Source organism: Escherichia sp. WS547 (assembly GCF_046486065.1).
Lineage (GTDB): Bacteria > Pseudomonadota > Gammaproteobacteria > Enterobacterales > Enterobacteriaceae > Escherichia > Escherichia coli.
On the sequence record NZ_JBJQMA010000004.1, the window covers coordinates 57,672 to 115,342 of the forward strand.

Sequence of the window (57,671 nt, forward strand, 5' to 3'; positions counted from 1 at the left end):
GGTCGTCACGGAAAGTCGGAGCGATATCAATGGTGGCCTGCGGATTATTTTTACGTGCAACCGCCAGTTCAATGACCTGATAGTATTGCTGCCAGCCAGCATCGCGGCTAAACAGACCTGAGAGTGCATCGTCGATCTCTTCGCGGGTAGGTGCGTCGATGCGATCGAGAAGATCGGTGATAATCAGAGCTGCAGCTGGATCGTTATAACCAGACTGCACCACGCCAACATCAACCATGGCCTGTTGAACCAGACTTAACTCATTCCATTTGCCCAGAGATTCTGCAGTACGAATATCTGCCTTCTCTAACTGTGCGGCGATAAGCAAGGACGCGTTAACGATATTACCGTTAAAGATAATTGCGTCAGAACCGGCAAACCCAAAGCCATCATCACTGTTGCGTACAGAGTGCATTCCCATGTTAAACAACAGCTTTTGCACGTTTTCGCCTGGATTAACGGTTAGCTCCTGAGGCGCGCCATTTAAAGTAAAGTGGATGATCATACGGCTTCCTCCCCAGCCTGTTGGCAGTCGGCATACAGGTCGGCTACCAGAACTCCCGTGATATAGCGTTTATAGGCCACGCTGCCCCGCAAATCTTCCTGCGGGAAAATGGCGTTGGCGACAGCCTGTTCAAGTGCATTGCCTTCCAGATTTTGTTTTTCGACATCGTGCAGACGCAGGGCTTTACTGGCGACGCCATCCAGCGCAATTCGCATACCGTCGTGGTCTGTCATTGCAACGGCTGCCGTCACGACGGTTAAACCTGCCTGAGAACGGCTAATTTTGCGGGTCGCACAGGTGCGATACGGATCTTTAATGATAATTTCGGTTAGCAGGCGATCGCATGGGCAGGCCAGGTAGTCCTCGATTGACAGCGTTTCGCCGTTGCCAAAAACCAGTTCAGCATCCAGTGCCAGCAGGACGGGAAGCAGCACCGACTCTTCCTGCCGGGCGGCGATTTCACCACCAATGGTCGACTGATTACGAACATGGCGTGAGTAAACAAAACCGAGGGCTTCACGCAGTGCTGCAGGAATAAATCGCGCATCACGCAGTGGCTGCAAGCGAGACATTGCACCAATCCGCAGTGCACCGTTATCCCAGTCAACCCAGTCCAGTTCCAGATCCTGTAAGGAAATGGCAATCTTTTTATCGGTACGGGTTGGTGTAGCGTTGAGTTTGCTGCCCCCGGCGAACCAGACGGCTTCATCCTTGTAGCGGCGCTTCAGTTCCAGCGCCTGTTCGACAGAGTCGGGCCTGAAAAATTGTTCAATCATCTTCTTTCCTTATTTAACCCTCTTCCCTGCGGGAAGAGGGTATTTGTCATTTATGCCAGCGCATCCATCCGACGCCACATACTGGCAGCGGCTTTTCTGGCTTGCGCATAAATGGAATCGCAATCGAAGTTAAACTGACGGTCTTCATAGACCATCACGCCATTGACCATCACGCTATGAACGCTGCCTGAGCCCATACCGAAAGCGATATGCCCGGCGATATTGTCTGCAAGCAGCGGTGTCGGCGAGTTGTAATCGCAAATGGTTAAATCGGCTTTGTAACCGGCTTCCAGAAGGCCAAATTTCGCGCCAAAGTTGCGGCTCATCAGTTCGTTGCCGTTAGCCAGTGCTTTGGCAAAACTGTCAGGCCACAGCGGACCACCCGCATCGCGATGTTTAAAGAAGGCAAATTTCATCTCTTCAAACATGTCCGAACCAATGCCGTCAGTTCCCAACGCCAGATTGCGGATGTCGCTAAGGTGATGGTTGTAGCCGACATGGTTGTTCATGTTTGAACGGGCGTTATGCACCAGGAACGCATCGCGCTGATTGAGTAGGGCGATGTCATCTTTCGACAAGTACAGCCCATGAGCGACCAGCGTTTTGCTGTCGATGAGATCGAATTGCGCCAGTCGTGCCAGCAGGTCTTTGCCGTACCAGTGGTGACTGTAGGAAACGTCGTAAAGGTCTTCCGCAGCGTGAATATGCAAACCACGACCTGTGGCTTTCACGGCTTCACGCAGCATCTCCAGACCGGCATCCGGCACGGTAAACGGCGCGTGAGCGCCGATATGTGCTTCCACCAGATACGGCTCGGTTGCTGCTTTCTTCGCCTCATCAATCTGACGGGCGAAGCGGATGTTTTCTTCTACACCTTCCTGCAACTCTTTGATGCCGTTGTTACGGTCAGTAGTTTCAAAACAGGTCATCGCGCGCAGGCCAACTTTTAAAAATGCGTTGCGCAATGTGGAGAGCGACCCGCCGATATACGCCGGAGAGGCATGGTGATCGATAACCGATGTACATCCGCTCTTAATCGCTTCCAGGGAACAAATCAGTCCGCTGTAATAGAGCGACTCTTCATCAAGGGCGCGATCGAGTCGCCACCAGAGATTTTTCAGCGTTGAGATGAAATCCGGGCAGGGGGCGATGTTTGCCATAATTCCGCGGGACAGTCCCGAGTAAAAATGGTTGTGCGAGCAGACAATTCCCGGCATCACAATCCGACCATGCATCTCTTTGTAGCTGGCATCGGGGTAGCGTTGCGTCAGGGCATCGCCGATAGCGACAATCACATCATTTTCGATGGCGATATCAACGCCTTCCTGCACTTTCGCCGGGTGTAACTGCACTGCGGTGACATTCTTCAGAATCAACATGATTACACCTCCACGCGGCCCAGCAGATAATGATGATGCTGGTGGACATGGCTAATAATGCGGCACATATCGTTCAGCTCCGGTGGTACGTTGTTGAACTGACCTTCGCTGTCGATGTTTAACACCCAGCTTTGGTTATTCAGACGTACTCGTACCCGGCAATCTTCCACAAGGAAGCCAGGATTGCTGCTGTTATCAAAGTCTTGCGACAGGCTGAAGACGGTGATTTTGTCTTTGTACGGTTTACCGTTCCACGGGCAGAACTGAGCGCAGTTGCCGCATTCGTTACAGTAAGCGTCGAGGTGCAGCGTCTGGAAACGGTTCTGGAAGCCTGGGACCGCAATGGATACGTTGGCGCGGTTCGGGCAGACATCCACACACTTGCTGCAAACGTAGTTACATTCAAGGCAGCGTGCGGCTTCCTGGGCGACAAACGCGTCACGATCGTCGCTATCCACCAGGGTGATAGAGATATCGCCTTTGCGTTGATAGATTTCCGCCGGATTGACGTTGTTCCAGTATTTATCGTTCTGGTGGGAACGGATGTTTTCCCGACTAAGGATGACATCGGTCGCCCGACGCGCGGTTCCGACAGCAGCGACAATGGAGGATGGTCCGCGCTGTACGTCGCCGATCATAAAGACGTCAGTCAGACGAGTTTCGCCATTATGGTCGACGTCTGGCCAGCCGTTTTTGTCCAGCGGCACGCCCATCGCATTCAGGGCTTCAGTATCCTGCTGTTCACCAATGGCGGTGATCAGGCTGTCTACATGCAGTGTTACTGTTTCGTTGGTTTCAACCGGACGGCGACGACCTTTCTCATCAGGTTCGCCAAGCGACATAACGCGCAAGGTTAAGGTGCCATCAGCATCGAAACGTTCCGGATTATTCAGGAAACGGAACTCCACGCCGTCGTGCAACGCTTCTTCATACTCTTCGCGCCATGCTGGCATCTCTTGCAGTGAACGACGGTAAACGACCGTTGCTTTTTCTACGCCTGGAACGCGTAACGCCGCACGAGCGCAGTCCATTGCCGTGTTACCCGCCCCGACAACGACCACATGTTTGCCCAGCTTGAGCGCTGTGCCCTTGTTGTATTCACGCAGGAAGGGGAGTGATTTCCAGACATTTTGGTTGTCGCCCGCCAGTTTCACACCGCTATTTTTATCAGTGCCGGTGGCAATCAGAACATAGTGGAAGCCCTGATTTTTTAACTGTTCAACGGTCAAATCGGGTGAGCAGCCATACTCAAATTTCACGCCGTGAGCGGCAACAAAATCGATATCGTGCTGAATTAACTCTGCAGGAATACGGAACTGAGGAATGATATTTTTCACCACGCCGCCCGCATTGGCTTCGCGTTCAAACAGCGTAACCGGATGGCCCGCTCTGGCAAGGAAGTAACCTGCTGCCAGACCCGCCGGACCTGCACCAATCACGGCAACCGGATGGCGTGAACCAGAACCGGCTGGTTTGTGCCAGCGTTGCTTATATTCATCCCAACCTTTTTCCAGCGCGACTTTTTTCAGTTCGCGGATATTCAGCGCACTGTCGTAATCCAGGCGGGTACAGTTGTATTGGCACTGGTGATCGCAAATATGACCGGTAATGGCGGGCAGGGCGTTGCGTTGGTAGATGAGTTCCAGTGCGTCGGCATAGCGGTGTTCGCCAAGCAGACGGATGTATTCCGGAATATCCTGTTTAATGGCGCAAGCAGTAACGCACGGTGCAACGTAGCAGTCGGTCAGCGGCAGGTCTTCTGCCACTTCAATACGCTCTTCTGGCTTCCAGTGTTTCTGAGTGTATTCCATGGTTAACGCGTCTGCTGCCAGTTTGTTCAGGCGTTCGACGTCAACATGGTCAAGCCCCCAGGCGTCGGAGCCTTCCAGCTCGCGCATGCAGGCACTTAAGCGCAGATAGCCGCCAGGTTTCAGCAGGTCGGTTGCCATAGTAATAGGGCGAATACCAGTATCAAAAATATCGCGGATAGTCAGCTGACTGGCACCACCGGAATAAGAAATGGGCAGTTTGCCGTCAAAGGCGCGAGAGAGAACTGCTGCAACATTGATGGAGAGCGGGAACAGCGCACGGCCTGACATATACATCTCTTCACCAGGCAGTGCGCCTTTATTGTTGATGGTGCCGAGAGTGTTAGTCAGTTTTACGCCAAAGCCGAGTGATTTTTCTTTTGCCAGTACCATCAGGCGTTCCAGCATTTCCAACGCTTGCGTCAGCTTGAGGTCGTGATCAAATGACTCTTCTTTTAAGCCTATGTAACCGAAACCGCAGACATCGAGGATCTCACGAACACGCGCGTACCCCAGTAAGGTCGGGTTGAGTTTCACAAAGGTATTGAGCCCTTTTTCTTCCAGCATGTAGCGGCAAATGGCTTCGATTTCATGCGGAGGACAGCCGTGCATGGTGGAGAGGGTAACGCCTTGTACCATGCTGGTGGGGATGCGTGCCGGTAAGGCCTGCAGGCATTCGCGTTTTTCCTGCAATCCGTGGCGGGCTAAAAATGCGTCATCCTGGAGTAATTTATTCAGCGTATCGCGATATTGAGCGAATTTCGGATGGTCAGATGCATCCATCATATTGTCGATGAACTGTTGCATCGGCGGTTGCTTAATACCTTCGAGGTTATAACCGACGCTCATATTAAAGATGAACGATTTACCGGAATCAGAAGGCTGGAACATCGCTTCGAGAAGGTGCAGGGCAAACCAGGCTTTGAGGTATTCATCCCAGGCTTTAAGCAGGGTAAATTCGGTAGACCATTCGGTGTTAAAGCACTCGTCTTCGGCATCGATACAGGGCTTTTCCAGCTCCAGACGGTCAAGAATTTGGACGGTTTTTAGTTCGATGAAGCGCCCGCCAGTCAGCCAGGAAGTGACAATATTTTGCGCGAGCTGCGTGTGCGGGCCAGCGGCAGGGCCGACGGGAGTGGCACAGGTTTCACCGAAGACGCTAACAGTTTTACCTTTTACGGGTGAGTAAAACTGTTGCTCGGGAATACCAAAGATTGAGCGTTGTTGTTGGTATTCATCAAATATGCGCGTCAAAAGTTCCTCAAACGGAATGGGACGCATAATATCCCCCATAACCCTCTCCTTAGCTTATACAGATATCATTGAGTGACCGGTGTTGAGAAATCCGGTGGTTTAGGGGGATAGAGCAACAATCGCACCACTCTTGCCAGGTTTGGCGGGAAATATAAAAAAATGTGAGGCGGCTCGAAACTTAGGAGCTTTTTGTGAATGAACTCACAGGTGCCAAATGAGAATTAAAATCACTCCTGAAAATTATTATTGCCAGCCCATTTATCACTTTTTCTCTTTTCTCAAAATCAGTGATTCCTTATCATTATGATAAAGAGTGCTGGAGGGATTAAATATTTGAACGCAATCGTTTAACTACATTTTCTAAATTTTAGTATACCTTTTTTGCGCTGTAATAAAGTCGTCCGGAGTATCAATATCTAAAATTATTTCTGCATTTTCTATTTCGACGGAATAATGATCTCCCATAAGGAGTGCCTGACGCATATTGGTGATATTGGGACGCTGGATTGCCTGCATCAGGCATGGCTTTGACACTAAAATCGGATGGCCGGGAATGCCATTATGGAGTGGCAGTATTGCGCCATCATTTCGTAACGACCAGATTTTTCTAAAAATATCGATGGTGAGGGTAGGCATGTCACCGTGGGTGAGAAAACAATATTCTGTTTTTACCGCGGGTACTGCGGCCTTTACTGATGTGAGTAAACCCTGCGCATAATCTGGGTTGTGAATAATAGTGATATTGCTCTGGTTCGCATAACGTTCGTGCAGTTCATTACCACGATAGCCGGTGACTAAAATAATTCGGCTACAAAACTGCAACGCATTTTTGATACTTGTATCAAGAATTGTTCCCTGTTGCCAGGGTAACATCATTTTCCATTGCCCCATTCTTGATGATAATCCGGCAGCGGTAATTATACAGTCGATGGCTGACATAGTGGTTCCATTATTTATAGGGGCTAATAACGCCTGATAATTGCGTTACTTCCTGATGGATTAAGTTGGGGATAATTTATCCCAGAGAGGTCATAAAGACTCGTGAAAAGTATAGTTGACCCATCGGCATTATTCATTGATTTAGGCGCGCAGAAACGTCCCACTGTGATTTCTGTTGTTGGGGCTGGGGGGAAAACCAGCTTGCTTTTTTGGCTGGCAGAACTGCTCCAGGCTAGCGGCAGGCGTGTGTTAATCACTACGACGACACATATGTTTATGCCAACGTCTCACTGGCCCGTGGTTTTCTGTCGTGATCCCGCCATGCTTCCTCATGCGTCTCTTACATCCCCCATTTCATTTTGTTTTCACAGCTGGAAAGCGAACCAGGGAAAGGTGCAGGGATTTACGCCAGAAGCGATTGATGCACTGGTGCAACGACCAGAGTGTGACGTAATTCTCATTGAGGCAGATGGCTCGCGTGGAATGCCGTTAAAAGCGCCTGATGAGCACGAACCTTGCATACCTAAAAGCAGTTGCTGCGTGATTGCTGTGATGGGAGGACATATTTTGGGTGCAAAAGTGAGCACAGAAAATGTCCATCGCTGGTCGCAGTTTGCTGATATTACTGGGTTAACACCTGATGCACCCTTGCAACTGAGCGATCTCGTTGCGCTGGTTCGCCACCCTCAGGGCGCGTTTAAAAACGTACCGCAAGGTTGTCGGCGAGTCTGGTTCATTAACCGTTTTTCTCAATGTGAGAATGCGATTGCGCAAAGCGAGCTCCTTCAACCGCTGCAACAACACAACGTAGAGGCAATCTGGCTGGGCGATATACAAGAACATCCTGCAATCGCGCGCAGATTTGTGAATTAGCGGCCCGGGTATTCCGGGTTACTGAAAGGATATCCATTGAGGTTGGTATGAATATTTTCACAGAGGCTGCAAAACTCGAAGAGCAAAATTGTCCGTTTGCGATGGCGCAAATTGTAGATAGCCGAGGCTCTACTCCCCGCCATTCTGCACAAATGTTAGTGCGCGCCGATGGTTCTATCGTCGGTACAATTGGTGGAGGAATGGTTGAGCGGAAGGTGATTGAAGAGTCGCTTCAGGCATTGCAGGAACGTAAGCCGCGATTATTCCATGGACGTATGGCTCGTAACGGTGCGGATGCTGTCGGGTCAGATTGTGGAGGTGCAATGTCAGTATTTATCAGCGTCCATGGTATGCGTCCACGTCTGGTGTTGATTGGCGCGGGGCATGTCAACCGGGCGATAGCCCAGAGTGCGGCGCTATTAGGATTTGATATTGCCGTTGCCGATATTTATCGCGAAAGCCTTAATCCTGAATTATTCCCACCATCAACCACGCTTCTCCATGCTGAGTCGTTTGGTGCGGCAGTGGAAGCACTGGATATTCGCCCTGATAATTTTGTCCTGATTGCCACGAATAATCAGGATCGTGAAGCCCTCGACAAACTCATTGAACAGCCCATTGCATGGTTGGGGTTGCTGGCAAGTCGTCGCAAGGTTCAGCTTTTCCTGCGTCAATTGCGTGAGAAAGGCGTGGCTGAAGAACATATTGCCCGTTTACATGCGCCTGTTGGTTACAACATAGGTGCGGAAACGCCGCAGGAGATCGCCATCAGCGTGCTGGCAGAAATATTACAGGTGAAAAATAACGCGCCGGGTGGGCTGATGATGAAACCTTCTCATCCTTCCGGACACCAGCTGGTGGTGATTCGCGGTGCGGGGGATATCGCCAGTGGTGTGGCGCTACGTCTGTATCATGCGGGTTTTAAAGTGATCATGCTGGAAGTGGAAAAACCGACAGTGATTCGTTGTACCGTGGCGTTTGCCCAGGCCGTGTTCGATGGCGAAATGACGGTCGAAGGCGTCACTGCCCGCCTGGCAACCAGCTCTGCGGAAGCGATGAAACTTACCGAACGCGGATTCATCCCTGTGATGGTAGATCCCGCCTGTTCATTGCTTGATGAACTGAAACCGCTTTGCGTGGTGGACGCTATTCTGGCGAAACAGAATTTGGGGACGCGGGCAGATATGGCACCAGTAACAATCGCGCTTGGGCCGGGCTTTATTGCAGGGAAGGATTGTCATGCGGTAATTGAAACAAATCGCGGGCACTGGCTCGGTCAGGTGATTTACTCTGGTTGTGCGCAGGAGAATACCGGTGTTCCTGGCAATATTATGGGGCATACCACCCGACGGGTGATCCGTGCTCCTGCTGCAGGCATTATGCGATCCAACGTGAAATTAGGCGATCTGGTGAAAGAGGGCGATGTGATTGCCTGGATTGGTGAGCATGAAATTAAAGCACCGTTGACGGGGATGGTGCGTGGCTTGTTGAACGACGGACTAGCAGTGGTCGGTGGTTTTAAAATTGGTGATATCGATCCTCGTGGTGAAACGGCTGATTTCACCAGCGTTTCTGATAAAGCCCGGGCGATTGGCGGCGGCGTACTTGAGGCGTTAATGATGTTGATGCATCAGGGTGTTAAAGCGACGAAAGAAGTGCTGGAAGTGGCTTAAATGAAAATGGCCGGATGGTATTTACCCACCCGGCCTTTAAATTACTGACAAATCACCGTTCCGGTTTTGCCTTCAATCCCTTCTTTCGCTTTGCTCAATACGGTAATCAGTGCTTCACGACCTGCGCGAGAGCGAGCAAACGAGGCGGCAGCTTCCACTTTAGGCAGCATAGAACCTTTCGCAAAATGACCTTCTTCGATAAAGCGTTCAGCATCACTTAATGACAGGCGATCGAGCCACTGTTCATTCTCTTTACCGAAGTTAATGGCCACTTTTTCTACCGCAGTCAGAATGATCAGCATATCGGCATCAATCATTTCTGCTAAACGGGCGCTGGCCCAGTCTTTATCGATAACCGCACTGGCACCACGCAGGTGGTTACCTTCACGAATAACAGGGATACCACCACCGCCAACGGTGATCACCACCTGGCCTGCATCTACCAACGCTTTAACCGTTTCTTTTTCAATGATATCAACCGGTTTTGGCGAGGCAACAACACGGCGATAGCCGCGACCAGCATCTTCTTTCAGAGTGTAACCCTGTTTTGTCAGTTGCTCTGCTTCTTGCTCGGTAAAGAACGAACCGATCGGCTTGGTCGGGTTGAGGAATGCCGGATCGTTAGCGTCGACTTCGACCTGGGTAACCAGCGTTGCTACAGGTTTATTAATGCCACGAGAAAGCAGTTCTTCTCTTAAGGCATTTTGTAGATCGTAACCAATATAACCCTGGCTTAAGGCAACACAGACAGACATCGGCAGCATTGGCGAGTGCGCTTCAGTTTTTGCGGCAGCTTCAAAGGCCTGGTTAATCATGCCCACCTGCGGCCCGTTACCATGAGTGACGATGACCTCATGTCCCTGGGCAATTAAATCAACAATTGCCTGAGAAGTAATTTTTACCGCTTTCATTTGTCCGGCCAGGTCATCGCCCAGCGCATTCCCGCCCAGGGCGAGAACAATTTTCTTACTCATTTTTCCTCACTCATCATTCTTGATTGTGTATAGATCCCTGGCAGTGGTTAGAGCACGGGAGGGACAAACGGTTTGCGTCGCAGGAATCGACCTCGCCCGGCTTTGCCTGTAAAGGTGCCGTCACAGAAAATCGTTTCACCACGGGATAAGGTTCTGACAATCGCGCCCTGACAGGTAAAACCCTCCCATGGCGAGTAGTCGGCGTTGTCGTGGAGATGGCGATGCTGAATTTGTTGGCTCTGACGTGGGTCGATAATCACCACGTCGCCATCGGAACCGGGCGCTAATAATCCTTTTTGCGGCCACAGGCCAAACAGCCTGGCGGGCATTGCGCTGGTTAATTCAACAAAGCGTTCCGGTGTTATACGTCCCGTCATCACGCCACTGGAAAACAGTAACTGCATGCGGTTTTCCACACCGGGTAAGCCATTTGGGCAGCGACTGAAATCGCCTTTAGAAATTTGCAGGCGTTGAGCCATCGAGAAGGTGCAGTGATCGGTTGCCACCACGTCAATCGCACCATCGCTGATGCCACACCACAGTTTGTCCTGCTCGCGTACGTTACGCAGCGGTGGGCTAAGAATGAACTTCATGCCATCTTCTGTATCGTAACTGCGTTCGTCCAACAGGAGATATTGTGGGCAGGTTTCAACCCAGACTGGCTGGTGATTCGCACGGGCAAGACGCAGATAATCCAGACCTAAGCCGTTAGACAGGTGCACGATATAGAGCGGGGCGTTACCGGCAATTTGTGCCAGGTTAATCATGCGGGCGATGGCTTCCGCTTCGCATTCCAGAGGGCGACTCAAGGCGTGATAGCGCGGCGCGGTTAACCCTGCGGCAATAAACTCCGCCCGCTTGCTGGCGATAGCCGCATCATTTTCCGGGTGCACGGTGGTCAGCGCGCCGGATTCATGCAAGCGGCGTAATGCCTGCAACACTTCATCATCGTTGAGTTTGTATTGATAGGTTAAATAGAGTTTAAAACTGCTCAGCCCTTCCTCGACCATCATCGGGATTTCGTCGAGGATGGCGTGATTAATGTGCTGGATCACACCGTGAAAGCTGTAGTCGATGACCGCCTTATGGGCGGCATAACCACGATAAACCTCCAGTTGATGGCGTAACCGGCAGCCATTCGGGCCAAATCCCATATGGTCAATAATGGTTGTTGTACCGCCACACGCAGCTGCGCGGGTACCGGTAAAAAAATCATCACAACTGCGCGCGATGCCGACATCAATATTGAAATGCGTATGGACATCCACGCCGCCAGGGAAAACGTAACAGCCAGTGGCATCAATTTCTTCATACGGGAGCTGTGGCGAAATATTGTTGCCCAACTGGCGAACAATCCCGCTTTCAATCAGCAAATCCTGTTTGGCTTGTCCATCTGCGTTAACGACAGTGCCGTTTTTGATCAATACGCGCATAGCAAACTCCAAAAACCCTCCGGCGAACCGGAGGGGAATAAGTGAAGAGTAATTATTCGGTTGCCAGCCAGCTTAACGGGATTGCAGCGTACATCGCGGCACAGGTCACCAGGTGAGATTTCCAGGTTTTTTCGTTAGGTGCATGCGCTTCAGGTTCTTTACCCGGGCCAAAGCCGATCACCGGAATGCCGTGACGGCCCATGATAGATACGCCGTTAGTTGAGAAGGTCCACTTATCAACAACCGGCGCTTTGCCAAACAGACCTTCGTAGGCATTCACCAGTGCTTTAACGGTGAAGTGATCTTCTTCCACTTTCCAGGTCGGGAAGTAGCATTCGGTTGGGTAAACCAGGCCAGTCCAGGACGGACGGTCGTAGTTGTACATAGAAACAACCGCGTTAGCTTTCTGTACTGCAGGCAGGGCGCGGATTTCGTCCAGCGCGCCTTCCCAGGTTTCGCCCCAGGTCAGACGGCGGTCAATAGAGACGGCGCAGCTATCTGCTACAGCGCAACGGCTTGGGGATGTGAAGAAGATTTCAGAAACGGTGAGGGTGCCTTTGCCGAGGAATTCGTCATAACCCAGACGTTGGGAGAGTTCTTGTAATTCGCCAAGAATCGGACCCATTTTGAAAATGGCGTTGTCACCGCGTTCTGGTGCAGAACCGTGGCAGCTAACACCCTGAACATCAATACGAATTTCCATACGACCGCGCTGACCACGGTATACCTGGCAGTCGGTTGGTTCGGTACTGACCACAAATTCCGGGCGAATGCCGGATTGTTCAATAATGTACTGCCAGCACAGGCCGTCGCAGTCTTCTTCCTGCACAGTACCGGTAACCAGCAGGGTATATTCATCTTCCAGACCGAGGTCTTTAATGATTTTACCGGCATAAACCATAGATGCCATGCCGCCTTCCTGGTCGGAAGTACCGCGACCACCGATCAGCTCATCAGTTTCCATGCCTTCGTACGGATCGAAGTCCCAGTTTTTGATGTTGCCAATGCCGACGGTATCGATATGAGCGTCCATTGCCACCAGACGCGGGCCGTGGCCGATATAACCGAGAACGTTGCCCATCGGGTCGATTTCAACTTTATCGAAGCCGACTTTTTCCATCTCTTCTTTAATACGATGTACTACGCGTTTTTCGTCGCAGCTTTCACTGGGAATAGCAACCATGTCGCGCAGGAAGCGAGTCATGTCCGCCTGGTAATCTTTTGCTTTTTCAAGAATCAGTTTGAATGGAATATTCTTAGCCATTATTTTTCTCCAGATTTTTTACTCCCCGTTTTGCAGGGAGCAGTTCCAATAGGGTGATTAAGGTGCTACAGCGTGTTTGCCTTCCCAGACAACTTCGCGGTAGTGCTTCACGTCGGTGTCGCCTTCAGTGCTGATAACCAGCACTACGGCATCTTTGTTCAGCGCCAGTTTTTCCATCAGGCTTTGACGTTGCGGGTGATAATGAACCGCTGCGAGAACGCCCAAACCGACAGCGCCGGATTCACCGGAGATGATGCGCGGGTCATTGCCGTACGGATTACCCAGCACACGCATACCTAATGCGGCAACGCTGTCCTGGCAGGAGATGAATTGGGTGGCGCAGTTACGTAGGATTTCCCAGCCCAGCGGGTTAGGTTCGCCGCAGGCCAGGCCCGCCATGATGGTGGCCATATCACCGCCAACGTTGACGATGTCGCCTTTGACGCCGGAGCGATAAATACAGTCAGCTTTGTCAGGTTCAACAATAATGCTGTGCAGATTTTGCGGGCTGTAGACGTCGACCAGATAACCCAGCACACCACCGGCCATTGCACCGACACCGGCTTGCAGCAGAACGTGTGTCGGGGTTACGCCCATTTCACGCATTTGCTCGACGGCTTCATCTGCCAGTGTTGCGTAGCCTTGCATGATCCAGGTTGGGATTTTGGTGTAACCTTCCCATGCTGTGTCCTGTACCACTTCCCAGCCGTGCTGCTGCGCGTGTTGCATGGTCAGGCGAACGGTATCGTCATAGTTCATATCCGTGACGATGCACTCGGCACCGAGGTTCAGAATGGCGTCAACGCGTTCCTGAGCAGAACCTTTCGGCATGTAAATCACCGCATTCTGTCCGAGTTGCTGTGCTGCCCACGCCACACCGCGCCCGTGGTTGCCGTCGGTGGTGGTCGCGAAAGTCATTTTTTCGCCGATGGCATTTTTCAGGTGCTCAAATGACAGCGTTTCGATATCAAGATGATATTTTTCGCACAATAATTGAGCGATGGCGTATGCACCGCCGAGCATTTTGAAGGCGTTCAGACCGAATCGTTTTGATTCGTCTTTGACGAGAATTTTCTTCACACCAAAAAGGTTTGCGAGATCGTCCAGCGCACAAAGCGGTGTTGGGCGATAACCAGCAATTTTCTGGTGGAACTGGCGCGCCAGTTTGGCCTGGCTTTGCGAAAAGAGCGGTGATGTTTCGCCGTTGAAAAATTTGTTATCGGCGATATCAATCTTCAATGAGAAAACGGACATATCCTATCCTTTTGGCCTCTGGAAATAGAGGGCCGACCAGCTGATCGGCCCGAGGGGTTATTTCACGCGTTCTTGCGCTTCTTTCAGCAGTTGCTCGAGCAGTGCACCTGGTTTGGCGTATTTACGGGACAGGATCATCGCGGCGATGATATAAGGCTTCCAGCTGGCTTCTTTGTAGGTTGCGATACGGTATTTTTCGAATACGCCTTCAGTCACTTCACCTTCTTTACAGGATACGCCGCTGATATCAGCTGGAAGGCAGTGCATGTACAGGGCTTCGCCATCACGGGTCAGTTCCATCATCTCTTCAGTACAATGCCAGTCTTTGTGTTGCGCGTTCTGTGCCAGACACTGTTTTTCCAGTGCTTTTAAGCCTTCGTGGTCGTTCGCACGCAGCAATTCAGTACGCTCTTCCATCACTTTGTAAGGTGCCCATGACTTCGGATAAACGATGTCTGCGTCTTTGAAGGCTTCTTCCATGCTGGTGACCTGACGGAAGCTACCACCGGATGCTTTAGCATTGTTTTTCGCCACTTCAACCACATCCGGGATCAGGTCGTAGCCTTCCGGATGGGCCAGGGTGACATCCATACCGAAGCGAGTCATCAGACCGATGATGCCTTGTGGTACAGAGAGCGGTTTGCCATAGCTTGGGGAGTAGGCCCAGGTCATGGCGATTTTTTTACCTTTCAGGTTTTCCAGTGAACCAAAGTGTTCACGTAACCATGCCAGGTCAGCCATTGACTGAGTCGGGTGGTCAATATCGCATTGCAGGTTCACTAAAGCCGGACGTTGCGGCAGCACACCCTGCTTGTAACCGTCATCAAGTGCAGCGCCAACTTCACGCATATAGGCGTTGCCTGCGCCCAGATACATATCGTCACGAATACCGATGGCATCGGCGCAGAAGGAGATCATATTGGCGGTTTCACGCACGGTTTCGCCGTGAGCGATTTGTGATTTGCCTTCGTCGAGATCTTGCTGTGCAAGGCCGAGCAGGTTAAGCGCGGAAGCATAAGAGAAGCGGGTACGGGTGGAGTTGTCGCGGAATACGGAAATACCTAATCCACTATTAAAGACTTTGGTTGAGATGTTTTCAGCACGCAGTGCTTTTAATGCTGCGGCAACGTCCAGTACTTGTTTCAGTTCATCTGGCGTCTGTTCCCACGTTAACAAAAAATCTTTCTCGTGAAGGTGAGAGGTCAGCGAATTGATATCCTTAATCAGCTCATTAACAGTTTTCATCATAAAGTCCCGGTAGTGGAATGACAGGCAAAGAGGTTTATTTCACTGTGACTTGCCAAAGTGATTGGTGTTTTCACAGCTATACCTGGGACTAACAATAACTGTGCCAGAATTATCCAAGCGGCTGCAAAAGACTAATTTGACGGGTAATGTGTGGGGTTGATCACAAATTGATGCCAGCTTCTGGTTGTTTGTAAAATACGAAAACGTTTGGCTTTTTTATCGCGTTATTTATTTGCTGCTAAGTATCAGAAATAAGATAAAGGGGCAGGTTATCCCTCGTCAGTTTGATAAACTCACCGCCGTAATTCTCATATTGATATAGAAATGTGATATCTCTTCCATAATTTCATTAGAAAGTGATAAAAATCTTATGTTTTTATCAAAGCCAATTTCGCCTGAGTTAATATCATCATGATCTATGAACCATCAACGTCTTCAATGATCGACTTTTAAGTAAGTCTGGAAGGTAAAGCTATGGAGCTTGCTACTACGCAGTCAGTATTGATGCAAATTCAACCGACAATTCAGCGTTTTGCCAGAATGCTTGCCAGCGTTTTGCAGCTTGAGGTTGAGATCGTTGATGAAAACTTGTGTCGCGTCGCCGGAACGGGCGCGTATGGGAAGTTTCTTGGTCGCCAGTTGAGCGGCAACTCACGCCTGCTCCGCCACGTCCTGGAAACGAAAACTGAAAAAGTTGTGACACAGTCTCGCTTCGATCCCCTTTGTGAAGGTTGCGATAGTAAAGAAAATTGCCGCGAAAAAGCATTTCTGGGTACGCCTGTCATTTTACAGGATCGTTGTGTTGGGGTGATAAGTTTGATTGCCGTTACCCACGAGCAACAAGAGCATATTAGTGATAATTTACGCGAATTTTCTGATTACGTTCGCCATATATCCACCATTTTTGTTTCGAAACTTCTGGAGGATCAGGGACCAGGAGATAACATCAGTAAAATATTCGCGACCATGATCGATAATATGGATCAGGGTGTATTAGTTGTTGATGACGATAATCGGGTTCAGTTTGTTAATCAGACAGCCTTAAAAACACTCGGTGTTGTGCAAAATAATATTATTGGGAAACCTATCCGTTTCAGACCATTAACATTTGAGAGTAATTTTACCCATGGACATATGCAGCATATTGTTTCGTGGGACGATAAAAGTGAGTTAATCATTGGTCAATTGCATAACATTCAGGGCCGACAATTATTTTTAATGGCGTTTCACCAATCGCATACCAGTTTTTCTGTAGCAAATGCACCTGATGAACCGCATATTGAACAATTGGTTGGCGAGTGCCGTGTTATGCGGCAATTAAAACGACTCATTAGCCGTATTGCACCCAGCCCATCCAGCGTTATGGTGGTTGGTGAAAGCGGCACGGGTAAAGAAGTCGTCGCCCGTGCAATCCATAAGTTGAGCGGAAGACGGAATAAACCTTTTATTGCTATCAACTGTGCCGCGATTCCGGAGCAGCTTCTGGAGAGCGAACTGTTCGGTTATGTTAAAGGCGCATTTACTGGCGCTTCTGCCAACGGTAAAACAGGGTTGATTCAGGCGGCGAATACGGGCACGCTGTTTCTCGATGAAATAGGTGATATGCCATTAATGTTGCAGGCTAAATTACTGCGCGCTATTGAGGCACGTGAAATTCTGCCGATTGGTGCCAGTAGCCCAATACAAGTCGACATTCGCATCATTTCTGCAACTAACCAGAATTTGGCCCAGTTCATTGCCGAAGGTAAATTCCGCGAAGATCTCTTCTACCGACTTAATGTTATCCCGATAACTCTTCCACCGCTGCGTGAACGCCAGGAAGATATTGAACTACTGGTGCATTACTTTTTACATCTGCATACCCGTCGTCTGGGATCGGTTTATCCTGGCATTGCTCCTGATGTCGTCGAAATATTGCGTAAGCATCGTTGGCCCGGAAACCTGCGCGAGTTAAGCAATTTGATGGAATATCTGGTTAACGTTGTTCCTTCAGGTGAAGTTATCGATAGCACGCTATTGCCGCCAAATCTGCTGAATAATGGCACAACGGAACAAAGTGATGTAACAGAGGTCAGCGAGGCGCACCTGGCACTCGATGATGCGGGCGGCACGGCGCTGGAGGAGATGGAAAAGCAAATGATCCGCGAGGCGCTTTCACGTCATAACAGCAAGAAGCAAGTTGCTGATGAACTGGGCATCGGTATTGCTACGCTCTATCGCAAGATTAAGAAATATGAGTTGTTAAACACATAACCTCAGTGAATCCGGCCTGAATTCAGGCCGGATATCCTTTTACTTCGTTTTCTCGCAATCCAGAACTGTATTTACAATCATCTGATACCCCGTGCAGCGACAAAGATTTCCCGCCAGACCGCGACGAATTTCCGTAATGGTTAATGGCTTCTCGCGCGGCTTTGCCAGCATTGCCGTGGTAGCCATAATCAGGCCAGGCGTACAAAACCCGCACTGCACCGCGCCGGATTTCGCATAAGCCTGCTGAACATGAGAAAGTTTTCCGCCTTTCGCTTCACCTTCCAGCGTGCGGATCTCTTTTCCTTCAGCCCAGGCGGCAAGGTATAAGCAACTGTCTATTGCTGTGCCGTCGACCAGCACCGTACAGGCACCACATTCACCCACGCAGCACCCTTGTTTGACACTTAACAGTCCTTGATCGCGGAGTAATTCCGAGAGCGGCATGCCTGGTGCGGCGTGAAGCTGAAAAGGCATCCCGTTAATGGTGCATTCGATGGTAATTGTTTCGCTGTGATTCATTGCAATTTTCCCCCCGCCGCGGCGACGGCTTCGCTAATCACTTTTTTGGTCATCGTCTGGATGAGATGCAGACGAAACTCTTTACTGGCCCGCCATGAAGAACGCGGGGCGACATCTTGCAGGACAGATTCGCTGATAGCTTCCAGCGTTTGCAGGTTTAATGGCGCATTTTGTGCAGTCTGTTCGGCATGTTGGCAGCGAATCGGCGTTGGCGCGGCAACACCAAATGCCAGACGTAATTCGCTGAAATTGCCGTTATCCAGTCGGCAATGTGCGGCGCAGCCAATCGTTGAAATATCCATTGCGTCGCGCATGGCATATTTAAAATGCGCGCTGCCCGCGTGTTCTTTCGGCTGGGGCGGAAAGTGAAAGGCGACAAGGATTTCGTCATGCTCAAGAGACACTTTGCCCGGTCCGGTGTGAAAGCCATTAATCGGGACGAAACGAACACCGCGCGGGGAGTGGATCTCCAGTTTCGCGTCATAAATCAGCGTTGGCGTGGCAGAATCTGCGCTGGTGGCACCGTTGCAAATATTTCCACCGTAGGTAGCGACATTACGGATCTGTGGTCCAGCAATGGACGAGGCCGCAGCACATAACGCCGGGAGATGACGTTGAGTTACAGGATCTTCAATGAGCTGGGTAAATGTCGTTGCAGAGCCGATACGTAGTGAGCCATCTTCCGCCAGCGTAATTCCCCGCAGCTCCGCCAGATTGTGAATATCAACAATATGGCGATAACGGTCATTGTGATGGTGGAGCTGAATCAGTACGTCAGTGCCACCGGCGAGCAATTTGGCCTGCGGGTTGTCAGTCAGCAAGTTGATGGCATCGGCAAGGGTTGCTGCGCGATGGTAAGAAGCAAAATCAAACATGATGTTATCCTCAAATCAATCCTGCCAGATGGAACTCTTCATATAACCGTTTTGGCGTCAGCGGCAGTGTATTGATTGCAACACCGGTAGCCATCTTCACCGCGTTACGAATAGCAGCGGCAACAGGAATTATTGGTGGCTCACCCAGTGACTTATGTCCGTATGCGGATTGCGGCTCATTGATTTCGACGAACGCGCTTTCCAGTTGTGGCAGATCCGGCATGGTGGGCATTTTGTAATCCAGCAGGTTGGGGTTACGGACCACGCCGCTTTTCGCATCAATGATCATCTCTTCAAATAGCGCCCAGCCAATGCCCATTCCCATTCCGCCGTGTACCTGACCTTCTGCCAGTAGCGGATTAAGAATATGGCCCGAATCATGAACGTTGAGGATGCGGTTGATGGTGACTTTGCACAGCGCAATATCGATCGTCAGATCAACAAAGGTACAGCCAAACGCTGGTGGGTTAGTGGTGGTTTTGATGGAGCTTTCGGCAGAGAGCTGCCCGCCGCGTTCAGGGTGGTAGAAGGCATCCATCGCCAAATCTTTTAACGACATTAACGGCTCTTCCGGTCGTTCAACCAGCACGATATGGCCTTTTATCAAGGTAAGATTCATCGCTGACTGATGTAGCATGACAGCGGCGTGAGCGATGATTTTCTCCTTTAATAACAGTGCCGCACTGCGCAGCGCAGGCGCGGCAACATAGCTCTGGCGTGAGGCAAATGCACCGGGATCGAACGGCGTAATGTCGGTATCTTGGGTTGAAATAACGCGAACGTCGCTGACCGGAACCCCCACGGTTTCTGCCACCATTTGCGAGAAGACAGTGTCGGCACCCTGACCGATTTCTGTCGCGCCGCTTTGCACGTTGATGGTTCCATCCTGATTCATCAACAGGCGCGCGCCTGCTATTTCTACGCCGACAGGCCAGGTGTTAGAGGTGTAGCTAAAACAGGCGACGCCAACGCCGCGGCGTAAATTGCCTTGCTGGTTCTGGCACTCTGCACGGCGTTTTTCCCATTCAAAGATTTTCCGGCCTTTTTCAAGACACTCCGGCAACCCTGCGCTGTAAATACGTTTTCCTGTGAGCGGATTAGCATCTCCTTCGCGGGCGGCGTTGCGTAAACGAATTTCAACAGGATCAATACCTAACGCTGTCGCGGCGTCATCAAGCATAGACTCAACGGCAAATACGACTTGTGGCGCGCCATAACCACGCATCGCACCAGCCGAGGGGAGGTTGGTATAGCAGGTCTTTGAACTGTAAGCGTAGGCACAACGAGGATAAAGGTAAGCGACTTTATTCCCTCCCGCAGAAGCGATGGAGTGCCCGTGAGATGCATAAGCGCCGGTGTTAGACAGAACATCCAGACTATAACCTTTCAATGTTCCGTCGCGGTTCACGCCCATTTGCCCGTCAATAGTGAAAGCGTGGCGGGTACGGGTTGCGAGGAAACATTCTTCACGACTAAGGGAAACTTTCACCGGAATGCCGCCAAGCTTGCTGGTCAGGAATGCCGCCACTGGCTCTTCCAGTACATCCTGTTTATTACCAAAACCGCCACCGACAAACGGTTTGATGACTCGTACGCATGACCAGGGAATATTCAGCGCCTGACCAACCACACGGCGAACAATGTGCGGGATCTGGGTGCTGGAAACGATGGTAATTCGCGAGTCATCCTCCATCCATGCCAGCGATGTCACGCTTTCCATGTGACAATGTTGAATGACCGGCGTCTGATAGTGCCCCTGTACCTGGTAGTCGGCGGCATCGATTGTTTGTTGGACATTGCCCGTCGACATCGTGCTTTGTTTTAGTAAATTGCCGCCGTTATGGATTGGTTCAGCGTCATCAGCCAGCGCCGCTTCTGGGGTGGTGATAACGGGTAATTCTTGCCACTCAATGCTGACCAATTGCGCCGCTTTTTCTGCCGTGAGTTCATCACGGGCCACGACGATGGCAACGGCGTCTCCATGGTGACGAACATGGCGAGTTAGCAGTGCGCGATCGGCGGTATCGCGCTTGTTTTCGTCAAGTGTCCAGGCATGCCCAGCTGTAGCGAATGGGATATCAGGTACATCTTCCCAGGTAAAAATCGCCAGTACGCCTGGTAAACTTCTGGCTTGTTCATCATTAATACTTACGGCATAACCATGTGCGATAGGGCTACGTACATATTTCGCGTAACACATGCCCGCCATAACATAATCGTCAGTATATCGTGCCCGCCCGGTGACCTTAGCAATGGCATCGACGCGCATGCAAGATTCACCCGTAGCGGTTGCTTCCCGCGCTTCCATAGAAATCCCCTCGATTTGAACATTTGGTTCTTATGGCAAAGATTTAGTCTAAGCAGGCAAGATTTACGCCAGAAACGACGATAAGCGTTAGGGGAGGAAGGAAGTGTGATGACGTTAAAAAAACACAGATATGATACGAAACAGGACTCTGAATAGGGGCAGTGATACGTATCAATATGAGTGGCGATAAAATCAATGTGATAAATCAGGATTATTACGCATCAGGATGGGAAATAGGGTAAAAAAGTCAGGAAATTCGATACCTCTGCAGCGAATATTTTGCTGATGATACTTCCCTTTGCCAAATGAAATTAACCTCTTTCTCTATTACCGCGTTTTTCGAGAAGCAAGAGATTGGGTATCCAGAGGCTGGCTGCTATGATATGGCGTCTTGTTTTTTAAGCGAGGAAAGATTTTGAGTGCGGGACGCCTGAATAAAAAATCTCTGGGTATCGTGATGTTGTTATCGGTTGGACTGCTTTTGGCGGGCTGCTCGGGTAGCAAGTCATCCGATACAGGAACGTATTCCGGCTCCGTTTACACCGTGAAACGGGGGGATACGCTATATCGTATTTCGCGCACCACGGGAACCAGCGTAAAAGAGCTGGCGCGACTGAACGGCATTTCCCCCCCTTACACCATTGAAGTTGGTCAGAAACTAAAACTGGGTGGGGCGAAAAGTAGCAGTACACGTAAATCAACCGCCAAATCAACGACCAAAACCGCATCGGTTATACCGTCATCAGCAGTACCGAAATCTTCCTGGCCGCCAGTAGGGCAACGTTGTTGGTTATGGCCAACGACAGGGAAAGTTATCATGCCGTATTCGACAGCTGATGGCGGCAATAAAGGGATTGATATCTCAGCTCCACGGGGTACACCTATTTACGCCGCGGGTGCAGGAAAGGTGGTGTATGTGGGCAACCAGCTGCGTGGCTACGGTAATCTCATCATGATTAAACACAGTGAAGATTACATTACGGCTTACGCCCATAATGACACGATGCTGGTAAATAATGGGCAAAGCGTGAAGGCTGGGCAAAAAATCGCCACTATGGGGAGCACTGATGCGGCATCGGTTCGCCTGCATTTCCAGATTCGTTACCGTGCTACGGCAATTGATCCGCTGCGTTACTTGCCGCCTCAGGGCAGCAAGCCAAAATGCTGATGGCGAATTAATCAGCAGTCAGCAGCGCGGCACTTGCTAAGGAGAGCGTAAGGTTTATAATGCCTTACGCATCTCGAAGCGGGCGTAGTTCAATGGTAGAACGAGAGCTTCCCAAGCTCTATACGAGGGTTCGATTCCCTTCGCCCGCTCCAATTTATCTTCACCTCATCAACCTGCCATTTTTGTTGTATCTGATTTTCTATATTATCTTAATTCAATCGCTTCAGACTTTTCGCAATCGCCGTAATACTTCCCCATTTTTTTGTAAATAAAAGCGTTTACGCAATGCAATCCATTTGTAACAACCCAGGTAAAATACCTTATTTTCAAGTTGTTAAATAAGTGGTTATCTACGCTTTTAACAAACGATTGATGGAATCTTTTATGAAAGGGAAATCTACATTAACTCTTCTGCTCGCTGGTATATTTTCATGCGGCACATGCCAGGCGACAGGGGCAGAAGTGACGAGTGAATCTGTATTTAACATTCTTAATTCCACGGGGGCAGCAACTGATAAAAGTTATTTATCGTTAAATCCAGATAAGTATCCTAATTATCGTCTTCTGATTCACTCAGCCAAATTAAAAAATGAAATAAAGAGCCACTATACCAAAGACGAAATTCAAGGATTGTTAACATTAACAGAAAATACACGAAAGTTAACGTTGACGGAGAAACCCTGGGGAACATTTATTCTTGCTTCTACTTTCGAAGATGACAAAACAGCGGCAGAAACCCACTATGATGCTGTCTGGCTGAGGGATAGTTTATGGGGCTATATGGCATTAGTATCAGATCAGGGAAATAGTGTAGCCGCAAAAAAGGTTCTGCTCACTCTGTGGGATTATATGTCTACGCCCGACCAGATTAAGCGGATGCAGGACGTCATTAGCAACCCAAAACGACTGGATGGAATTTCCGGGCAAATGAATGCTGTGCATATCCGATTTGACAGCAACTCCCCCGTGATGGCAGATGTGCAGGAAGAAGGCAAGCCGCAGCTGTGGAACCATAAACAAAATGATGCGTTAGGTCTTTATCTTGATCTCCTTATACAAGCAATCGACACTGGTACTATTAATGCTGAAGATTGGCAAAAAGGTGACCGATTAATATCGATTGCGCTGTTGGTTGCTTATCTGGATAAAGCCAATTTCTATGTTATGGAAGATTCTGGAGCGTGGGAAGAAGATGCCCGATTAAACACATCTTCCGTTGCACTGGTGACCTCAGGACTGGAACGTTTGTCGAACTTACTCTCGAAGAAAGACTCTGTTTTTATCTCTGATTTACTACGCGAAGCTAAAGCCAATGAACTGGATGAACCACTTTCAACAACGAGGTTGAACCACCTCATAGATAAAGGTTATGAAAGAATAACGTTACAGCTTGATTTAGGGGGAGAATCCCCAGGTTATCTGGAAAAAGATAAACATTACAGAGAAGCCGATGCGGCTTTACTTAATGTTATTTATCCTGCAAATCTTTCAAAGATAAATACCAGAAGAAAAGAGCAAGTTCTAAAAATAGTTAAAAAACTAGCAGGTCCGTATGGTATAAAAAGATACGAGAAGGATAATTATCAGTCGGCAAATTTTTGGTTCAATGATATTAAAACTGATACCGATCAAAATTCACATGCGAAAAGAGAAATGAGCTTCATTCCATCAACAGAAGCAGAATGGTTTTTTGACTCATGGTATGCAAAATCAGCAGCAATTGTTTATAAAGAATCAAGAAAAGAAGAGTATTTGAATGACTCAGTGCAATTTATGAATAGATCATTGGCCCAAATAACAGGCGAGAATATGATTGGTGCAAATGGCAGGAGTGTACCTGAAATGGCACTTCCCGAAAGCTATAACTATATCCACAAGTCGGGAACTTTGCATGAAGCGCCAAGCCCTATCATTCCGCTAAATTGGTCGAAAGCTTCAATGACTCTCATGTTGAAAGAGATGTCCAACCTTATCAATGATGAGGGAATTAAATAGTTTTCATAATGAGGCGGTCCTGGATTAAAAGGACCGCTCAAAGAGAAATCGTAAGGGAGGTAAAAGTGATCAATAAATTACTGTTAGCTTACCTGATAGGTCTGGTTGTGACATCGACCTTAATATTTATCTTCTCGGAAGAAAAAGTAACATATCGGTTGTTTGCTGCAGTAATTACAGGGTTGACCTGGCCGCTTAGCCTCATTCCATCCATCATAAGTCTCATGATTCGTAAATCCGACTAACAAGAAAATTATATGAACGATTAAGAAAAATAGAATCGAAAAAGAGAATAAAATATATGCAGGGAGTAACAAAACACTCGCAGTGCGTTAATGTGTAACTAACAAATATGATTTTTATTGAAAATAGTCACCAAACAAGTGTTATAAGAAATACGGGGTATGTTTAAGTAAAACATATCAACAGTTGCAATTCTGTATATGGACAGAATGACTTACTACTGTAAGTAGCTGATAGCTATTCGCTCATAACAAAATCATTATTTTATAAATAGGAATCATCACTTTTTAATCATGTTTTTATTGCAAGTTTATGGAGAATGAGAATATGGAATAAGGAGATGAAACATGATTGAAGAAGGGCTGTTACTTCCAATGAATGTTTTGCTTCAAGGACAGAAGTTAACCCTACTGGACCCTGAAATGTGGTTCTTACGGGGAAATGAAAACAAGGATGTAACCCTTGTTATTACGATCGGTAATAACCATCAAAAATTAATGGTAGTGGAAGATATATTACTGCTCATTGACCGAAGCCAAATTGAGGTAACTGCAGGGAAAGTAATTTATCATCCACTTCGCATTGATATCCTGAGTAAATTATTAGCTTTTATAGATGAATCAACGGGGAGTGTGGAAAGGGAACACCATGAGTTGTTTGCTGATGCCTTGCCCTTTGCATCAGAAGTTGTGCTATTCAGTAAAGTTGCAAGTGAAGCCTGGTTTTTAGCCACTTATCTGAGCAGCGATAATATTAATGAAATTCTGTTTCAGCATCTAAGAAAAACAGAATGCTATAAACTGGTTCGCTATTTATTATCGCAATCGCTCATACAGACTTCACTCTATGATCTTGGTGAACTTTACGGCGTATCGTATTCACATTTTCGCCGTTTATGTAGTTATGCATTGGGTGGTAAAGTTAAAACGGAATTATGTGGCTGGAGAGTTGCCAGAGCCGTGTTGGAAATCATTGAAGGAAACAGTGATATGACAACTATTGCGCATAAATATGGCTACTCATCCTCATCACACTTTTCAGCCGAAGTAAAAAGCCGGTTAGGAAAAACACCGAGAGAACTATGTAAAAAGTTATGAAAATAAAATTACGTATTACTATTATATTAATTTCAGCCTTATGCATTTTTAATGGATTATTGACTCCTGGTGCATATGCCGCAACAGCGAATGGATACGTAGCAAATAAAGAAAATCTACGTAGTTTTTTTGAAACGGTTTCATCATATGCGGGTAAGCCTACAATAGTAAGTAAGCTTGCCATGAAGAAACAGATCAGCGGAAATTTTGATTTAACCGAACCCTATGCCTTGATTGAACGCCTGTCGGCGCAGATGGGACTTATTTGGTACGATGATGGCAAAGCTATTTATATCTATGACTCATCAGAGATGCGTAATGCGCTGATTAATCTGAGAAAGGTATCGACGAATGAGTTTAATAATTTTTTAAAAAAATCGGGTCTGTATAACTCTCGTTATGAAATTAAAGGGGGCGGCAATGGTACTTTCTATGTATCGGGGCCACCAGTTTATGTTGACCTGGTCGTTAATGCTGCGAAATTAATGGAGCAAAACAGCGATGGCATCGAGATCGGACGAAATAAAGTAGGAATAATTCATCTGGTCAACACATTCGTTAATGATCGGACTTATGAATTACGTGGCGAAAAGATAGTTATTCCTGGCATGGCAAAAGTACTATCGACGTTGTTAAATAATAACATTAAGCAAAGCACTGGGGTTAACGTACTTTCTGAAATTTCAAGTCGTCAACAACTAAAAAACGTATCACGTATGCCTCCTTTTCCTGGTGCTGAAGAAGATGATGACCTACAAGTAGAGAAAATAATATCGACAGCTGGAGCGCCAGAGACTGACGATATACAAATTATTGCATATCCTGATACCAACAGTTTACTTGTTAAAGGAACAGTATCTCAGGTTGATTTTATCGAGAAGTTAGTAGCTACGCTCGATATTCCAAAGCGACATATTGAATTATCTTTATGGATAATAGATATTGATAAGACTGATCTAGAACAGTTAGGAGCTGACTGGTCGGGCACGATAAAAATTGGATCCAGCCTAAGTGCATCATTTAATAATTCAGGTTCAATTAGTACCCTGGATGGGACACAGTTTATTGCAACAATACAGGCACTTGCGCAAAAAAGAAGAGCCGCCGTTGTTGCTCGTCCTGTCGTTTTAACACAGGAGAATATTCCTGCTATATTTGATAATAACCGTACTTTCTATACTAAATTAGTCGGCGAGCGTACTGCGGAGTTGGATGAAGTAACCTATGGTACGATGATTAGCGTGCTACCACGATTTGCTTCACGAAATCAAATTGAATTACTCTTGAATATTGAAGATGGCAATGAAATCAATTCCGACAAGACCAATGTTGATGATCTGCCTCAGGTTGGTAGAACGCTTATAAGTACTATTGCGCGCGTGCCTCAAGGGAAAAGTCTTTTGATTGGTGGATATACACGAGATACGAATACCTATGAAAGTCGTAAGATCCCAATATTAGGCAGTATTCCATTTATTGGTAAATTATTTGGATATGAAGGAACAAATGCGAATAACATCGTTCGTGTCTTTCTTATTGAGCCAAGAGAGATCGATGAGCGCATGATGAATAATGCGAATGAGGCTGCGGTTGACGCCAGAGCAATAACACAGCAAATGGCAAAAAATAAAGAAATCAACGATGAATTACTGCAGAAATGGATAAAAACTTACCTGAATCGTGAAGTCGTCGGAGGATAGTGAAATGGCGATTCATGTAGAGCATGTCGGTGTATTAGAAAGAGCCAGAGAAGTTTCTCGCTTAGAGGACATTATCACAGAAGATAATGAAGATATTGAAGCTGAAATGCCTAAAATGGGGGATGATCCCGCCGGTAAAGAAGCTCGATTCTTACAAGCTACTGACGAGATGTCAGCAGCGTTAACGCAGTTTATGAAGAAAAAAATCTACGAAGAACAACTGGCCAACTTTCTGGACGGAGAAGAATATGTCCTGGAAGATCAGCCAATAGAAAAAACCGATAAAGTCATGGAGGCGCTTAAGGCAGCAACTACCCATGACTATGAAGTGTATAGCTTTGCTAAAAAATTATTTCCAGATGAAAGCGAACTGGTGGTTGTATTACGTGCAATTTTACGTAAAAAACAAATATCTGAAAATGTGCGGCTAAACGCTGAAGCATTACTTAAAAAAGTTAATCAAGAGACTACTAAAAAATTCATTAATAGCGGTATTAACTCGGCATTAAAAGCAAAGTTATTTGGCCAGGCGTTGTCATTAAATCCAAAATTACTAAGGGCAAGTTATCGACAGTTTTTAATGGCAGAAGACGATGCTGTAGATACTTATGTCGAATGGATTGGTAGTTATGGCTATCAAAATAGAATACTGGTGACAAAATTTATCAAAGAGACGCTTTTCTCAGATATAAATGCACTTGATGCGAGCTGTTCATCATTGGAATTTGGTATGTTTCTCAATAAGTTGTCACAACTATTGTCTCTTCAGTCAGCAGAGGCTTTATTTCTGAAAACTTTAATGAATAACCCAATAATTAAAAAATTTATTAGCGCAGAAGATTATTGGATATTTTTTCTGATATCGTTAATAAAATTTCCTGAGACAGCAGAGGAACTCCTGAAAAATGCACTGGTAACCCTACCCGCAGATGCTAATTATAAAGACAAAACGTTACTCCTGAAGGCGATTTACAGCGGATGTACAAATCTTCCATTTTCACTTTTTATTAATAATGAACAATTATTAGAGATTAGGGAGTGTTGTAAACAGGCAATAAAAGTAACATTTGCAGCAGAGCTCTTTGATACACAAAACAGTAATAAAAAACAAAATAAAAAACCATGGAAGAAGGTAATGTTCAATGTTTAACAAAGTTTTGATAGGGTTAAGGAGTCATCCAGAATTAATAATTCTTGGATTAATGGTGATGATTATCGCCATGCTCATAATTCCATTGCCCACCTACTTAATCGATTTTTTGATTGGGCTGAACTTAACATTGGCAATACTTGTGTTTTTAGGATCATTCCATGTTGATAGGATCTTAAGTTTTTCTTCATTCCCATCAATTCTTCTCATCACAACGTTATTTCGTTTGGCGCTGGCGATCAGTACCAGCCGACTTATACTTCTTGAGGCGGACGCCGGAGAAATTATAACGAGTTTTGGTGAATTCGTTATTGGAGATAGCCTGGTAGTTGGTTTTGTTATTTTCTCCATTGTTACTATTGTTCAGTTTATCGTGATTACTAAAGGTTCGGAACGTGTGGCTGAAGTTGCTGCCCGCTTTTCGCTTGACGGTATGCCAGGTAAACAAATGAGTATTGACGCCGATCTACGCGCCGGGATCATTGATGCAGATTTAGCAAAAGAACGTCGTAGCGTATTAGAACGAGAGAGTCAGCTGTATGGTTCCTTTGATGGTGCGATGAAATTTATCAAAGGTGATGCTATTGCAAACATTATTATTATCTTTGTTAATATTATCGGTGGGCTATCAGTAGGAGTAGGCCAAAATGGAATGGATTTCTCGACAGCGTTGACCGTCTACACAATTCTTACCGTCGGTGATGGTCTTGTTTCACAAATTCCAGCTTTATTAATTGCTATTAGTGCAGGGTTTATCGTAACGCGCGTGAATGGCGATAGTGATAATATGGGGCAAAATATAATGTCCCAGTTATTAAGTAATTCTTTTGTCATTATTGTGACATGTGTCCTCGCGCTAAGTATTGGGTTGCTTCCAGGTTTTCCCCTTCTTGTGTTTTTATGTTTGGCAGTAATCTTAGGAATTTATTTTTACTTTAAATTCAAAAAGAAAGGGGTTGAAGAAACGGTTGTTGAGGGAGATATCACCGTTGGGTTGGAACCCTATAATCAGGATGATGATATTTCATTAGGTATTATTAATAAACTTGATCAGGTTATTACCGAAACGGTACTCTTGGTTTTGATTATGAATAGTGTACAGGCTAAAAAATACACTGAAATCAATCTTGCTGATAGGATTCGTAGTCAGTTTTTTATTGAGTATGGTATCCGTATTCCCGGTATTGTCATTCGCGAGGGGGAAGGCCTTAATGATGAAGATGTCATATTAATGCTAAATGAAGTCAGAGCCTCGCAATTTAAAATTTATCATGATCTCGTCTTGTTGGTTGAATATTCAGATGAAGTGGTTTCGACTTTGATCAAGAAACCTATCATCGTAAATAGTAATGGTGAACAATATTATTGGGTTACAAAAAGTGATGCCCAAAAATTAACAAAAAATGGCTGTTATACTCGCACGGCCATGGATGAAATGTACAATCATTTATCTGTATGTCTGGCGCATAATATTAATGAGTATTTTGGTATACAAGAAACCAAATATATTCTTGATCAATTAGAGATGAAGTATCCTGATCTATTAAAAGAAATATTAAGATATATAACCGTGCAGCGCATTTCAGAGGTAATTCAGCGTCTGATCCAGGAGCGAATTTCAGTGCGCAATATGCGTTTAGTTATGGAGGCTTTAGCATTATGGAGCCCACGGGAGAAAGATATAATTACACTCGTCGAGCATGTACGAGGTGCATTAGGTCGCTACATTTGCCATAAGTTTTCATATTCTGGAGAAATTAAAGCAATTGTGATTTCGCCTGAAATAGAGGACAGAATCAGAGATGGTGTCAGGCCTACCGCTGGCGGTACTTTTCTTAATCTCGATGCATCCGAAGCTGAGATGATTCTGGATAATTTTAAACTGGCTCTTTCTGGAATCAATATTCCTATTAAAGACATTATTTTACTGGGATCTGTGGATATTCGTCGTTTTATCAAAAAACTTATTGAATCTAGTTATCGAGACCTCGAAGTACTTTCGTACGGGGAACTAACGGAAAATGTTCCCGTTAATATTCTGAAAACTATTTAGGATAATGTCTTGCGATATGGAGCATGCTGGTATGAAAAAATTAAAACTATTAAATAAATACAGCTACTTACATAGCATAAACGGCTCGCTGATTGAAGCAGAGCTTGACGACGTTTCAGTGGGCGAAGTATGCGAAATTTATGCGAGCTGGCAAGCAAATGAACGTATAGCCAGGGCTCAGGTCGTTGGCTTTCGCAATGGAAAGACATTATTAAACCTTATAGGCAGCTCTGTGGGGCTTACACGTACTGCAGTTTTGAAACCAACGGGAGAGCAGTTAACCATACAGATCAGTGATGCCTTTCTTGGTTCAGTTTTGAATGCTTCTGGTCAAATTATGGAAAGGTTTGTCCCGGACACTCCAGGCGATAGGGGAAATTTACGCCTGATTGATGAACTGCCACCGTCGTATCAGGAGCGTCGAGTTATTAATACACCACTAGAGACACGGATAAGAGTCATTGATGGCGTACTGACATGTGGCATTGGTCAACGTGTTGGGATTTTTGCATCAGCTGGCTGTGGCAAAACGGTTTTAATGCATATGCTTGTAAACAACACTGAAGCTGATGTGTTTGTTATTGGCTTGATTGGCGAACGTGGAAGGGAAGTTACGGAATGCGCGGAATCGCTGAAAAAATCAGTAAATGCAGCAAAATGTGTTTTGGTTTATGCCACCTCTGATTTTTCGTCAGTAGATCGGTGTAATGCCGCCCTGATGGCGACAACCGTGGCAGAGTATTTTAGAGATCGAGGAAAGAGAGTTGTACTTTTTATCGACTCAATGACGCGGTATGCACGAGCACTACGTGATATGAAACTGGCAGCGGGTGAACCACCTGCCAGACGTGGTTATCCTGCTTCTGTTTTTGACAGTTTGCCTCGCTTACTGGAGAGGCCGGGACCAACACTAAAAGGAAGTATTACTGCGTTTTATACCGTATTACTGGAGGGGGAGGATGAATCAGACCCACTGGGTGATGAAATTCGCTCAATCCTTGATGGCCATATCTATCTAAGTCGCAAACTCGCTGGGCAAGGTCATTATCCGGCAATAGATGTTCTAAAAAGTGTGAGTCGAGTATTTGGTCAGGTCACTGATGAAAAACACAGAGATAATGCTGCACGGGTAAGGAAGATCCTCACAACTTTGGAAGATCTACAGGTGTTTATTGATTTAGGGGAATATCGCGCTGGGCAAAATGCTGAAAATGATTTTGCTATGAATGCCCGGCCTAAACTCACAAATTGGTTAAAACAGTCAGTTAATGAAAAAATGCCAATGAGTGAAACGCTAAAAGAGCTTGAACGAATTGTTAAGTAAAGTTAATCGACTTATCAGAAGAACAGCGCAGAGCCTGGCTGCATGTGAAGCATCATTACAAAAGTTAAATGCAGAAAAAGAAAAGTTAGCCGAAAAGGAACGCCTGTATGATATGCAACTTAAAAACCTACAGTCACTGTTAGATATGAAAGAGTTACTCGGCGAAGTTGTATTTCGACAGGATATATTTTACTCGTTACGTAAAGTTGCAGTCATTCAGCAGCAGATCGCTGAGATAAATCTTGAAAAGCAAAAAATAGCAGAGCGGCGAAAAATACTTAACAAGGAAATAGTTCAACAGCAAGCACAAAGAAAACACTGGTGGCTAAAAGGAGAAAAGTACGATCGACTAAAGAAGCGCATCAAAAAACAACTTTTAAATCAGATGCTTTATCAAGACGAGCTTGAACAGGAGGAGAAATATAATGGACGAAGTCAAGAAAATTGAACACTGTAAAATTTTAAACACAGACACACCCGATAATTCTGCTTCAGATTTAGACAGTTTCTTAAAGAAAAACAAAAAAAATAAAGAAATGAGTGAGATTGTCGCTGGAACCATTCTCCAGTTATTACGTCAGACTCAGGATAGCCAATTTTCTACGTTGGGGAAAAAAAATGGGCACATGGAGTCTATTGACAACAAATCATCTCTCCAGGTTGACAGGAATCCATCTCTTTCTTTGCAAACAAATGGAACAGAGAAATTTTCTACAAAGAAAATTCTCAATATGACTTCACGAGATCAGGGGAATGATTCTGAACCATCTAATAAAACGATACAATTTAAGGAAAAAATCCATAATGGTATCCATACAGAATACATCACAGATCAAAAACACAGTAATAATAAAGATCGTGAAAAAAAATACCGCGATGGAGACAAAATAAATGGACCGCAGGCCCATTCATTAGACATTACTAACGAAAGAAGGTTTGCTGATAACAGAACCATGTTTACTCAACATATCGAAAAGCAAAGGAATGTTCATACGCTCAATCAGAATGATATAAATAATTCTGCTAATAATGCCAATGTGCGCGAAAATGAATTGACATATCAGTTTCAGCGTTGGGGACAAAATCATACAGTCCGGATTCTGGAAAGTAGTGAAGGGATACGACTAAAACCATCAGACACACTTGTCTCCGACAGACTCCATGAAGCCCAACACAATGATGTTACAGCACAACGCTGGGTATTGACTGAGCAAGATGAACGACAAGGGCAACGACATCAGCCTCATGATGAGCAAGAAAATGAAGGTAAATTCGAAAACAATCAGAAGGACGAAAGTTAATGTTCGGCCTGAGAAAAGTAAATGGAAACACTCATTCCTTTGAAACCACTTTTCAAAACTGGAAAGAAAATGGTGAAGATGTTGCGTTATTAATGCCCGAATTTAGCGCCAAATGGCTACCGATAGCAGAAGAGAGCGGCAGCTGGTCTGGATGGGTGTTACTTCGAGAGTTATTTCCCTTAATTTCTGCCGAGCTCGCTGGGATGGCTTTAATGCCAGAAACGGAAAGGTTAATAGTGGAATGGCTCAGTTTATCTAGTACCCCGTTAAATCTAAAGTATCCTGAACTAAAATATAATCGTTTGTGTGTCGGTAAAGTATTTGATGGAGTATTGAGTCCAGCTCAACCACTGATAAGAATATGGACAGGGGAATTAAATATTTGGTTAGATAAAGTCACAGTCTGCCAATACGAAAACGCTCCAACGCTAGACAAAAAATCATTATATTGGCCCATTCATTTTGTAATTGGATTTAGTAAAACATGTTATAGAACCATTGTTGATATTGAAGTTGGTGATGTTTTATTAATTTCAAATAATTTTGCTTATGCGGTTATTTATAATACAAAGATTTGTGATTTAATTTATCCAGAGGAGTTAAAAATGGTTGATCATTTTGAGTACGAGGAAGATTTTGAAACAGATGACTTTGATATCAAAAAAAGCGAAATCGAGATTAATGATGAAAATGACTATCAGCAGATTAATAGTTTTGAAGACCTGCCTGTAAAAATTGAGTTTGTTCTTGGTAAGAAAATAATGAATCTATATGAAATAGACGATCTCTGTGCAAAAAGAATTATATCTTTGCTTCCTGAAGCGGAGAAAAATATAGAGATACGTGTAAATGGCGCGCTAACTGGCTATGGCGAACTTGTTGAAGTGGATGATAAATTGGGCGTAGAAATTCATTCTTGGTTATCAGGGAATAATAATGTCAAATAGCATTTCGCTGATAGCGATATTATCATTATTCACACTATTACCGTTTATAATAGCATCCGGGACATGTTTTATTAAATTCTCGATTGTTTTTGTTATTGTCCGAAACGCTTTGGGACTTCAGCAAGTGCCATCAAATATGACACTTAATGGGGTAGCTTTGCTATTGTCAATGTTCGTAATGATGCCGGTTGGGAAGGAAATATATAATAACAGTCAGAATGAGAATCTTTCATTCAATAATGTTGCGTCGGTTGTTAATTTTGTTGAGACAGGCATGAGTGGTTATAAATCATATTTGATAAAATATTCTGAACCGGAGTTGGTTAGCTTTTTTGAAAAGATTCAGAAGGTGAATAGTTCTGAAGACAATGAAGAGATAATCGATGATGATAATATTTCAATTTTCTCGTTACTCCCGGCATATGCGTTGAGTGAGATAAAAAGTGCATTTATTATAGGTTTTTATATTTATTTACCCTTTGTTGTAGTTGATCTGGTTATATCCAGCGTTCTGTTAACGTTAGGTATGATGATGATGAGTCCGGTAACCATATCTACACCGATAAAATTAATTCTGTTTGTCGCGATGGACGGTTGGACAATGTTATCGAAAGGACTCATTTTACAATATTTTGACCTATCCATTAATCCCTGAGGAAAAAATATGGACGACATTGTTTTTGCGGGGAATAGGGCGCTGTATCTGATTTTAGTTATGTCTGCAGGACCTATTGCAGTTGCGACATTTGTTGGTTTATTGGTAGGGCTTTTTCAAACGGTAACACAGTTGCAAGAACAGACGTTGCCATTTGGCGTCAAATTATTGTGCGTAAGTATTTGCTTTTTTTTAATGAGCGGATGGTATGGTGAAAAATTATATTCGTTTGGTATCGAAATGCTGAATTTAGCATTCGCGAGAGGATAGCATGGGGGAGGCGATGCTCTATCAGTTGCATAGTCTGCTGGCTGCTACAGCGCTCGGTTTTTGCCGATTGGCACCAACTTTCTATTTGTTACCATTTTTCGCCAGTGGGAATATACCAACAGTAGTCCGTCATCCAATAATAATAGTGGTATCATGTGCATTAGTTCAGCATTACCACTATGAATTATCTACCCTAAATGAAATAGATATCGCTTTGTTTGCTGCCAGAGAAATTATCATAGGGTTGTTTATTGCTTGCTTATTAGCATCCCCATTTTGGATTTTCCTTGCTATAGGTAGCTTTATCGATAACCAACGTGGTGCAACGTTAAGTAGTACTTTGGATCCGGCTACAGGTGTCGATACATCGGAATTAGCAAGATTATTTAACCTTTTCTCTGCAGCAGTTTATCTTACTAACGGTGGATTGAACTTTATTCTGGAGACTCTATGGCAAAGTTATAACTTATGGCCTTCAGGAAATTTTAATTTTCCTAAATTAGAGCCTTTATTCTCATATATTAATAATATAATGACTCATACTATCGTTTACGCAAGCCCCGTGATTGCGGTTATGCTGGGCGGTGAAGCTGTCCTGGGATTGCTGGCACGTTATGCTTCACAACTAAATGCTTTTGCCATCTCACTGACTGTCAAAAGTGCGCTGGCATTTTTAATATTAATTATTTATTTTGGCCCAATACTGGCTGAACGAGTTATGCCGTTATCCTTTTTCCCAGAACAATTGCAATTATACATTGATAAATAGAGTGTTTCACGGCAAATAAAACTGAAAAGCCAACACAAAAGAAACTCCAGGATGCTTCTAAAAAAGGTCAAATTCTAAAAAGTAGAGACTTAACAGTCTGTGTAATAATGCTTGTGGGTACTTTATATCTCGGATATGTATTTGATGTGCATCACATTATGTCGATTCTTGAATATATCCTTGATCATAACGCTAAACCGGATATTTGGGACTATTTTAAAGCTATGGGGATAGGTTGGTTGAAAACGATCATTCCTTTTTTGCTGGTTTGTATGTTTACAACAATACTTGTTTCATGGTTTCAAAGTAAAATGCAATTAGCAACTGAAGCTATTAAGTTTAAGTTTGATTCATTAAATCCAGTAAATGGCTTAAAACGTATATTTGGCTTAAAAACCGTAAAAGAATTTGTTAAAGCAATACTTTATATTATTTTTTTTGCATTGGCGATCAAATTATTTTGGAGTAACCATAAATCACTGCTTTTTAAAACTCTTGATGGAGATATCATTTCTTTATTATCAGATTGGGGAGAGATGCTATTCCTTCTCATACTGTATTGCCTCGGCAGTATGATAATTGTCTTAATTTTTGATTTTATCGCTGAATATTTTTTATTTATGAAAGATATGAAAATGGATAAACAAGAATTTAAAAGAGAATACAAGGAACAAGAAGGAAGTCCAGAAATTAAATCTAAACGCAGAGAACGCCATCAAGAAATTCTGTCAGAGCAATTGAAATCTGATGTCAGTAATAGCCGTCTGATGATTGCCAACCCTACGCACATTGCCATAGGGATATACTTTAAGCCACATCTTTCACCTATACCATTGATTTCTGTGAGAGAAACTAATGAGGTAGCATTAGCCGTAAGGAAATATGCAAAGGAAATCGGAATACCAATTATTACAGATAAAAAATTAGCACGAAAAATTTATGCTACCCATCGTCGCTACGATTATGTTAGCTTCGAAAATATAGATGAGATCTTGCGTCTTCTGCTGTGGCTTGAAGATGTGGAGAATGCTGGACAACCTGTTCCAGATGAACTGCTCCCCTCAGAAGATAAATTCAAAGAAGGTGAAGACACAAAAAGTGAGAATAAAGACAATAATTAAAAAAATTAAACATCTATCATAGTCGGAAATTTATAAGAATCTACACGCAAAAAGCGTGTAGATTCTTATTTAATGTGTTAAACGATCTTGCGAAATGACAAGCAATTGATACATACTCATCTCTTTATAAGCTGGAACAGTAGTAACCTGCGCAAATTCGCGATATAGCTTCTGCTCTAGTTCTGCTGATGATATATATTCCGGGTGTTCGCTAAAGAACTGTCTTGCATCTACTATCGCTTGAGATTCGCCACTTATTTTATTCTGAGTATCCTTTAATGAATTTTCTCTGGTGCATGCAGAGAGCAACGATATCAGCGCTACAGTTATTATGATTTTACTATTATATCTTACTAATGACATATCAACTTTCTCTTATGCAAGATTGGAGTTTAAAATAATGTTTATCCCATTCACAGAGTGCTATAAACAACTCAACAGTACCTTTTATGTTAAGTTTATTTAGGGCTCTTATTTTGTGATATGATACTGTTTTATAATCAATTCCTTTGATAATGGCTATTTGTTTTAACGAATAAGAAACACATAACCGCAGGATATCTATCTCATCATGGGTAAGTGGTTCTTGAGTGGAATACACATTTTGTGTATGAAGATTCGAAACCAGGAAATGCGTTAAATCAGATAATGTAATATTCTTATTGATCCTGATGAAATTGTTGCTCAAAAGGGTGTTTACAGGTTCTGTATTTGGTTTGAGATTTCGATGTTGGTGCTCATCAATAACAACGAACGAATGTCCAAGATCAACCAACGCAACCAAATCGCTGTAATATTCCTTTTGGGATGCTAATAATGCATTAGTGCCTACAGTGAAGTAGACATCACTGGAAAAGACTTGCATATGCCAACCTGCACTCTAAAATAATTTAGGGTAAATATTACGTGTAAAATTTAAAATAATGGTAATTGTTATATTTGCATATCAATGAGGGAATAGGGTGTATACCTTAAATTGCAAATAAAGTTATGTATGTAGGCATTTAAAATGGTTCTCGAAAATTATAATCTTTTTATTGTGTGTCATCATAATTTGGTCATGAAATTTCCGTCTTGTTACACTACTCTAAACTAGAGCTTATGGAATTAGCGGGTGGTATTCATGGAAAATAATGATAAATTCTTATCACAAGACTTATTGGAATCTTATGCCATTCGTTTATTGAGCGGACCATTGAATGGATGCGAGTATGAAATACTTAATGGGCGTGTACTCGTTATCGTTGGTAATGATGTTTCGTTAGGAAGAAGTGATTCTTTTTCTGAGTTACCAGAGAATACGATAGTCATTCCTTATGGAGAGCTTACAGGCAGTTTTGAGGTAATAATCACTACCGACCCTGATCTGGTTGTAACAATCAGAGAATTAACAGCACAAGAACCTGAAGATAGAACGTTAACATTGAATCAGCAAATAGAAGTTTTAGGCCTCAAATTTGCTGTAAAAGTAAAAAATGAAGTTTGGCAGTATTCAATACCAGGTATTGTTGAAAATAACATTACTTCAACAAGACAACATTTCTTTAGTAGTACGCTGTTTAAATATGTAACGCTATTTTTTCTTTTTGCTATCATTTTTATAGCTTTTTATATTGTTAATGCCAGTAATGATCCGCAGCTGAGACATATCGATAAAATTCTTGTAAACAAAAATAGAAATTATGAAATTTTATATGGTAGGGATCATGTCATCTATATCAATACCAATAGTTTGGATGAAGCTGTCTGGGTCAAACAAGCACTGGAAAAAAATCAACCAGGAAAGCCAGTACGGGTGATAAATCCTGATGATGAATCGATACGGATTTTTTCATGGCTTGCTGATAATTTCCCAGATCTACAATATTTTAAACTACAGCTATTAGATGCCAGTAATCCAAGACTGACAGTGAGTAAGCAACGGAATGCTATCACACAGCAACTAATCGATAATCTTATTAAAGGATTACTGCAAACTATGCCATATGCCAGCAATATAAGTATTGCGGTATTAGATGATAATGTATTGGAAAGTCAGGCAATTGAAACATTGTCGGCAATAGGTATTTCTTATGAAAAATATAAAACAGCTAACAATGTATATTTTAATATCATTGGTACGTTAAGCGACAGTGAATTAAATAAAATTAATAACTATGTCGACGAATATTATAAGCAATGGGGTAAACAATATGTAAGATTTAATGTGAATTTGAAAAATCAGGATACAAATAATAGTTCATTTAGCTACGGAGATAACCGATTCGAGAAGTCTCAAGGTAGCAAGTGGACATTTCAGGAATAATTGAGGAGGACTTATGGCAGATTGGAATGGTTATATTATGGATATCAGCAAACAATTTGATCAGGGCGTTGATGATCTGAACCAACAAGTTGAAAAGGCGTTGGAGGATTTAGCAACCAATCCTTCCGACCCGAAATTCCTTGCCGAATATCAGAGTGCATTAGCTGAGTATACATTATATCGAAATGCGCAATCTAACGTTGTAAAAGCGTATAAAGATCTTGATTCGGCAATCATACAAAACTTCCGCTAAACTGGATAAGGATTTTATTATGTCAGTAAGCAATATGCCACCTATTGATAGAGCTGAGCAAGCAGCTGCTCGTGAAATACAGCAAGCGAAAGTTATTGATTTAAATGACCGGGTTCTCAATCTTGATAACCCGGATGATAAAATGATTTCCGCTTTTGCCAACTATGCTGTACAAACTGAAAATTGGCAGCAAAATGCGTTACAAGCATTAAGGTCTGATAAAAAGGGGTTAACTCCTGAAAAATTATTAGTCTTGCAGGATCATGTGCTTAATTATAATGTCGAGGTTTCATTGGTGGGAACATTAGCAAGAAAAATTGTCGCTGCAGTTGAGACGTTGACTCGCTCATGAAATATATATCATTATTCTTGTTTATCCTGCTGTTGTGCGGTTGCAAGCAGCAGGAATTACTGAACCATCTTGATCAACAGCAAGCTAATGATGTCCTTGCTGTTTTACAAAGACATAATATTAATGCTGAGAAGAAGGATCAAGGCAAAACTGGATTTTCAATCTATGTAGAACCAACGGATTTTGCTTCTGCGGTGGATTGGCTAAAAATCTACAATCTCCCGGGTAAGCCTGATATTCAAATATCGCAGATGTTCCCTGCAGATGCGCTCGTTTCCTCTCCACGAGCGGAAAAAGCAAGATTGTATTCTGCTATTGAACAGCGTTTAGAGCAATCTCTCAAAATTATGGATGGCATTGTTTCTTCAAGAGTACATGTTAGTTACGATGTTGATACAGGTGATAGTGGCAAAACTGCTTTACCAATTCATATTTCTGTACTTGCTGTATATGAAAAAGATATCAATCCAGAAATAAAAATAAATGACATTAAGAGATTTATTGTTAATAGCTTTGCAAGCGTACAATATGAGAATATTTCAGTCGTATTGTCAAAACGAAGAGATATTATTGAACAAGCACCAACATATGAAATTAACGAACCTGTTTTTGCTTATGATAAGACTATGCCGGTTTCTATCTTACTTGCATTAATGTCCATTGCGACTTGCTGGCTGTTATGGAAGTACAGGGCTATTCTAACTAATTTAATCAGGTTAAAAAATAAGTAGACATATGAGAACGTTATGAATCTTGCCCTAAGAAAGATTATATATGATCCAATTAGTTATATTCATCCTCAACGAGTAAGTTTGAATAATGCACGTATTAGCAATCCGGTACTTAGATCTATTACCAATGAAATGATACTCCTACAGTACAATCTTTCAGTTGAGCATTTCAGTCTGAATAGTTCACTTATTTACTACATAAACAATTGGAAATTATTTCCATTGATCTGTTTACTCAGTGGTTGTCACTTTTATCGAGAAAGGTTTGCAGAACGCGGATTTTTTTACAAGGTTCCTGATGTGCTAAGGAATTATTTATCAGCTATACCGGTGGAAATAAATGAAAAGGCACGATATAAACCTGGTATCGTTAACTATCAGAATATCATCACATGTGGTTTTTCAACGTTGTTGCCCTATGTAAGGCAACAACCGTTGGCAATGCAGCAACGATTTAATTTATTATTTCCTGATTTTGTTGACCACATACAATTGCCGTTACCACTTGCGTCTACTCTTTTGGAGAGAATTACATTTTATGCGAAAAAAAATAGAGATGAGCTTGATAAACTCTCCTGCAAATGGTGTTGTGATTAAAAGAATAATTTCTGATGGATTGAAAGAAATAGTTTCTCTAAAAGAACAGATCCTTCTTGAAACCACCGCAAAAATTCAGAGCATTGAGGAAAAGAGAGAAGAAAAAGTTATTCAAGGTTATTATGATGGCTATGCGAAAGGCATTATTGATGTGATGGATAATTTTATACCCTTGATAAGTTTGCTGAGCTCAGAATTAGAAAAAAACAGAATAAATATGATAAACGATCTGAAGAGCATATTGTTAAAATCTTCAGAGGAAGTTGAAGTTTTTATCAAAATTTTTGAAAGTTGGGTAACAAAATTACCGTCAATATCAGGCCCTTTAAATCTCTATATACCTACCAGTTTCAAAGATAAGTCTATTGAAGTAGAGTCATATTTTGTCGACAAGTCAATATGGAATGTCCATATTTCATATCATGATGACAAACGTTTTGTTTTTTTTACAGATCAATTTATTGCTGAGTTTAGTCCGCAGGAATTTGTGGATAATTGTGAGCAATATTTAATTAGCAATCACTGTTTTTCCCCTGACAAGGTTAATGAAATCTGTGAACATGCCAGACATTATTTAGTTGAAAGAATGTGTGAAATAGATTCTTTGGCTATGAATAATTCTGATTTGACGACCCCAGAGGACTTATAGATCACTGTCTCCGGCTTAATGACTTGAATATAATCTAATTCTAATATTTTAAACGCCTAATGATTTTTCAACACGGGTGTTATTCTGCTTACGCAAAAATTTTATTATTAATTATATTTCATTATTATTTCATCAATGTATTTTTTGGATTTTGCTTATAATAATAATGGAAGGGATGATTATAAATGAATGCGTTATAGCATTTACACTCAGGATGAATATATGGGAAAGATTAAAATTGTAGTTTCAGATCAGCAGCCGTTTATGATTGATGGGATAATTGGATTTCTCGGACATTATCCCGATTTATATGAGGTTGTTGGGGGCTATAAAGATCTGAAGAAAGCTATAGCGGAGTGTAACAAATCTGCAGCCCAAATATTTATTTTAGGAGAATTTGCAGGTGGAATGATGGGGTCCGAACTCATTAAATGGGTTAAATCGCATAAAATAGATGCTCATATTATTACATTTGTAGCAAAAATGCCGTATATTGATTCAATAAAATTGCTTGAAGCCGGTGCAAAAGGATGCGTATGGAAAACCAGTCACCCGGCGAAACTAAATCGGGCTATTGATTCGATTAGTAATGGTTACACTTATTTTGATAGTGTACACATGGATTGTGAAAAAATATCTTCAAGATATTCCTCTGATAATCAACTTACAAATCGTGAGTCTGAAATACTACAACTCGTAGCTGATGGAAAAACAAACAAAGAAATCGCTAATTTCTTGCAGTTAAGCAGGAAAACAGTCGAAACACATAGACTCAATATCATGAAGAAATTAGATGTTCACAGTGGTATCGAGTTGATCAAAACAGCTTTACGTATGGGCGTTTGCACTATATAAAAAAAAAAGAGGCTTTAGGCTCATTTTGCTAAAGCCTTACGCTTGTCTATTTCATTAAGTCTGGTATATACAACATATATTTTTTTTGCATATTGCAGCCTCTTTTTTTGGTTTTCCATTGCAAAACCCGCGTTATAAGTCCCCAGACATTGCCACGTTACTCCACAACGTGAAAAATGATTATATAAAATCTCGGTCCCTATTTTAATGTTTAGACAGGGGTTATCTAACAAATCTTGTTCATCTTTTATTATTCCACGTTTTTTTAACATGGGAATGTGCATCTGGTTTATCTGCATTAAACCATAATCAAAACTCTTTATATTGTTTTTCTTATCCCTGTTCTTGCCGATGCTATCATTTTTTAAATTACTTTCAACAAGTGCGATAGCTTTGATCAAATTTGGTTCGATTCTGAAAATTGATCCTGCTTCATTAAAGCAAGCGCTACTGGCGAAAGACATTTTTGTAATTAATATAGAAAACATGAAGATGGCTAAGATTTTAACTTTGGGTAAGCGCATATGTTTTTATGTGTAGGATTGAAGGAAAGGAACGAGATACTAATATATTCAGTATCTCGTTAATCATTTAAGTGGTCAATTATCTACCATTCCAGTTCATAGTAAGGAGAGATAGGATTATCTTTCGAATACATATCATTTTGAAAAGATGCCATCCATGTTGAAACTATAAATGCTTGTATTTGATCTGTATCAGTAGCACTGGTGGTGATGTGTTTATCTAATGAAACGACTTCATCACCCGTTGCGGTTGCTATATTTAAACTTTGAGAAAAATTATTCATATTGATTGGATTAGTCATAAAGTTCCCTTTTTTATTTGTCCAGGCCAATAGCCCATACACAATACTTTTAATCTAGAGTATTTGATATATATTGCAATAAGGTAATTATCTTAGATGTTTTCATCTCTGTTGTTTACATAACCAGTTGCATACATCTAAACAATAAAATTGCGACAATAAATATTTATCGCATACAAATTCTCGTCAGTTGCTTTAGTTTCAAAATGTTATCAATTATAACTCGATGGCTTTCACTCGAAGTTTCTTTATAGTAGAGTTTCATGTTGCTTTTGAGCGGGTTAGGCACATACATATCTACACACTCTTTTATCACAACTGCTTTTCGTCTTCTGGGTTCGAGTTGTAGTGATTTGTCTATACAAATCCTTGCCTCTTCAATTCTTTCATTATGAAAGTTGACAAGTGCTCTATAGTAGTAGAGAGAGGCTATATCAGTTGTGTGTATCTTAGCCTGTTCAAATAAGATATGAGATACTTTTGCTTGTCCAGACAGACCAGTTATCAGTCCCATAATGGCTAAAATTTTTCCATCGACATTGGTTATGTCTGATACATAATGTAAAAGCTCTAATGCTTTTTGAGCAGCAAGTTCAAGTTCATACTTTCCATGAAGTGCCAAAGACATATGGCATTCCGCTAGCAGACAATAACATTCTATTTTTAGCGTCTGTATATCACTTTTATTTTGTAATCCATCAAATATAGCCATAGCCCTGTAAATGCTTTCAGGAGTAAACTCGTAAAGTTCTTTCTTACCAGCCAACAGTTCATCTGATAAATAATGATTCTTGTAACCTTGGTCCGGTTTAGCTAATCTTACAGAACGCTCTGGAATATGTACCGTTTGAAGGATATTATCTATAATAAATTGTGATGTGTTATGTAATTCATCAACAGGAAGATGATTACTGGCGATGAGGAAAAGATTTTTAGCGTCGATCAGTTCAATGTATAAAGTTTTCACCGCGTTATTCTGGTTTATTCTTCCTGTAACGAAATAATCTGGCTTGAATCTTCTCAAAAATGAATTTTGCGATATGTGATCATTACAAAAATTTGTCGCAGCCATCGGATAGGTATAAAGGCCATCGATTTTTTTATTCGAAATGTTTTGCACTAATTCCTGATTAAGTATTAATGGATCCAGAGTATTCAATGAAGTGGTGAAAGGAAATATAGCTATGGAATAGTCTGAAGTGTTATCTTCATTTATTTTAGTTTTGAAAACCTGTCCACTGAAACGATACCCTTTCCGGTAGATTGTTTCTATGCAACGAGCATAGCCAATTTTTTCAAAAATGCAGCGCAAAGAATAGATACATCTTGTCAGGGACTCGTCACTTACAATAATATTTTTCCATACTGATTCGATGATCATATCTTTCAGGACAACATGACCAGCGGATTCAAGTAATACGATCAATACTCCTAACTCTTTCGGTGGAATATAAATCTGCTCATTTCCTTGAGTAAGAATTCCATCTTCCGTGAGCGTTAATCCCTCGAGAAAATGATATGAGAATTTATTTTCTAAGTCCATTAGTTAACCTCTATGAAAAAATTGGTTTCTTGCATCCTGCATAAGCAATAGAAATTGTGGCTATTCATATTTATGTGTCATTAATGCTACAGGAGTTTACATTCGACATATCTATGGTTGTGTTCACTAATTTATCTTAGGAATTCAGTGATGTAATCTGAAATAGCCTTATTCAATTTTGATAAAATAGATTGTTCTCTAACGCGTTGAAAAATAATAATTTATAGTGTGTTCTTAACTGTTTTAAGATGTTGATTTAAGAAAACATAAGAGAAGCTGGTCATAGTAGTTAACTGCACTATAACCAGCAATTTTAACCAAAAGATTGTAATGCTTAGCCATTATCTTCTGAATTATCAGTTAAGAGTTCAATATATGCCTGCGCTTTGCTCTTAACACTTTCATCCTCACAATTGTTAATAATATGATAGAAACATTGCATTGCGTTATCGATATTTTTAGCCCCAATTTGACATTGACCCATACGATAAATAACTGAATAGTCATCATACGGTGAGTAATTGTAACTTAGTTTGTAAAGGTCATATGCTTGTTGATATTTCTTTTTTGACTGGCATACTGATGCAAAACCTTTTAGATATTCATGATTTTCGAACGCATAAATGCACAGAAATTTATAATAAATTTCTGCGTCCGTTATATTACCTTTTTCATGGTAGTCGAATGCATATGCATATATTCTATCAAGGATATCAGGAGTCAATCCATGTAGTAATGCCAGATTTTCTCCTTGTGATAATGCGTGTTTTAGTTGACTTGCCCATTCATCACTGTTATTGAATATTTCAAGTGTATCTGTGCTCATAATATTCCTCTGTGATGTGTTTCGTGATGCTAAATTATTATTGATTGACTCATTAATTTTTTGCATTTATCTTTTTTGAATTATGAGTTTTAAGCTTGCATTGCTTATGGGTATATTGGTTCATTATTAGTAAAAATACTGACCACTATAAACCAATAATGTCATTAGTTGTTTTGCTAATATTTACCTTATTAGTTATCTTAATTACGACATTTCATAAATGCCTTAATGTGCATGGCCTGGATTCATATTATCAATTTCCATTTTTTCGATGAAAATTAAAAAAGGGATTTTTGCGAAGGGTAGTAAGTCGTCTGGTTTTTTTTCTTTATTATGTCTGGTGACGAGGGGGGATAGAACGTCGGTACATATAGTAGAGAATTTATTCAGGTCTAAATTATTCTCTATTTTGGCCAGTTTTATGAGTTCATTTGTAGCCATACTCATTAAATCATCTGTTATCGGAAATTTATATATACTCATAGCCGATAATATTGCTTGCTGAATTATTTCTTCAGAAATATCCGCTATCTTTATTGACAAATCATGTGTTAGATATTTTCCTCCAAGAGATTCTTGTTCAATATAATTTAAACCAGACCTCATCGTAATTTTAACTGGATTCACGTATTTCTCTTCATTTTTCTTATTTTTGTTCTCCTGATCAGGAACTAATGGTTGCAGTGGTAGGCTATTATTAATATTTCGTGGCTTCATTTTACATTTCTCTCATTTGATTAGAGCAAAATCCGAATTCGCAGCTTCTGATAATGTCAAATATCACCTTTTCTCATGCTTTATTCTATCAAAAATCGCTCATTTTTACTTTTTTTACCATAATGTTACTTAGTGGCATCGGCAATTTACATAACTTACATGTTGTTTTTTATATCCTGAAAAAACAGATAGATAGTGTGCACACTCGAAATGATATTGGTAACATAAATAGCTTTATTCGTGACAAACATCTCAAAAGATTTCCTTTATTATTTTCGAAATTCATTTGATCAAGGTTATCACCTTATGGAGACGTTACGTAGAATGACTATATTTGTTATCGGCACATTAGGGGTATTAAATTTAGTATTGATGGAAGGTGATTATTGAACAGTAACATCGAGTCACGGTCAAAATGTGAGGTATATAATGGACATTGAGTTTTCGCAGATTCATGAAATGGTCTATATGCATGATATTGTAAATTCGGACTCGAAAAAGAAACCAAGGATTCCGTTAAAAAAATTCCTTAATGCTGAGAAGGTTCTCACGCAAACAACATCATGGGTACTAAATTCAAGATATGTGAATGTTAATTCTGTCAGTAAAGTCAACGTAAAGAGTAAAGTTAAAAACAGTTATATCTCACGATCTGTCAATGATGAGTTTAGTTTAACAGATGATGAAATCAATTCTTTTAAAGAAACGTTAGTCCTTTCCTCTATTGATTCTCTAAGTAAACTGGTTCTTAATAATCCTCTTTCTGTATTGTTTACATCGACTGTACGAAGGAATAATAATAGAGCTAAGATGAATGTTGAGTTCGACTCATGGATTTGCACCAGATGTTGTTGATACATGATATTTTGCATTGCAAGGTGATATCTAAAATGAAAGATGTTGATCAAAACTTTGATGCTTTATACTGGCATATACTACAAGCATATTTAATTTTATTGTTTTATGATTAACGAGGTTCCATCTTTTTATTATCTATTTAAGTTTACCTTGCACAATGCATTATTGCTCTGTTACCAATACTCAAAATAAAAGCATGCTTACCTTGCTTTAGTATATTATAGCTTACACTTTTTTCTGGAAAGACATAAAAATCAGGAATAAGTTCTGCAAGTCTATCATCATCGACTTGATCCATGATCTCAAATTTATTAACTTTCTTTGATGTTAAATGGGCTGTGTCATAGTTTTCAATCCATGTGTATTCAATATTTCGCCGTATTGACTTACTTTCTCTGTTACCTTGTTGCCAGGTTCCGCTCAACGCAACAGTTCCTGTTTTATTTTTTTGGTTATACATAAAGTCGATGGTAAGATTTGCTCGCCCCTTGTCATTAAAAATTACCCAATTTGCAGTGCATGTTTCATTATATATCATTTTTTCTGCAGTATAAGAGTAAACAATGAAGAGAATAAACCCACTGATAAAAACTAAAATAAATAATAAGTTTTTTTTATAATCAATCACGATTAACCTCACGGTAAGACAGGGTTAAACAGCCTGCCACTTCATGTTGGTTATAGTTTTTATTGCATGCCATAACAATCATCCCCGGTGAGGATTTTGCAAGAGGGAAGTATAACCACGGATATTTTTTACAGTTAATCCCCGAATCCAGTATCCGTGTCTTATATTTATCGAACTCTTTCAACCCATCAATTGTATCTTCTGTCACATTAAAATGGCAGCCATTAATTTCCGCAACAGTCTTGTAATCCTTGAAGAAAGGTTTCGGTTGATTATTATTCCATAGCCAATGTGCAGAATATACGCCTATAGCAAATATGCTCAACATAATTAGATAACTTTTTATATGTTTGAGGATTTTGTTATTGAAATTGTTTGCGCTTCCAATGCTCTCTTTGTACCCCGCATTACCTTTTACGGCAGGTGGGGCATTGTGTGTATGTGCGTCTGTTGAAGAGTTTATTGCATGATTTTGTATGTTAATGTCATTATGAATCTTGAATCCTCTTCTCGGCACGGTTGCAATAAGCGAGTGGGTGGTATCACCAACAGCGCGAAATCCGCGTCTGATAATGGATATGTTCTGATATAACGTGTTAGTTGGCACACGCATACCTTCTTCTTCCCAGACTCTGGTGAAAAAATCTTGTTGTGCAACCACATCAGGAAAAGCTTCAAGTAGAAGTGATAAACAACGACTGGCTGGCGTTGTCAGAACGACGTTAAGATCGGCGTTATGTACCGATATTAATTTTCGGTGCTCAGGCCAGAACTCGATATTATCGTTAATAATCCAGTACATACGTCAATAGACACTAAATCAATCGAAATGGAAATCACATAGTTTGCTAAGTATATTGATATTTACGGCATAAATATATATTAATTTTATATTTATCATAATGATTGAAATGAGGCTTTAATGTCGCAACGTAAAACTTTACGTAAATTAACATGATTAACATTTATGCCACTATTGTTTGTAAATTCATATTTCGTAATGCTTCTGAATTTTTCGTGTGATGGTTTTAAATACCATGTTGTTTACTCTTGGGGTTACTGCTTATTTGTAAAATACGGGCATTTCAATAGATGCCCGTATAAGCAGAGTATGATTCTGGCAGATTATTGAGTATCAATGTTGGACCGAATGTGAACGAATAAATAACTCGTTTATTTTACCACCCATTCTCTTTTCGATTCGTTGCTTGTACGCGTAGATGCTACGGATATCCATATCCAGAACTTCAGCAATCTGATATGGATTATAACCAGAAACCATATATCCCATTATGGTGAATTCCATCTGAGTTAATGTGTTCCCTCTGGTAAATGATAAATAACGACCAATAAATAGTTGTCTGATCTTTTCATTGGCAACATCAAGACCATCATCATTATATATGACAGCAGATATTGCAGAGTTGTGTTTTCGCCAGTAGTTAGCTAACGATTGCATATTGCGGTCGCTGACTAAAACAATCCCCATGTCAGTACTTGCAAGATAGTCAATCCAGTCTTTTTCAAGGAATAGACGTAAAAAACTTACTGAAAAATCGACAAAAATATATCCGCTTAATCTCGCATTGTGGTTTTTTGTTAAAATACCTTCCACCACACCACGATTAAAATATGAACTTTCTTCGGGCCACATACAAAAACACGAGTTTGCGCAATACTGCAAACGCGGTGACTCTTCTGGCATTATTTGGCAATGCATTGAGCAACTATTGCATGTAAGACTTTTATAACGACTACAAAGCCCCATGTTAAGAACCTCCCTATCCGTATATAATTGCATAATTTCATTGGTTATTGATGATGTCAATACACCATGATTTTGTAAATTTGCTGGGAAAAATTGCGATTAATCTGAATTTGCTATAATTCTGAGTAAAGCATTTAAAAATGCATTTCTCGTTATTAAATATGATTATGTTTCACTGATTTAATCTTACCTGGTTGATGGTGGTTCAGATAACTATCTCATGGTATGAGAATATCTATATCGCAAATTGTTTTTGAATGACCAGAAGATATCTTGCGAATCTAAGTTATGCATCTTAAATAGTCTTATTTAAGATGTTCAGATCTCTTTGTGTGTTTAACTAACTGATAATACTAGGATATGACGAGAGAAGTGATAGAGCGGAATTATAACAAATGAACATTATGAAAACTGGAATGGTTCAAAATTGTAGCAATTTTGAACCATTCACAATGGATATTAGCTAAAGAACATTACCGATACGCACAGGATACCCACGATCAGCGTAATCAGATTTCCGACGGAACGCCAGGGTTTAAGCGCCGGGATGAGATATGTTGACAGCGTAGGCATGATGAACAGTATCATGGCAATGAGCGGGCCGCTGATCGCGTAAATCATCGAAATCGCGTTCGGGTTAATGCAACAAACAATGAAGGTAATCAGCGATACCAACATAATTGATAGTGCGCGGTTAAATGCACGACTTTTCTTTACACCAACCTGCTGTAATGTTGTTTTGACGACCTCTGTGGCACCTTCAATAACGCCAAAGTACGTACCCAGGAATGATTTCGACATCGCAACTACTGCGACAATAATCCCGGAAATTGACAACCATGCTGGGGCGTTCGGCAGCATAGAAAGTGCCGATAAAATGGTAACCCCTTCTTCTTTAGCCGCTTCAATATACGAAGGTGGAATAGAAAGCAGGCAGCTAAAGACAAAGAACAGTACACTTATGCAGATGATGAGATAAGCGACTTTCATAATTTTTTTGCATTTATCCATAGCGTGTTCGCCATATTTTTCACGTCTGTCTATGGCAAACGTAGAAATAATGGGCGTATGGCTAAAGGCGAAAACCATCACGGGAATCGATATCCATATCTGGTGAAGGGTATTCTGATTGAACTCTACCTGGGTAGTTAATAGATCAGGTTGCCAACTACCGACCAGGTAAATAGAAAGAAATAAGAAATAGGCAATCAATGGGAATACCAAAAATCCCATTACCCGAATAGTGGCATGGCGTCCCATCAGAAAAATGAGATTCAGGATTAATACAACACCCAGACTCACCAACATACGGATACGAAGATCAATAACCATATGCTTTGCCAGCTGTTCCGTAAGTGAGTTGGTAATTGCCACGGCATATATCAACACGACGACAAAAAAGGCGATGAAGTACAGCGTGGTAATCAGATTACCAATCTTCTTGCCATAGTAGTGTGTTACTGCGCCCGTTATCCCTTCACCTGCTGATGTTTTTGATGAGAGGATGAACTGGCATAAGGCTTTATGTGGCCAATATGTTAAAGGCCAGGCGACCAGAGCAGTAATAAACAGGACCACAGCCCCTGCCGAACCTAACTGAATAGGAAGGAAGAGCGTGCCTGCACCAACGGCTGTGCCGTAGAGCGCGAAACTCCACAGAGTTTCTTCTTTTGACCAAATATTAGACATTATCTGAACGTATCATCTACAAATTAAACAAAATGGAGGGCAATTTACCATAAACCAGGTTAAGTATGGGAGATTAACGCCCTTTCTACCTCTCTATTGGTGGGTTAGTGGTTGCAAACCTTACGTGCCAGTTATGTCTCTGACTGCTACTCAGGCATATTTCCTTTGTGATAAAAATCACTTTTTTTAAACAATTAAGATAACTGCAATTAACAATCATTTACTATTGCACTGTTAATTGGTGCGAGGTTGTGATGAAAGACGTTGTGATTGTCGGGGCGTTACGGACACCTATCGGCTGCTTTCGTGGTGCGTTAGCGGGTCATTCCGCTGTGGAACTTGGCAGCCTGGTCGTGAAAGCGTTAATAGAACGTACCGGTGTTTCTGCATATGCGGTGGATGAAGTGATTCTTGGTCAGGTGTTGACTGCAGGGGCAGGGCAGAATCCGGCAAGGCAATCGGCTATTAAAGGTGGTCTTCCTAATAGCGTTTCTGCAATCACGATTAATGACGTTTGCGGTTCCGGGCTTAAAGCACTGCATCTGGCTACTCAGGCGATACAGTGTGGCGAGGCTGATATTGTCATCGCCGGTGGTCAGGAAAACATGAGTCGCGCACCACATGTTCTGACTGATAGCCGCACCGGTGCACAGCTTGGTAATAGCCAGTTGGTTGATAGTCTTGTGCACGATGGGTTGTGGGATGCCTTCAATGATTATCATATTGGTGTCACCGCCGAAAATCTGGCTCGCGAATATGGCATCAGCCGTCAGTTGCAGGATGCTTACGCACTTAGCTCGCAACAAAAAGCGCGAGCGGCGATTGACGCCGGACGATTTAAAGATGAGATCGTCCCGGTAATGACCCAAAGTAACGGTCAGACGTTGGTTGTAGATACCGATGAACAGCCACGCACTGACGCCAGTGCAGAAGGCTTAGCCCGTTTAAATCCTTCATTTGATAGTCTCGGCTCTGTGACAGCGGGTAATGCATCATCCATAAACGATGGCGCAGCTGCAGTAATGATGATGAGCGAAGCCAAAGCACGAGCGTTGAATTTACCCGTGCTGGCCCGCATCCGCGCATTTGCCAGCGTTGGTGTAGATCCGGCATTGATGGGAATTGCGCCGGTGTATGCGACCCGCCGTTGCCTGGAGCGTGTTGGCTGGCAGTTGGCTGATGTCGATCTTATCGAGGCTAATGAAGCGTTTGCTGCACAGGCGCTTTCGGTTGGCAAGATGCTTGAATGGGATGAGCGTCGGGTCAATGTCAATGGTGGCGCGATCGCACTCGGTCACCCAATAGGCGCTTCCGGTTGCCGAATCCTCGTGTCTCTGGTTCATGAAATGGTGAAACGTAATGCCCGCAAAGGACTGGCTACGCTTTGTATCGGCGGGGGCCAGGGCGTGGCATTGACCATTGAACGTGACGAATAGCTCTGCATTTCCTCCTTACCGATAAATATCAGCCGTCATTAATCTGTTGAATAATGGTGGCTGGCGAGTCGACATACATTTTCAGGGCTCCCTGATTTTCCCATTCTCATGACATATTCGTGATCGACACTGCACTTTTTTCAGTCCTTAACTTAAAAATGAAACAATGTTTTATTTTTAATTGAAAACCCTATCCCGTGGGCATATCATCCCCTTATAGAGAAAACGAAACAGTGTTTCACTATCGTTTTCTATTTTCACGCTTCACTGATTATCGGAGGTTGATGTGGACGTAAGACAGAGCATCCACAGTGCGCATGCAAAAACGCTGGATACCCAGGGGCTGCGCAATGAATTTTTGGTTGAAAAGGTATTTATCGCCGATGAGTACACCATGGTTTACAGCCACATTGACCGTATTATTGTTGGCGGCATTATGCCGGTAACTAAAACGGTTTCCGTTGGCGGGGAAGTTGGTAAACAACTCGGCGTAAGCTATTTCCTGGAACGTCGCGAGTTAGGTGTTATCAATATTGGCGGTGCCGGTACGATTACTGTCGATGGTCAATGCTATGAAATCGGTCACCGCGACGCCCTGTATGTTGGTAAAGGTGCAAAAGAAGTTGTCTTTGCCAGTATTGATACCGCCACTCCGGCGAAGTTTTATTACAATTGCGCACCTGCGCATACGACGTATCCCACCAAAAAAGTCACACCGGACGAAGTATCTCCAGTCACGTTAGGCGATAACCTCACCAGTAACCGTCGCACGATTAACAAATATTTTGTCCCGGATGTACTGGAAACCTGCCAATTGAGTATGGGGCTGACGGAGCTGGCTCCGGGTAACTTGTGGAACACCATGCCGTGTCACACCCACGAGCGCCGGATGGAAGTTTATTTCTATTTCAATATGGATGATGACGCCTGCGTTTTCCACATGATGGGGCAGCCGCAAGAAACGCGTCATATTGTGATGCATAACGAGCAGGCGGTGATCTCCCCGAGCTGGTCGATCCATTCCGGTGTCGGAACCAAAGCTTATACCTTTATCTGGGGCATGGTCGGTGAAAACCAGGTCTTTGATGATATGGACCATGTGGCCGTTAAAGATTTGCGCTAGTTGTGGGCATAAACGAATAAGGTATTGTTATGATTTTAAGTGCATTTTCTCTCGAAGGTAAAGTTGCGGTCGTCACTGGTTGTGATACTGGACTGGGTCAGGGGATGGCGTTGGGGCTGGCGCAAGCGGGCTGTGACATTGTTGGCATTAACATCGTTGAACCGACTGAAACCATCAAGCAGGTCACGGCGCTGGGGCGTCGTTTTTTAAGCCTGACCGCCGATCTGCGAAAGATTGATGGCATTCCAGCACTGCTGGATCGCGCGGTAGCTGAGTTTGGTCATATTGATATCCTGGTGAATAACGCCGGATTGATTCGGCGCGAAGATGCTCTCGAGTTCAGCGAAAAAGACTGGGACGATGTCATGAACCTGAATATCAAGAGCGTATTCTTCATGTCTCAGGCAGCGGCGAAACACTTTATCGCGCAAGGCAATGGCGGCAAGATTATCAATATCGCGTCAATGCTCTCCTTCCAGGGCGGGATCCGTGTGCCTTCTTATACCGCATCAAAAAGCGGCGTGATGGGCGTGACGCGATTGATGGCGAATGAATGGGCTAAACACAACATTAATGTTAATGCGATAGCTCCGGGTTACATGGCAACCAACAATACTCAACAACTACGGGCAGATGAACAACGTAGCGCGGAAATTCTCGACCGCATTCCAGCTGGCCGTTGGGGACTGCCGAGTGACCTGATGGGGCCGGTAGTGTTCCTTGCCTCCAGCGCTTCAGATTATGTGAATGGTTATACCATTGCCGTGGATGGCGGTTGGCTGGCTCGTTAATTCATTTCTCTTACTTTTATGACCCTGCCGCATGGCAGGGTTTTTTATACCTGTAGATCATCATAATCCATATCATGGTTATGAAATAATCCATATCAATTATCAATTAATGAACTTTATGAGTTTTATCTGCTTTAAAATTAGGTGGTTAATAATAATCTCAATTATTCAACTTAATTTGAAAATTGGAATATCCATCACATAACGACATGTCGTAGCAATTTAATCCATATTTATGCTATTTCCGACCTGACACCTGTGTGAATTGTTCACGTATTTTTTCACTATGTCTTACTCTCTGCTGGCAGGAAAAAATGGTTACTATCAATACGGAATCTACTTTAACGCCACGTTCTTTGCGGGATACGCGGCGTATGAATATGTTTGTTTCGGTAGCTGCTGCGGTCGCAGGATTGTTATTTGGTCTTGATATCGGCGTAATCGCCGGAGCGTTGCCGTTCATTACCGATCACTTTGTACTGACCAGTCGTTTGCAGGAATGGGTGGTCAGTAGCATGATGCTCGGCGCAGCAATTGGTGCGCTGTTTAATGGTTGGCTGTCGTTCCGCCTGGGGCGTAAATACAGCCTGATGGCGGGGGCCATCCTGTTTGTGCTCGGCTCGATAGGGTCCGCTTTTGCGACCAGCGTAGAGATGTTAATCGCAGCTCGTGTGGTGCTGGGCATTGCTGTCGGGATCGCGTCTTACACCGCTCCTCTGTATCTTTCTGAAATGGCAAGTGAAAACGTTCGCGGTAAGATGATCAGCATGTACCAGTTGATGGTCACTCTCGGCATCGTGCTGGCGTTTTTATCCGATACAGCGTTCAGTTATAGCGGTAACTGGCGCGCAATGTTGGGGGTTCTTGCCTTACCGGCAGTCCTGCTGATTATTCTGGTGGTCTTCCTGCCAAATAGCCCGCGCTGGCTGGCGGAAAAGGGGCGTCATATTGAGGCGGAAGAAGTGTTGCGTATGCTGCGTGATACGTCGGAAAAAGCGCGAGAAGAACTCAACGAAATTCGTGAAAGCCTGAAGTTAAAACAGGGCGGTTGGGCACTGTTTAAGATCAACCGTAACGTCCGTCGTGCTGTGTTTCTCGGTATGTTGTTGCAGGCGATGCAGCAGTTTACCGGTATGAACATCATCATGTACTACGCGCCGCGTATCTTCAAAATGGCGGGCTTTACGACCACAGAACAGCAGATGATTGCGACTCTGGTCGTGGGGCTGACCTTTATGTTCGCCACCTTCATTGCGGTCTTTACGGTAGATAAAGCAGGGCGTAAACCGGCTCTGAAAATTGGTTTCAGCGTGATGGCGTTAGGCACTCTGGTGCTGGGTTACTGCCTGATGCAGTTTGATAACGGTACGGCTTCCAGTGGCTTGTCCTGGCTCTCTGTTGGCATGACGATGATGTGTATTGCCGGTTATGCGATGAGCGCCGCGCCAGTGGTGTGGATCTTGTGCTCTGAAATTCAGCCGCTGAAATGCCGCGATTTTGGCATCACCTGCTCAACGACGACAAACTGGGTGTCGAATATGATTATCGGCGCGACCTTCCTGACACTGCTTGATAGCATTGGCGCTGCCGGTACGTTCTGGCTCTACACTGGGCTGAACATTGCGTTTGTGGGCATTACTTTCTGGCTCATTCCGGAAACCAAAAATGTCACGCTGGAACATATCGAACGCAAACTGATGGCAGGCGAGAAGTTGAGAAATATCGGCGTCTGATTTCACGGGCCGGATGTGCTGTACATCCAGCCCTTTTTTCGTTAATAGAGATTGGGCACCTGGCCGTTGAGGCGTTTGTCTCGTTCCTTATTCAGCCTTGTTGCGGTAACACACATCAGGAGAGAGGAATGAAAACAATTGGTTTGCTGGGAGGAATGAGCTGGGAATCCACCATTCCTTACTATCGTTTGATAAATGAAGGTATTAAACAGCGGCTTGGTGGGCTTCACTCTGCGCAAGTGCTGCTACATAGCGTCGATTTTCATGAAATAGAAGAGTGCCAGCGTCGCGGTGAGTGGGACAAAACCGGGGATATTCTGGCTGAGGCGGCGCTTGGCTTACAGCGGGCGGGCGCAGAAGGTATTGTGTTATGTACCAATACGATGCACAAAGTGGCGGATGCCATTGAGTCTCGTTGCTCTCTGCCTTTCTTACACATAGCGGATGCCACTGGACGTGCAATTATCCGGGCTGGAATGACTCGTGTGGCGCTGCTGGGTACGCGTTACACCATGGAACAGGATTTTTATCGCGGGCGGCTGACGGAACAATTTTCCATCAACTGTCTCATTCCTGAAGCGGATGAACGGGCGAAAATTAATCAGATTATTTTTGAAGAACTGTGTCTGGGGCAATTTACCGAAGCGTCACGCACTTATTATGCGCAAGTGATTGCTCGCCTTGCAGAACAGGGCGCACAGGGCGTTATTTTTGGCTGCACAGAAATTGGTTTACTGGTGCCAGAAGAGCGCAGTGTTCTGCCTGTGTTTGATACCGCGGCGATCCATGCCGAGGATGCTGTCGCTTTTATGCTGTCGTAGCTGACGACAAAATAGCGTCAAGAGAAGTGACCAGTTTCGGTA

General features: G+C 43.1%; 57 protein-coding genes, 1 tRNA gene and 3 pseudogenes (2 of these 61 cut by a window edge). 36 read left to right on the plus strand and 25 right to left on the minus strand.

Annotated elements, in window-relative coordinates:
- The 5 genes from ACJHWK_RS05315 to mocA form a co-directional block, all read right to left on the minus strand.
- On the minus strand, nt 1-505 hold the beginning of the coding sequence (locus ACJHWK_RS05315) for a molybdopterin-dependent oxidoreductase Mo/Fe-S-binding subunit (RefSeq protein ID WP_170886436.1). Its footprint begins 2,366 nt before the window's first position; the window shows 505 of its 2,871 coding nt (coding positions 1-505); the start codon lies at nt 503-505; its stop codon lies beyond the left edge, outside the window.
- Complete coding sequence (gene ygfM / locus ACJHWK_RS05320) at nt 502-1,281, minus strand: molybdopterin-dependent oxidoreductase FAD-binding subunit (protein ID WP_001521226.1); 780 nt, start codon at nt 1,279-1,281, stop codon at nt 502-504. Before ygfM ends, ACJHWK_RS05315 begins: the two co-directional genes overlap by 4 nt.
- Nucleotides 1,282-1,331: 50 nt before the next feature.
- Nucleotides 1,332-2,660: a putative aminohydrolase SsnA gene (ssnA, locus tag ACJHWK_RS05325; protein ID WP_000906289.1), complete on the minus strand. Its 1,329-nt coding sequence runs from the start codon at nt 2,658-2,660 to the stop codon at nt 1,332-1,334.
- A gap of 2 nt (nt 2,661-2,662) precedes the next feature.
- Entirely contained in the window at nt 2,663-5,761 is a 3,099-nt protein-coding gene (ygfK, locus tag ACJHWK_RS05330; RefSeq protein WP_001551605.1) for a putative selenate reductase subunit YgfK, read from the minus strand.
- 321 nt (nt 5,762-6,082) lie between these two features.
- Nucleotides 6,083-6,661 carry a molybdenum cofactor cytidylyltransferase gene (mocA, locus tag ACJHWK_RS05335; RefSeq protein WP_001272842.1) on the minus strand — a complete coding sequence of 193 codons (579 nt, stop codon included), beginning with the start codon at nt 6,659-6,661 and terminating at the stop codon, nt 6,083-6,085.
- A gap of 102 nt (nt 6,662-6,763) precedes the next feature.
- Here mocA and yqeC point away from each other — a divergent pair, with 102 nt between their 5' ends.
- Complete coding sequence (gene yqeC / locus ACJHWK_RS05340) at nt 6,764-7,534, plus strand: selenium cofactor biosynthesis protein YqeC (protein ID WP_001521223.1); 771 nt, start codon at nt 6,764-6,766, stop codon at nt 7,532-7,534.
- Nucleotides 7,535-7,581: 47 nt separating this feature from the next.
- Nucleotides 7,582-9,207, plus strand: a complete 1,626-nt coding sequence (gene yqeB, locus ACJHWK_RS05345) for a selenium-dependent molybdenum cofactor biosynthesis protein YqeB (protein WP_001020377.1) — start codon at nt 7,582-7,584, stop codon at nt 9,205-9,207.
- A gap of 41 nt (nt 9,208-9,248) precedes the next feature.
- On the opposite strand, the gene arcC is transcribed toward yqeB, so the two are convergent.
- Genes arcC through ygeW form a run of 5 tightly spaced genes read right to left on the minus strand, consistent with a single transcriptional unit; the run spans nt 9,249 to nt 15,377 of the window.
- A complete protein-coding gene (gene arcC / locus ACJHWK_RS05350) occupies nt 9,249-10,181 on the minus strand; it encodes a carbamate kinase (RefSeq protein ID WP_000037992.1) in 933 nt (310 codons plus the stop codon).
- 47 nt (nt 10,182-10,228) lie between these two features.
- A complete protein-coding gene (hyuA, locus tag ACJHWK_RS05355) occupies nt 10,229-11,614 on the minus strand; it encodes a D-phenylhydantoinase (protein WP_001264452.1) in 1,386 nt (461 codons plus the stop codon).
- A 52-nt stretch (nt 11,615-11,666) separates the two neighbouring features.
- A complete protein-coding gene (locus ACJHWK_RS05360) occupies nt 11,667-12,878 on the minus strand; it encodes a YgeY family selenium metabolism-linked hydrolase (protein ID WP_001107125.1) in 1,212 nt (403 codons plus the stop codon).
- 57 nt (nt 12,879-12,935) lie between these two features.
- Nucleotides 12,936-14,132 carry a diaminopropionate ammonia-lyase gene (gene dpaL, locus ACJHWK_RS05365; RefSeq protein ID WP_000110493.1) on the minus strand — a complete coding sequence of 399 codons (1,197 nt, stop codon included), beginning with the start codon at nt 14,130-14,132 and terminating at the stop codon, nt 12,936-12,938.
- A gap of 57 nt (nt 14,133-14,189) precedes the next feature.
- Nucleotides 14,190-15,377, minus strand: coding sequence for a knotted carbamoyltransferase YgeW (ygeW, locus tag ACJHWK_RS05370; RefSeq protein ID WP_000859787.1), 1,188 nt, complete (start codon nt 15,375-15,377; stop codon nt 14,190-14,192).
- A gap of 981 nt (nt 15,378-16,358) precedes the next feature.
- Between ygeW and ACJHWK_RS05375 the strand changes: the two are divergent.
- The 3 genes and pseudogenes from ACJHWK_RS05375 to ACJHWK_RS05385 all read left to right on the plus strand — a co-directional run.
- A pseudogene (locus ACJHWK_RS05375) lies at nt 16,359-16,409 on the plus strand (hypothetical protein); the annotation flags it as partial.
- Between the two features lie 97 nt (nt 16,410-16,506).
- The gene (locus tag ACJHWK_RS05380) at nt 16,507-16,554 is read left to right on the plus strand and encodes a hypothetical protein (RefSeq protein ID WP_349809085.1); all 48 of its coding nucleotides are present in this window, start codon (nt 16,507-16,509) and stop codon (nt 16,552-16,554) included.
- Between the two features lie 44 nt (nt 16,555-16,598).
- Complete coding sequence (locus tag ACJHWK_RS05385; protein WP_349809083.1) at nt 16,599-17,633, plus strand: sigma-54 interaction domain-containing protein; 1,035 nt, start codon at nt 16,599-16,601, stop codon at nt 17,631-17,633.
- 39 nt (nt 17,634-17,672) lie between these two features.
- Here the strand turns inward: ACJHWK_RS05385 and xdhC are convergent, their stop codons facing one another.
- The 3 genes from xdhC to xdhA are packed head-to-tail and all read right to left on the minus strand — an operon-like array spanning nt 17,673 to nt 21,335.
- Entirely contained in the window at nt 17,673-18,152 is a 480-nt protein-coding gene (gene xdhC, locus ACJHWK_RS05390) for a xanthine dehydrogenase iron sulfur-binding subunit XdhC (RefSeq protein WP_001016593.1), read from the minus strand.
- A complete protein-coding gene (gene xdhB / locus ACJHWK_RS05395; protein WP_000459204.1) occupies nt 18,149-19,027 on the minus strand; it encodes a xanthine dehydrogenase FAD-binding subunit XdhB in 879 nt (292 codons plus the stop codon). Before xdhB ends, xdhC begins: the two co-directional genes overlap by 4 nt.
- Nucleotides 19,028-19,037: 10 nt before the next feature.
- Nucleotides 19,038-21,335 carry a xanthine dehydrogenase molybdenum-binding subunit XdhA gene (gene xdhA, locus ACJHWK_RS05400; protein ID WP_410234802.1) on the minus strand — a complete coding sequence of 766 codons (2,298 nt, stop codon included), beginning with the start codon at nt 21,333-21,335 and terminating at the stop codon, nt 19,038-19,040.
- Nucleotides 21,336-21,750: 415 nt separating this feature from the next.
- Here xdhA and actS point away from each other — a divergent pair, with 415 nt between their 5' ends.
- From actS to ACJHWK_RS05485, 17 genes and pseudogenes are all read left to right on the plus strand, one after another.
- Nucleotides 21,751-22,503 carry an amidase activator ActS gene (gene actS, locus ACJHWK_RS05405; RefSeq protein ID WP_170886435.1) on the plus strand — a complete coding sequence of 251 codons (753 nt, stop codon included), beginning with the start codon at nt 21,751-21,753 and terminating at the stop codon, nt 22,501-22,503.
- A 78-nt stretch (nt 22,504-22,581) separates the two neighbouring features.
- Nucleotides 22,582-22,655 (plus strand) — tRNA-Gly (locus tag ACJHWK_RS05410).
- A 232-nt stretch (nt 22,656-22,887) separates the two neighbouring features.
- On the plus strand, nt 22,888-24,498 hold the full coding sequence (locus ACJHWK_RS05415; RefSeq protein WP_001521220.1) for a glycoside hydrolase family 15 protein: 1,611 nt from the start codon (nt 22,888-22,890) through the stop codon (nt 24,496-24,498).
- A 65-nt stretch (nt 24,499-24,563) separates the two neighbouring features.
- Entirely contained in the window at nt 24,564-24,743 is a 180-nt protein-coding gene (locus ACJHWK_RS05420; protein WP_001305821.1) for a GhoT/OrtT family toxin, read from the plus strand.
- A 345-nt stretch (nt 24,744-25,088) separates the two neighbouring features.
- A complete protein-coding gene (locus tag ACJHWK_RS05425; RefSeq protein ID WP_000568782.1) occupies nt 25,089-25,838 on the plus strand; it encodes a helix-turn-helix domain-containing protein in 750 nt (249 codons plus the stop codon).
- Nucleotides 25,835-27,538, plus strand: coding sequence for a type III secretion system outer membrane ring subunit SctC (gene sctC / locus ACJHWK_RS05430; protein ID WP_000694681.1), 1,704 nt, complete (start codon nt 25,835-25,837; stop codon nt 27,536-27,538). Before ACJHWK_RS05425 ends, sctC begins: the two co-directional genes overlap by 4 nt.
- Before the next feature lie 4 nt (nt 27,539-27,542).
- Nucleotides 27,543-28,688 carry a YopN/LcrE/InvE/MxiC type III secretion system gatekeeper gene (locus ACJHWK_RS05435; protein WP_020232939.1) on the plus strand — a complete coding sequence of 382 codons (1,146 nt, stop codon included), beginning with the start codon at nt 27,543-27,545 and terminating at the stop codon, nt 28,686-28,688.
- Nucleotides 28,681-30,741, plus strand: coding sequence for an EscV/YscV/HrcV family type III secretion system export apparatus protein (locus ACJHWK_RS05440; protein ID WP_170886434.1), 2,061 nt, complete (start codon nt 28,681-28,683; stop codon nt 30,739-30,741). Before ACJHWK_RS05435 ends, ACJHWK_RS05440 begins: the two co-directional genes overlap by 8 nt.
- 31 nt (nt 30,742-30,772) lie before the next feature.
- Complete coding sequence (sctN, locus tag ACJHWK_RS05445; RefSeq protein WP_000734312.1) at nt 30,773-32,065, plus strand: type III secretion system ATPase SctN; 1,293 nt, start codon at nt 30,773-30,775, stop codon at nt 32,063-32,065.
- A complete protein-coding gene (locus ACJHWK_RS05450) occupies nt 32,055-32,513 on the plus strand; it encodes a hypothetical protein (RefSeq protein WP_001559743.1) in 459 nt (152 codons plus the stop codon). The genes sctN and ACJHWK_RS05450 overlap by 11 nt, the downstream gene beginning before the upstream one ends.
- Nucleotides 32,491-32,721: pseudogene (locus ACJHWK_RS05455) on the plus strand (type III secretion protein); the annotation flags it as partial. The gene ACJHWK_RS05450 and the pseudogene ACJHWK_RS05455, both read left to right, overlap by 23 nt.
- Nucleotides 32,722-33,018: 297 nt before the next feature.
- Complete coding sequence (locus tag ACJHWK_RS05460; protein ID WP_024230450.1) at nt 33,019-33,366, plus strand: type III secretion system needle length determinant, SpaN/EivJ family; 348 nt, start codon at nt 33,019-33,021, stop codon at nt 33,364-33,366.
- Nucleotides 33,326-34,313: pseudogene (locus ACJHWK_RS05465) on the plus strand (YscQ/HrcQ family type III secretion apparatus protein). Before ACJHWK_RS05460 ends, ACJHWK_RS05465 begins: the two are co-directional and overlap by 41 nt.
- Nucleotides 34,303-34,968 (plus strand): EscR/YscR/HrcR family type III secretion system export apparatus protein, encoded by a 666-nt coding sequence (locus ACJHWK_RS05470; protein WP_000071534.1) that lies wholly within the window; start codon nt 34,303-34,305, stop codon nt 34,966-34,968. Before ACJHWK_RS05465 ends, ACJHWK_RS05470 begins: the two are co-directional and overlap by 11 nt.
- Nucleotides 34,969-34,977: 9 nt before the next feature.
- Nucleotides 34,978-35,238 carry an EscS/YscS/HrcS family type III secretion system export apparatus protein gene (locus tag ACJHWK_RS05475; protein ID WP_000341004.1) on the plus strand — a complete coding sequence of 87 codons (261 nt, stop codon included), beginning with the start codon at nt 34,978-34,980 and terminating at the stop codon, nt 35,236-35,238.
- Between the two features lie 13 nt (nt 35,239-35,251).
- Entirely contained in the window at nt 35,252-36,007 is a 756-nt protein-coding gene (gene sctT, locus ACJHWK_RS05480; protein ID WP_125272984.1) for a type III secretion system export apparatus subunit SctT, read from the plus strand.
- Entirely contained in the window at nt 36,004-37,128 is a 1,125-nt protein-coding gene (locus tag ACJHWK_RS05485) for an EscU/YscU/HrcU family type III secretion system export apparatus switch protein (protein ID WP_170886438.1), read from the plus strand. Before sctT ends, ACJHWK_RS05485 begins: the two co-directional genes overlap by 4 nt.
- Before the next feature lie 69 nt (nt 37,129-37,197).
- On the opposite strand, the gene ACJHWK_RS05490 is transcribed toward ACJHWK_RS05485, so the two are convergent.
- Together ACJHWK_RS05490 and ACJHWK_RS05495 are read right to left on the minus strand one after the other, a co-directional pair.
- Nucleotides 37,198-37,491 carry a hypothetical protein gene (locus ACJHWK_RS05490; RefSeq protein WP_001521207.1) on the minus strand — a complete coding sequence of 98 codons (294 nt, stop codon included), beginning with the start codon at nt 37,489-37,491 and terminating at the stop codon, nt 37,198-37,200.
- Nucleotide 37,492: 1 nt separating this feature from the next.
- A complete protein-coding gene (locus ACJHWK_RS05495; RefSeq protein ID WP_001195865.1) occupies nt 37,493-37,993 on the minus strand; it encodes a helix-turn-helix transcriptional regulator in 501 nt (166 codons plus the stop codon).
- A 258-nt stretch (nt 37,994-38,251) separates the two neighbouring features.
- Between ACJHWK_RS05495 and ACJHWK_RS05500 the strand changes: the two genes are divergently transcribed.
- From ACJHWK_RS05500 to ACJHWK_RS05530, 7 genes are all read left to right on the plus strand, one after another.
- A complete protein-coding gene (locus ACJHWK_RS05500) occupies nt 38,252-39,433 on the plus strand; it encodes a PrgH/EprH family type III secretion apparatus protein (protein WP_001521206.1) in 1,182 nt (393 codons plus the stop codon).
- A gap of 13 nt (nt 39,434-39,446) precedes the next feature.
- Nucleotides 39,447-39,686, plus strand: coding sequence for a type III secretion system needle complex protein (locus ACJHWK_RS05505; protein ID WP_000796272.1), 240 nt, complete (start codon nt 39,447-39,449; stop codon nt 39,684-39,686).
- 19 nt (nt 39,687-39,705) lie between these two features.
- Nucleotides 39,706-40,038, plus strand: a complete 333-nt coding sequence (sctI, locus tag ACJHWK_RS05510) for a type III secretion system inner rod subunit SctI (protein ID WP_001521204.1) — start codon at nt 39,706-39,708, stop codon at nt 40,036-40,038.
- Nucleotides 40,035-40,769 carry an EscJ/YscJ/HrcJ family type III secretion inner membrane ring protein gene (locus ACJHWK_RS05515; RefSeq protein ID WP_000875228.1) on the plus strand — a complete coding sequence of 245 codons (735 nt, stop codon included), beginning with the start codon at nt 40,035-40,037 and terminating at the stop codon, nt 40,767-40,769. The genes sctI and ACJHWK_RS05515 overlap by 4 nt, the downstream gene beginning before the upstream one ends.
- 15 nt (nt 40,770-40,784) lie before the next feature.
- Nucleotides 40,785-41,366, plus strand: a complete 582-nt coding sequence (locus ACJHWK_RS05520) for a type III secretion apparatus protein OrgA/MxiK (protein ID WP_001389479.1) — start codon at nt 40,785-40,787, stop codon at nt 41,364-41,366.
- Entirely contained in the window at nt 41,308-42,015 is a 708-nt protein-coding gene (locus ACJHWK_RS05525; protein WP_001227543.1) for a hypothetical protein, read from the plus strand. Before ACJHWK_RS05520 ends, ACJHWK_RS05525 begins: the two co-directional genes overlap by 59 nt.
- Nucleotides 42,016-42,237: 222 nt before the next feature.
- A complete protein-coding gene (locus ACJHWK_RS05530; RefSeq protein ID WP_410234803.1) occupies nt 42,238-42,870 on the plus strand; it encodes a LuxR C-terminal-related transcriptional regulator in 633 nt (210 codons plus the stop codon).
- A 20-nt stretch (nt 42,871-42,890) separates the two neighbouring features.
- Here ACJHWK_RS05530 and ACJHWK_RS05535 read toward each other — a convergent pair whose 3' ends face one another.
- The 5 genes from ACJHWK_RS05535 to ACJHWK_RS05555 form a co-directional block, all read right to left on the minus strand.
- A complete protein-coding gene (locus ACJHWK_RS05535; RefSeq protein ID WP_001239193.1) occupies nt 42,891-43,394 on the minus strand; it encodes a lytic transglycosylase domain-containing protein in 504 nt (167 codons plus the stop codon).
- 83 nt (nt 43,395-43,477) lie between these two features.
- Entirely contained in the window at nt 43,478-43,696 is a 219-nt protein-coding gene (locus ACJHWK_RS05540) for a hypothetical protein (protein WP_000184104.1), read from the minus strand.
- Between the two features lie 166 nt (nt 43,697-43,862).
- Nucleotides 43,863-45,239, minus strand: coding sequence for a HilA family transcriptional regulator YgeH (ygeH, locus tag ACJHWK_RS05545; RefSeq protein ID WP_001521199.1), 1,377 nt, complete (start codon nt 45,237-45,239; stop codon nt 43,863-43,865).
- 334 nt (nt 45,240-45,573) lie between these two features.
- Nucleotides 45,574-46,065: a tetratricopeptide repeat protein gene (locus ACJHWK_RS05550; protein WP_000102383.1), complete on the minus strand. Its 492-nt coding sequence runs from the start codon at nt 46,063-46,065 to the stop codon at nt 45,574-45,576.
- Between the two features lie 225 nt (nt 46,066-46,290).
- Nucleotides 46,291-46,782, minus strand: a complete 492-nt coding sequence (locus ACJHWK_RS05555) for a hypothetical protein (protein WP_000804518.1) — start codon at nt 46,780-46,782, stop codon at nt 46,291-46,293.
- 429 nt (nt 46,783-47,211) lie between these two features.
- Here ACJHWK_RS05555 and yqeK point away from each other — a divergent pair, with 429 nt between their 5' ends.
- Nucleotides 47,212-47,637, plus strand: a complete 426-nt coding sequence (gene yqeK, locus ACJHWK_RS05560) for a protein YqeK (RefSeq protein ID WP_000350607.1) — start codon at nt 47,212-47,214, stop codon at nt 47,635-47,637.
- 35 nt (nt 47,638-47,672) lie between these two features.
- Nucleotides 47,673-47,753 (plus strand): hypothetical protein, encoded by an 81-nt coding sequence (locus tag ACJHWK_RS05565; RefSeq protein WP_072132081.1) that lies wholly within the window; start codon nt 47,673-47,675, stop codon nt 47,751-47,753.
- A 32-nt stretch (nt 47,754-47,785) separates the two neighbouring features.
- Here ACJHWK_RS05565 and yqeJ read toward each other — a convergent pair whose 3' ends face one another.
- From yqeJ to ACJHWK_RS05585, 4 genes are all read right to left on the minus strand, one after another.
- Complete coding sequence (yqeJ, locus tag ACJHWK_RS05570) at nt 47,786-48,268, minus strand: protein YqeJ (protein WP_000568331.1); 483 nt, start codon at nt 48,266-48,268, stop codon at nt 47,786-47,788.
- Nucleotides 48,261-49,070 (minus strand): transcriptional regulator, encoded by an 810-nt coding sequence (locus ACJHWK_RS05575; protein ID WP_001328926.1) that lies wholly within the window; start codon nt 49,068-49,070, stop codon nt 48,261-48,263. Before ACJHWK_RS05575 ends, yqeJ begins: the two co-directional genes overlap by 8 nt.
- Before the next feature lie 333 nt (nt 49,071-49,403).
- Entirely contained in the window at nt 49,404-50,036 is a 633-nt protein-coding gene (locus tag ACJHWK_RS05580; protein WP_001305805.1) for a helix-turn-helix transcriptional regulator, read from the minus strand.
- Nucleotides 50,037-50,495: 459 nt separating this feature from the next.
- Complete coding sequence (locus tag ACJHWK_RS05585; RefSeq protein WP_000065951.1) at nt 50,496-51,725, minus strand: amino acid permease; 1,230 nt, start codon at nt 51,723-51,725, stop codon at nt 50,496-50,498.
- A 254-nt stretch (nt 51,726-51,979) separates the two neighbouring features.
- Between ACJHWK_RS05585 and ACJHWK_RS05590 the strand changes: the two genes are divergently transcribed.
- The 5 genes from ACJHWK_RS05590 to ygeA all read left to right on the plus strand — a co-directional run bounded on the left by ACJHWK_RS05590 (nt 51,980) and on the right by ygeA (nt 57,629).
- Nucleotides 51,980-53,161, plus strand: coding sequence for an acetyl-CoA C-acetyltransferase (locus ACJHWK_RS05590; protein ID WP_000656041.1), 1,182 nt, complete (start codon nt 51,980-51,982; stop codon nt 53,159-53,161).
- Between the two features lie 286 nt (nt 53,162-53,447).
- Nucleotides 53,448-54,284, plus strand: coding sequence for a 5-dehydro-4-deoxy-D-glucuronate isomerase (gene kduI, locus ACJHWK_RS05595; RefSeq protein ID WP_000383227.1), 837 nt, complete (start codon nt 53,448-53,450; stop codon nt 54,282-54,284).
- Between the two features lie 29 nt (nt 54,285-54,313).
- Nucleotides 54,314-55,075 carry a 2-dehydro-3-deoxy-D-gluconate 5-dehydrogenase KduD gene (gene kduD / locus ACJHWK_RS05600; protein WP_000603518.1) on the plus strand — a complete coding sequence of 254 codons (762 nt, stop codon included), beginning with the start codon at nt 54,314-54,316 and terminating at the stop codon, nt 55,073-55,075.
- 314 nt (nt 55,076-55,389) lie between these two features.
- On the plus strand, nt 55,390-56,808 hold the full coding sequence (gene araE, locus ACJHWK_RS05605) for an arabinose-proton symporter AraE (RefSeq protein WP_001521196.1): 1,419 nt from the start codon (nt 55,390-55,392) through the stop codon (nt 56,806-56,808).
- 128 nt (nt 56,809-56,936) lie between these two features.
- Nucleotides 56,937-57,629, plus strand: coding sequence for an amino acid racemase (gene ygeA, locus ACJHWK_RS05610; protein WP_000848651.1), 693 nt, complete (start codon nt 56,937-56,939; stop codon nt 57,627-57,629).
- On the opposite strand, the gene lysR is transcribed toward ygeA, so the two are convergent.
- A protein-coding gene (gene lysR / locus ACJHWK_RS05615; protein ID WP_257244926.1) for a DNA-binding transcriptional regulator LysR crosses the window boundary here: on the minus strand, nt 57,616-57,671 show its 3' end. Its footprint extends 880 nt past the window's final position; 56 of the gene's 936 nt are visible here — the last part of the coding sequence; its start codon lies off the right edge, out of view; the stop codon is at nt 57,616-57,618. The two genes, ygeA and lysR, sit on opposite strands and share 14 nt — an antisense overlap.

Excerpts from the sequence above, each read along its gene's own strand:
- ygeH (WP_001521199.1), bottom strand. The coding sequence starts at position 45,239 with ATGGACTTAGAAAATAAATTCTCATATCATTTTCTCGAGGGATTAACG.
- ACJHWK_RS05385 (WP_349809083.1), top strand. The coding sequence starts at position 16,599 with ATGGCGTTTCACCAATCGCATACCAGTTTTTCTGTAGCAAATGCACCT.
- ygfK (WP_001551605.1), bottom strand. The coding sequence starts at position 5,761 with ATGGGGGATATTATGCGTCCCATTCCGTTTGAGGAACTTTTGACGCGC.
- ACJHWK_RS05435 (WP_020232939.1), top strand. The coding sequence starts at position 27,543 with ATGGCGATTCATGTAGAGCATGTCGGTGTATTAGAAAGAGCCAGAGAA.
- xdhC (WP_001016593.1), bottom strand. The coding sequence starts at position 18,152 with ATGAATCACAGCGAAACAATTACCATCGAATGCACCATTAACGGGATG.
- ACJHWK_RS05415 (WP_001521220.1), top strand. The coding sequence starts at position 22,888 with ATGAAAGGGAAATCTACATTAACTCTTCTGCTCGCTGGTATATTTTCA.
- ACJHWK_RS05575 (WP_001328926.1), bottom strand. The coding sequence starts at position 49,070 with ATGTACTGGATTATTAACGATAATATCGAGTTCTGGCCTGAGCACCGA.
- ACJHWK_RS05425 (WP_000568782.1), top strand. The coding sequence starts at position 25,089 with ATGATTGAAGAAGGGCTGTTACTTCCAATGAATGTTTTGCTTCAAGGA.
- ACJHWK_RS05495 (WP_001195865.1), bottom strand. The coding sequence starts at position 37,993 with ATGCAAGTCTTTTCCAGTGATGTCTACTTCACTGTAGGCACTAATGCA.
- ygeA (WP_000848651.1), top strand. The coding sequence starts at position 56,937 with ATGAAAACAATTGGTTTGCTGGGAGGAATGAGCTGGGAATCCACCATT.
- ACJHWK_RS05540 (WP_000184104.1), bottom strand. The coding sequence starts at position 43,696 with ATGACTAATCCAATCAATATGAATAATTTTTCTCAAAGTTTAAATATA.
- ygeW (WP_000859787.1), bottom strand. The coding sequence starts at position 15,377 with ATGAAAACTGTTAATGAGCTGATTAAGGATATCAATTCGCTGACCTCT.
- dpaL (WP_000110493.1), bottom strand. The coding sequence starts at position 14,132 with ATGTCCGTTTTCTCATTGAAGATTGATATCGCCGATAACAAATTTTTC.
- kduD (WP_000603518.1), top strand. The coding sequence starts at position 54,314 with ATGATTTTAAGTGCATTTTCTCTCGAAGGTAAAGTTGCGGTCGTCACT.
- ACJHWK_RS05580 (WP_001305805.1), bottom strand. The coding sequence starts at position 50,036 with ATGGGGCTTTGTAGTCGTTATAAAAGTCTTACATGCAATAGTTGCTCA.
- ACJHWK_RS05555 (WP_000804518.1), bottom strand. The coding sequence starts at position 46,782 with ATGAAGCCACGAAATATTAATAATAGCCTACCACTGCAACCATTAGTT.
- ACJHWK_RS05520 (WP_001389479.1), top strand. The coding sequence starts at position 40,785 with ATGAATCTTGCCCTAAGAAAGATTATATATGATCCAATTAGTTATATT.
- ACJHWK_RS05470 (WP_000071534.1), top strand. The coding sequence starts at position 34,303 with ATGTCAAATAGCATTTCGCTGATAGCGATATTATCATTATTCACACTA.
- xdhB (WP_000459204.1), bottom strand. The coding sequence starts at position 19,027 with ATGTTTGATTTTGCTTCTTACCATCGCGCAGCAACCCTTGCCGATGCC.
- ACJHWK_RS05525 (WP_001227543.1), top strand. The coding sequence starts at position 41,308 with ATGCGAAAAAAAATAGAGATGAGCTTGATAAACTCTCCTGCAAATGGT.
- ACJHWK_RS05535 (WP_001239193.1), bottom strand. The coding sequence starts at position 43,394 with ATGCGCTTACCCAAAGTTAAAATCTTAGCCATCTTCATGTTTTCTATA.
- xdhA (WP_410234802.1), bottom strand. The coding sequence starts at position 21,335 with ATGGAAGCGCGGGAAGCAACCGCTACGGGTGAATCTTGCATGCGCGTC.
- ACJHWK_RS05530 (WP_410234803.1), top strand. The coding sequence starts at position 42,238 with ATGGGAAAGATTAAAATTGTAGTTTCAGATCAGCAGCCGTTTATGATT.
- ACJHWK_RS05585 (WP_000065951.1), bottom strand. The coding sequence starts at position 51,725 with ATGTCTAATATTTGGTCAAAAGAAGAAACTCTGTGGAGTTTCGCGCTC.
- ssnA (WP_000906289.1), bottom strand. The coding sequence starts at position 2,660 with ATGTTGATTCTGAAGAATGTCACCGCAGTGCAGTTACACCCGGCGAAA.
- hyuA (WP_001264452.1), bottom strand. The coding sequence starts at position 11,614 with ATGCGCGTATTGATCAAAAACGGCACTGTCGTTAACGCAGATGGACAA.
- ACJHWK_RS05440 (WP_170886434.1), top strand. The coding sequence starts at position 28,681 with ATGTTTAACAAAGTTTTGATAGGGTTAAGGAGTCATCCAGAATTAATA.
- ygfM (WP_001521226.1), bottom strand. The coding sequence starts at position 1,281 with ATGATTGAACAATTTTTCAGGCCCGACTCTGTCGAACAGGCGCTGGAA.
- sctI (WP_001521204.1), top strand. The coding sequence starts at position 39,706 with ATGTCAGTAAGCAATATGCCACCTATTGATAGAGCTGAGCAAGCAGCT.
- araE (WP_001521196.1), top strand. The coding sequence starts at position 55,390 with ATGGTTACTATCAATACGGAATCTACTTTAACGCCACGTTCTTTGCGG.
- ACJHWK_RS05475 (WP_000341004.1), top strand. The coding sequence starts at position 34,978 with ATGGACGACATTGTTTTTGCGGGGAATAGGGCGCTGTATCTGATTTTA.
- ACJHWK_RS05360 (WP_001107125.1), bottom strand. The coding sequence starts at position 12,878 with ATGGCTAAGAATATTCCATTCAAACTGATTCTTGAAAAAGCAAAAGAT.
- ACJHWK_RS05500 (WP_001521206.1), top strand. The coding sequence starts at position 38,252 with ATGGAAAATAATGATAAATTCTTATCACAAGACTTATTGGAATCTTAT.
- ACJHWK_RS05515 (WP_000875228.1), top strand. The coding sequence starts at position 40,035 with ATGAAATATATATCATTATTCTTGTTTATCCTGCTGTTGTGCGGTTGC.
- ACJHWK_RS05550 (WP_000102383.1), bottom strand. The coding sequence starts at position 46,065 with ATGAGCACAGATACACTTGAAATATTCAATAACAGTGATGAATGGGCA.
- arcC (WP_000037992.1), bottom strand. The coding sequence starts at position 10,181 with ATGAGTAAGAAAATTGTTCTCGCCCTGGGCGGGAATGCGCTGGGCGAT.
- mocA (WP_001272842.1), bottom strand. The coding sequence starts at position 6,661 with ATGTCAGCCATCGACTGTATAATTACCGCTGCCGGATTATCATCAAGA.
- sctT (WP_125272984.1), top strand. The coding sequence starts at position 35,252 with ATGCTCTATCAGTTGCATAGTCTGCTGGCTGCTACAGCGCTCGGTTTT.
- sctN (WP_000734312.1), top strand. The coding sequence starts at position 30,773 with ATGAAAAAATTAAAACTATTAAATAAATACAGCTACTTACATAGCATA.
- ACJHWK_RS05590 (WP_000656041.1), top strand. The coding sequence starts at position 51,980 with ATGAAAGACGTTGTGATTGTCGGGGCGTTACGGACACCTATCGGCTGC.
- yqeB (WP_001020377.1), top strand. The coding sequence starts at position 7,582 with ATGAATATTTTCACAGAGGCTGCAAAACTCGAAGAGCAAAATTGTCCG.
- ACJHWK_RS05505 (WP_000796272.1), top strand. The coding sequence starts at position 39,447 with ATGGCAGATTGGAATGGTTATATTATGGATATCAGCAAACAATTTGAT.
- ACJHWK_RS05460 (WP_024230450.1), top strand. The coding sequence starts at position 33,019 with ATGTTTACTCAACATATCGAAAAGCAAAGGAATGTTCATACGCTCAAT.
- ACJHWK_RS05490 (WP_001521207.1), bottom strand. The coding sequence starts at position 37,491 with ATGTCATTAGTAAGATATAATAGTAAAATCATAATAACTGTAGCGCTG.
- yqeK (WP_000350607.1), top strand. The coding sequence starts at position 47,212 with ATGGACATTGAGTTTTCGCAGATTCATGAAATGGTCTATATGCATGAT.
- sctC (WP_000694681.1), top strand. The coding sequence starts at position 25,835 with ATGAAAATAAAATTACGTATTACTATTATATTAATTTCAGCCTTATGC.
- ACJHWK_RS05565 (WP_072132081.1), top strand. The coding sequence starts at position 47,673 with ATGAAAGATGTTGATCAAAACTTTGATGCTTTATACTGGCATATACTA.